This is a genomic window from Actinoplanes sp. NBRC 103695 (assembly GCF_030269485.1).
In the GTDB taxonomy this organism is placed as follows: domain Bacteria; phylum Actinomycetota; class Actinomycetes; order Mycobacteriales; family Micromonosporaceae; genus Actinoplanes.
Genome location: NZ_BSTL01000010.1, coordinates 209,442 through 264,883, shown reverse-complemented (window position 1 = coordinate 264,883; position 55,442 = coordinate 209,442). Strand labels below are relative to the sequence as shown.

Here is a 55,442-nt window from a genome sequence, read left to right as displayed (position 1 = left end):
GCCGCCGGCTACACCCTCAAGTTCGGCTGAGCGAAGTTCGGCCGGCGACCAGGCAGGACATCCGGCTTCCCCCGAAAGCCGGATGTCCTGCCCGCCGTGCGGGGTCAGACGCTGGCCAGGGCCTCCGTCGGGGCGAGCCGGGACGCGCGGACCGCCGGGTAGAGGCCCGCGAGCGCCCCGATCAGCACGGTCGCGGCCACCCCTCCGGCAAGGACCCAGGCGGGTACGACCGCCGGCCAGCCCTGCAGCGTCGCGTACCCGCCGGTCACCACCGAGCCGAGCAGCGCGCCCCCGGCCCCGCCGAGCAGTGACAGCATCAGCGACTCCGCGACGAACTGGGTGCGGATCTGGCCGCGGGTCGCGCCCAGGGCACGTCGCAGCCCGATCTCCGGCCGCCGTTCCAGCACCGAGATCACCATCGTGTTGGCGACCCCGATCCCGCCGACCAGCAGCGCGACCGCACCCAGCCCAAGGAGCAGCGCGGTGAACGTCTGGTCGGTGGCCTCCCGGGCGGCGAGCGCGTCGGACGGCCGGGACACCTCCACCTCGTTCGGCGACCCCGGGTTCGCGGTTGCCGCCAGCACCGCCTGGACGGCCTTGACCTGGGCGTCGTCGGCTCGCGTGTAGACGGTCGTCGGATGCCCGTCGAAGCTCAGGTAGTCGAGGGCGGCCTGCCAGCCGATCAGCGCCGCGGTGTCGAGTTCCGGCGCCAGCGGCACCGCCCGCAGCACCCCGACCACGGTGAACCATCGGCCGCCGAGCAGCACGTTCACCCCGATCCGCCCGATGCCGAGGCGGGCCGCGGCCTCGGCGCCGAGCACCGCCGCGGGGTACCTGGCCGTCGACGCGTTCAGCCAGACGCCGGAGCGCAGCGTGGCGCCGACCGTCGCCGGCAGGTCGAGGCCGGCCGCTCGTACGGTCAGGCCTCCGGTCTCGGCCGCGGGGATCCGGTCGTTGCGGAACGCCTTGGCGCCCGCAACCGTCCCGGTCGCCGCGACCTGCTGGACCGGCCCGATCCGGCCGATCATGCCGACCGACTCGTCGGGCAGGTAGGCGTCGTCGCCGAACATCGTCTTGCCCGGGCCCACGGTCAGCAGGTTGGTGCCGAGCGCGGCCAGCCGCTGGTCCAGCTCGGCGGCGCTGGACGCGGAGATGCCGACCACCGAGACCATGGCCGCGATGCCGATCGCGATGCCCAGCGCGGACAGGAAGGCCCGCATCGGCCGGGCCCGCAGCCCGGTACCGCCGACGCGCACCACGTCCCGCGGACGCATCAGGGAGGGCGACAGCACTAGACCACCCTCCCGTCCCGCATCGGCACCTGCCGGGGCAGCGACGCCGCGATCGACAGGTCGTGCGTGATCAGCAGGACCGTGGTCCCGGCCGCGTGCAGCTCGCTGAGCAGCTCGATCACCGCGGTCCCGGAGGCGGTGTCCAGGTTGCCGGTGGGTTCGTCGGCGAGCAGCAGCGTCGGCTCGCCGACCACCGCCCGGGCCACCGCGACGCGTTGCCGTTCGCCGCCGGAGAGCTCGTGCGGCCGGTGGGTGAGGCGGTCGCCGAGGCCGACCCGGATCAGGGCGGCCTCGGCGGCCCGCTTGCGCTCCTTGTCGGGTACGCCCGCATAGAGCAGACCGTCGGCCACGTTGGACACGACGTCCCGCCCGGCCGCCAGGTGGAAGTGCTGGAAGACGAAACCGATCCGCTGGGCGCGCAGAGCCGACAGCTGGCGGTCGGACAGCACGCTCACGTCGTACCCATCGATGTGGATCTTGCCGGTTGAAGGCCTGTCCAACGTGCCGATCAGGTGCAGCATGGTCGACTTGCCGGAGCCGGACGGGCCGACGATGGCGACGAACTCACCGTGCTCGACCCGCAGGCTGACGTCGTCGAGCGCGGTGACGCCGCCCGGGTAGGACTTGCTGACCCGCTCCAGGTCGATCACGCCGCTCACGACGGCACCCCCACGACCGTGCCCTCGGCGACGCCGCCCCCCTGGAGCTCGACCTTGCCGTCGGCGAACATGCCGGTCTCGACGGCGACGATCCGGCTCGTCGAGCCCTCCACGACCTCGACGCCGTAGCCGCCCTCGGCGAGCGCCAGCAACGCGCCCACCGGCACGGTCAGCACGTCCTTGGCCTGCGCGGCGGTGAACGCCACCGTGACCGACGCCGCGCCCAGGCTCTTCGGCGCCTTGCCCTTGTCGAAGGCGACGGTCACGTCGAGGGCGGTGCTGTCCGGCTCCTGGCCCTCGCCCGGAACCACCACGCTCTCGCTGGACGCGATCCGGCCGCCGACCTCGCTGCCGTCCGGCAGGGTGATCCGCACCGGCGCGCCGACCTTGACCAGCCGCTGGTCGTCGACCTCCAACCGGACCGCGGCCACGCGCGTCGTGCCGGTCACGTTCAGCACGGCGGCGCCCGGTTGCACCACGTCGCCCTTGGCCGCGGCGAGGCTGTCCACGCGTACCGGGCCGGGGGCGATCACCAGCTGGGCCGGGTCGACCCGGCCGGTCTCGGTGAGGCCCAGGTCGTCCTGCCACTCCTCGACGGCTTCCGCGGTGGACGACGTGTACTCCTTGTCCACGGTGAAGCCGCGGTAGCCGAGCGCCCACAGGTTCTGTTCCAGCTGTTTGACGTCGGCGCCCTCCAGGCCGGAGCGGAGTTCCCGGTACGCGGGCAGCGACCCGTAGAGCAGCACGACCGGCTTGTTGTCCAGGCGGTAGAGGGCCTTGCCCCGGGTCAGGGTGGCGCCGGCGCCGGGCAGCCTGGTCAGCGTCCCGTTCGACCGGGCGGAGATCGCCGTCGTGTCCCCGTACCCCAGGTCTCCGCTCTTGTCCTCGCTGTCGATCAGCGTGCCGCGCGCAACGGTGGCCGTGGCCGGCGGGGTCGCGCCGGGGTCGGTGCTGCCGCCCTCCGCCTCCGGCAGCCCGGCCACGAGGACCGCCGCGGTGGCCGCACCGGCCGTGACGACGGCGGCCACCACCACTCCCGCCCGTTTCACTCGCCGTCCGAACTGTTCGACTTGCCCTCGCCGCCGCTGCCCGGCGGCGGTGACGGCTTGAACTGCTTGCATGTCTCCTCGGCCTTCTTGAACTCGGCGCTGTCCGGGTCGATGCCCGTGCCGCCCTTGTTCTCGATCTGGATGCCGCCGTCCTCGCCGGGATCCGGGAAGTCCGGGAAACCGTTCTCCCGCATGCACTGGGAGAGCTTGCGCAGCTGCGCGGTGATCGCCGGGTCGGCCTTGCGCCGCTCACCACCGTTCGGCGTGAACGCCTTGCAGGCCGCCATCGCCTTGTCCACGGTGGCCTTCGACGAGCCCTCCGGGATCATGATCGAGAAGCGGTGCGGGTCGGTGGTGTCCGGGTCGGGGAAGTCCGGGAGACCGTTCTCCCGCATGCACTTGGCGAACTTGACCTGGTCGCCGTCGCCGCCGTCGCCACCGGCCGCCGCACTCGACGAAGCGGTCGGGGTGGCGCCGCCGGCCGTGGCCACGTTGGGCGTCTGTGGATCGCCGGCGCATCCGGCCAGCAGGAACAGTGGGATGAGAAGCAGTGTTCTTCGCATGCCGCCCAGTGAAGGACGTGTCGTATTTCCCGGGCGTCAGCGAAAACGATGACGCCCAGATGACATCACCGTGGGTCACCATGGGGGGATGCGGATCCTGGTGGTCGAGGACGAGCAGCTCCTGGCTGACGCGGTCGCCACCGGGCTGCGACAGCAGGCGCACGCCGTCGACGTGGTGTACGACGGCGGCGCCGCCCTGGAACGCACCGGCGTGCACGACTACGACGTGGTGGTCCTCGACCGCGACCTGCCGGTGGTGCACGGCGACGAGGTGTGCCGCCGGATCGCCGACGCGGGCGCCCCGATGAAGGTGATCATGCTGACCGCGGCGAGCAGCGTCGACGAACGGATCGACGGCCTGGAGCTCGGCGCCGACGACTACCTGCCCAAGCCGTTCGAGCTGCGCGAACTCATCGCCCGGGTGGCCGCGCTCGGCCGGCGGTCCCGGTCCGCCGCCCCGCCGGTGCTGCGCCGCGCCGGCATCAGCCTCGACCCGCACCGGCGCGAGGTGTTCCGCGACGGCCGCTACGTGCCGCTGTCCCGCAAGGAGTTCGCGGTGCTCGCCGAGCTGCTGCGCGCCGACGGGACCTCGGTCTCGGCCGAGCTGCTGCTGGAGAAGGCGTGGGACGAGAACGCCGACCCCTTCACCCACGCCGTACGCATGACGATCCTCAAACTGCGACGCAAACTCGGCGACCCGCCGGTGCTGCTGACCGACCCGGGAGTGGGGTACCGCATCCGATGAGACTCCGGCTGACCCTCGTCTACGGAGGCCTGTTCCTGCTCGCCGGCCTGCTGCTGCTCGCCGTCACCTCCCTCCTGGTGTCCAAACAGCTACCCACCAAGATCGCTCTCCGGGTGGAGAACGTCCGGCCGCCGCAGCCCGGCGTCGGCGGCGACACCACCTTCGTCCAGCGGTTCGCCGAGGACGCCCGGGACGACGCGTTGTCCACGATCCTCACCCAGGGTGGGATCGCGCTGATCGTGGTCGCCTCGGTGGCGATCGCGCTGGGCTGGCTGATCGCCGGCCTGCTGCTGCAACCGCTCAACCGGATCACCGCCGCGGCCCGCCGGATCGCCGACGCGCCCGCCGCCGACGGCCGCCTCCGCGAGCGGATCGCGCTGGACGGCCCCGACGACGAGATCAAACGCCTCGCGGACACGTTCGACCTGATGCTGACCCGCCTGGACCACGCCTTCGACGGACAGCGGCGGTTCATCGCGAACGCGTCGCACGAGCTGCGTACGCCCCTGACCCTGAACCGCACCCTGCTCGAGGTCGCGCTGACCCCGCCGCAGGTGGCGCCCGAGATGCGCCAGCTCGGCGACACCCTGCTCGCGATCAACGACCGGCACGGCCGGCTGATCGACGGCCTGCTCATGCTGGGCAGGTCGGAACGCGAGCCCGCCAGGATGTCCTACGTGGACCTGGCCGACGTCGCCGACCACGTGGCCGAGACCGCGGACACCAAGCTGGCCGAGGCGCCCGTGCTGGGTGACCCCATCCTGCTGGAACGCATGGTCCAGAACCTCGTCGAGAACGGCCTCCGGCACAACGTGCCCGGTGGCTGGGTGTGCGTGGTCACCGGCACGTACGGCCCGCACGCGTTCATCGAGGTCGGCAACACCGGCCCGGTCGTGCCGCCGTACGAGGTCGAGGGCCTGTTCGAGCCGTTCCGCCGGCTGGGCACGGAACGCCTGGCCTCCCCCGGCGCCGGCCTCGGCCTGTCCATCGTCCGCGCCGTCGCCCGGGCCCACGGCGGCGACGCCCGAGCGGTCGCCCGCCCCGACGGCGGCCTCGTCGTCACGGTGACCCTTCCGCGGGTGGCGGACCCTATGTAGGGTGCGTACATGCCCCGGATGACGGCGTCGGTGCTGAAAGTGGTGGCCGCCCTGCTGGCCGCGGGCGGCGACGAACGCTATGGCCTCCAGCTCATGCAGGCGACCGGCCTGCCCAGCGGCACGCTCTATCCCATCCTGGTCCGCCTGCAACAAGCCGGCTGGGTCGAGTCACGCTGGGAGCAGACCGATCCCGCCGCCGAGGGCCGCCCCGCCCGGCGCTACTACCTGCTCACCGCCGACGGCACGGCCGAGGCGCGGCGCGAGGTCGCCCTGATGCGGCAGCAGATGTCGCCGTTCCTGGGCGAGGCGCCGGCATGACCTTGACGCTGCGCCTGGCCCACCTGCTGCTCAGGGCCGCCGCCCGCCGCTGGCCGCCCGACATCTCCGCGGACCTGCTGCGTGAGTGGCAGGCTGAGTTGTCCGCCGCCGGCTCATCACGCTTCCAAATCCTCGGGTACGCGGGGAGCCTCGCCGTCGCACCGACAGCGGACGGCCCGTCCTGGGCGACGAGGTTCGCGACTGTGGCAACGGCGGCCGGCGCGACCCTCCTGGCGGGCGCCCTGAGCAACGCCGTCCACGCCACCACCGCGATCCTTCTCCTCCCCGCGGCCCTTCTCATGGCCCTGGCCGCCTGGCGCGCCCGGATGTCCCCGGCCGCGGCCGTCCTGCTGCTGACCCCGCCCCTGTTCGTCTTCCTCTTCATCGGCAACGCGGTGTCGGTCATGCCTTTCATGGGCTTCCAAGACGTGGCCCCCGCGGTCGCCACCTGGGCCGTGGCCATGCTCGCCACCATCCGCCTCCTCCGAAGAGTCCCCGCGCTCCTCCTCGGCAGCACGATCTCGTTGATCGCCGCCACAGCCGCCGGTTCCCTGCACGCCGCCCATTCCCTGGGCGTCAGCCTCTGGTCCGCTCCGATGTGGTTCCCGCTGTCCCTGCTGCCGCCAGAAACCGGCCACGCCTCGGCACTCCTTCTCGCCAACGCCGCGGTCATGACCACCCCACTTCTCCTCTGCACCGTCTTCGTCCTTGCCCTGGCCCTCCCCCGCCGCACTCCCACCACCACGCGTACCCCTGGCCGCGCCGTCGTCGTCCCGACCCTCCCCCGCCGCGCTCTCACCACCGCGCGTGCCACTGGCCGCGCCGTCGTCGTCCTGATCTTGGGGGAACCGGGATCCCCGCGCCGCCAGGCAACCCTCGGCGCGGCCACCGCCCTGGCCGCCGTGGCAGTCTGCGAAGCCACCCTCCTGGCCACCGCCGACCCCACGGCCCTTGCCGGCCGCGTCCTCGACCATTCCGCCGTCTTCGGTTTCGGCTTCGCCGCCCATCCCACGGGCCAAGCCGTGACGGCCCTCCTCGCCGCGGCCCTCACCCTCCGCCTGACCGAGCCCGCCACACCTCGATAACAGTCCCGCCACGAGCCTTCCACCACAGTCCAACCCCTATGTAGAGTTCCTACCATGGGATTCAATCGGTGGGCGTGGGCAGGCGCGACGGCGGCCGGCGGCGTGACCGGCTGGGCGATGCTGTCCCGCCCCGTCGAGGCCCGCCTGTCCGACCTGCACGTCTACCTGGGCGCGGCCGCGGCCCCCAGCCTCTACGACTTCATCCGAGGCGACGCGCCCTTCACCTATCCCCCGTTCGCGGCCCTGCTGTTCCGCCCGTTGACGGCCCTGCCGCTGCCCGCGGTCCAGATCCTCTGGACCCTGGCGACGATCGCGACCGTCGCCGCCGTCGCGATCCTCACCACCAGGCAGTCCCACCGGCTCACCGACGTGAGCGGCTGGCTCGCGCTGGCGCTGATGCTCTCCGCCCCGTTCGCGTCCAACCTGCGCTTCGGCCAGGTCAGCATCTTCCTGGCGGCGTTGGCGCTGACCGATCTGCTGATCCTGCGCAACACACGCTATTGCGGAGTCCTCATCGGACTGACAGCGGCCGTCAAGCTGACACCGCTCATCTTCATCCCGCTGCTGTTCCTGGCCGCCCGCCGCCGCGCATCGCTGGTCGCGGCCGGCACCTTCGCCGCCTGCACCGTCGTGGCCGCGGCAGCCCTGCCCAGCGACAGCCTGCGCTACTGGACCACGGAGGTCTTCCAGGTCAGCCGCCTGGGCCACATCACCTCGGCCGGCAACCAGTCCCTGAACGGCATGCTCCTGCGCCTGTCCGTCCCCGAGACACCGCGCACCCTCCTGACCTTGACAATCGGAGGCGCCGTGGCCGCCCTGGCCCTGTGGCGAGCCACGCGCGCGGCCCGCTCCGGCGACTGGCTGACCGCAACCGTGACAACCGGCGCCGCGGCCGTGGTCCTGTCCCCCGTGTCCTGGACCCACCACCAGATCTGGCTGGTCCTGGCCGTGCTCCTCCCCCTGCCGACCCGCCGAGCCCAAGCCGCCTGGACGACCGTGGTCCTGACAGCCATGCTCCTGCCGATCACTGCCGTGGACCATCCGCTGTGGACGAACTCCCGCCTCTTCCTGGCCGTGGCGATCGCCGCCGTGATCCCCTTCCGCACAGCTCTCACCGGCCAGCGCATCCCCCAAGCCCGCAGCCCCCTCAACCCGACGCCCCCGCTCGCGCCCGACCCGAGAACTCACACGCACACGTGACTCACCGGCTCGAAGCGCCCGCGTTGCCGAGGAGGGACGCCGGCGCTGTAAGACACCGGCGCGGAAGGCGTTGTCGCGGAAAGACACCGAGCAGAGGCGCCTGATTTGACACGGGGGCGACGGGAGTCGGCGCGGAGGCACCTGCGTTGGCGCCGAGGGGCCGTCGGGGTCGCCCCACAGTGTCAGGGGACAAGCACTAACTTCCCGGTGACCAGGCGATTTTCGAGCCGCCGATGCGCTTCAGCCGCTTCAGCGAGCGGCAACACGGTCACCTCGGGCGCGATCTCCCCACGGGCAAGCATCCCGACCAGGCCGGCGACATCCGCGCGAAACCCCGCCGGATCTTTCTCGACCGCACTCTCCACGGCATGAAGCACAAGCCGCGCCCCCGGCGTGAGCTTGGCCCGTGCAATGGCGGCAACGGTGCGACCAAGCGCACCCATTTTCGAATGCCCCGCACCGGCCGCAAAGCTGAACCCGTAGGCGACCACCACACCATCGCGCGCGGCCGCCCGCCGCGACACCGCCAACGACGGCCCACCCACAGGATCAAAGACCGCCGCAACCGGTACGGGCACCGCGGCAGCACCCGGAACCCAGGTAGCGCCAAGTCCTTCCACGCGTCCCCGGCGTGCCACCCCGGACGTGCCGAAGACCGCAACCCCCGCCGACCGCGCAATCTGCGTCAACGCCGACCCCACACCCCCGGCCGCCCCCAGCACCAGCACCGACTGCCCCGCCCGAACTCGGGCAACCCGATGAAACATCTGCCAGGCAGTGAGATAGTTCAACATCAACGCGTCAAGCACCGCGGCATCCGGCCCTTCAGGCAGAGCCACGACATGGGTAGCCGACGCAACCACATGGGTCGCATAACCACCCGTGCCGACAAGGGCGCCAACCCGCTCCCCCACACCAAGCTCGGCAACACCGGCCCCCACCGCCAGAACATGCCCGACAACGTCAAACCCCAGCACGTCAGGCAACCGCCCCGGGTTGAGCCCTTGCCGGGTAGTGACGTCATTGAAGGCAACACCCACAGCCTCAGCCAGAATCAGAACCTGCCCCGATCCAACCTCCGGCACATCCCCCGTCTCAACAGCAAGCACCTCAGGCCCACCCGCCGCGGTCAGCCGCACCCTAGTCATCCTCATGACCCCATCGTCGAGCCAATACTTGATAAACTCAATGATTAACCCGAGTGATCACCGTTACGCACCAACGCACACCCCACTCGCCGGCCACGAGCTCCGGCCCACCAAATCCGCGCGTCTATGAGCTGGTCCTGCCGATTACCTCAGACGTCGAGGCAACCGCGAGAGACGCAACCGCGAGAGACGCTGACTTGATGGCTCCCCAAAAGCGAGGGGCCGACAGATCCCCGGAGCGAGAGCGGCCCCGGTCAAGCAAGTCCGCCGCCGCGAGCACATCCCTCAGCGCACAAGCTCCAGCGCGAGCGGATCTCTCACCACGAACCAGTCCGCCACCGCAAGCGGATCCCGAGCGCGGCAAGGCCCAGGCGCGCAAGACCCTGACGCGCAAGACCCTGACGCGCAAGACCCAGGCGCGCAGGACCTTGGCGCGCAAGACCTTGGCGCGCAAGACCTTGGCGCGCAAGACCTTGGCGCGCAAGACCTTGGCGCGCAAGACCTTGGCGCGCAAGACCTTGGCGCGCAAGACCTTGGCGCGCAAGACCCAAGCGCGCAAGGCCCCGGCGCGATTCCGCTAACCCGGCGGAAGGAGTCGATCAGCGGCAGCGGCTGCCAACTCGGTGGAAGGAGGCGATCAGCGGCTGCCAACTCGGCGGACGAGGGCGATCAGGGGCTGCTAACTCGGCGGACGAGGGCGATCAGCGTCGGCGGCGCGAGCGTCGAGGCGGGCTTGTCGCCAGGCGTGGCGGGCCACCATGCCCGCCTTGCGGCGAGCAGCTCTGTCACGTCGCTCGGCGGCAAGCTCTGCCCGCTGCCGTGCGGCTTCCGCAGCAGAAGCGACCAGCCGCGCGTGCCACTCCTCAGCGTCGCTCGAGAACCGCCCCGACGAAATGCCTCCCGGCTCGGTTCCGTCAGTCAAAGTGCGGAGCCCATGCGACTCATCCTCGGCATCGAGACGACCGGAGGATGAGCGACGTCCCGCGGCCGCCGCGGAAACGTCGGTAGCTGCGCGGCACTCGGACGCGGACGCGCAGTCGGAGCCGGAAGCCCAGGCGGAGGCAGACGCGGAAGCACAGGCGGAGGCGGAGGCGCACTCGGAGGCGGAAGTGCGGTCGGTGGTCATCTGCGGTTGTAGAGACGCATGGTCAGGGTGCCGAAGATGGCGGCCAAGGCGGCGCTCGCTATGAGGGTCCAGGTGATCTCGGCCGGGTTCCAGGTGCCGTCCATGGTGGAGCGGACCGCGGCGACCAAGTGGCTGATCGGGTTGATGTTGACGAAGGCCTGCAGCCAGCCGGGCATGGTGCGTGGCTCGACGAAGACGTTGCTGAGGAAGGTCAAGGGGAACAGGACCATCATGCTGACGCCCATGACCGATTTCTCCGAGCGGAGGATGAGGCCGAACATGGTCCACACCCAGGAGAAGGCGAACGAGAAGACGACCAGCAGCGCCATGCCGGCCAGGACGCCGGGGGCGCCGCCGGCGGGGCGGAAGCCGAGGATCAGGCCGACGGCCAGGATGACCGTGGCGGCGAGGATGTAGCGGAGGACGTCGCCGAAGATCATGCCGATCAGGGCGGACGGGCGCCACACGGGCAGCGTCCGGAAGCGGTCGAAGACGCCTTTCTCGATGTCGGTGTTGAGGCCGACGCCGGTGTACATGGTGATCATGACGACGCTGGTGACCATCACGCCGGGGAGGAAGAACTGCAGGTAGTCGCCCGTCGACCCGGCCAGTGCGCCGCCGAAGAGGTAGGTGAACATCAGCGTCATGATGATCGGGAAGGCCGTGACGTCGAAGAGCTGCTCGGGGACGTGCTTGATCTTCAGCATCGCCCGCCAGCCGAAGGTCACGGACGCCGACCAGGCGCTGGGGCGGCGCGGGCGGTCGCCGCGGACGAGCACGGCCGCCAGGGTGTCCGCCGACGGCTGGTAGGCGGTGGTCTCGGTGGCTGTGGTGGTCATGCTGATCTCACCTCGGTCAGAGCCAGGAAGACCTCGTCCAGACTGGGCTGGCCGAGGGAGAAGTCGTCGACGACGATCCCGGCCCCGGCCAGCGCGGCCAGGGCCCGGGAGGCGAGCTCGGCGGCGCCCTGCTCGGAGCCGCCGGCGTCCACCCGGGCGCTGAGCGCGACCGGGTCGGCCTCGAGGGTCACCGCGGCCGCCAGCGATGTCGCGAGAAGTCGCTCGGCGGCCGATCGCTGGGCGGCGTCGCGGAGGCGCACGTGGACGGTGCCGGCCCCGATCGAGGACTTGAGCTGGCCGGGTGTGCCCTCGGCGATCACCTTGCCGTGGTCGATCACCGCGATGCGCCCGGCCAGCTGGTCGGCCTCGTCGAGGTATTGCGTGGTGAGCAGCACGGTGGTGCCGTTGGCGACCACCACCCGGATGATGTCCCACACCTGGTTGCGGCTGCGCGGGTCGAGCCCGGTCGTCGGCTCGTCGAGGAAGAGCAGGTCGGGCGTGTTGAGGATGCTGGCGCCGATGTCGAGGCGCCGGCGCATGCCGCCGCTGTACTTTTTCACCTGCCGGTCGGCGGCGTCGGTCAGGCCGAACGCCTCGAGCATCTGGCCGGCTCGGGCGCGCGCCTCGGGCTTGCGGTAGCCGAGCAGCCGGGCCAGCAGCACGAGGTTTTCGTGACCGGTCAGGTCCTCGTCGACGGACGCGTACTGCCCGGTCAGGCTGACTCGCCCGCGCACCGCGTCGGCGTCGCGGACGACGTCGTTGCCGAAGACGGTCGCCGTGCCGCCGTCGGGCCGCAGCAGCGTGGCCAGGATGCGGACCACGGTCGTCTTGCCGGCGCCGTTGGGGCCGAGCAGGCCGTAGACGGTGCCGGCGGGCACGCTGAGATCGACCCCGTCGACCGCGCGGTTGTCGCCGAAGATCTTGACCAGGCCGCTGGTCTCGATGGCCGGTGCGCTCATGGCAGACACTTTGCCATCGGGTTGTGACAGTTTTCGGGGCAAGCGGTTGACCTGGGAAATCCCGTTTCGTAATCGAGACGGGACTGCCAGGGTTCTCCCATGCGGGGACGGGACACCGGAAGGCGGGGGCACGGATGATTCCGGCGGTGGGAGTGCGGATCGGCTGGCGCGACCTTCCCGCGCACGTCCATGACGCGGTGGCGGAGATCCTCGGGTCGGCCGTGGCGGAGGCGGTGTCCCAGTCGGGGGGATTTTCCCCGGGTACGGCCGACCGGGTGATCACCACGACCGGACGACGCGCCTTCGTGAAGGCGGTCAGCCCCGATCAGAACCCGAAGTCGGCCGAGATGGCGCGGCGGGAGGCCGAGATCAACACCGCCCTGCCCCGGAGCACCCCGGCGCCCCGCCTGCTCGGGACCTTCGACGACGGCCACTGGATCGTGCTGGTCCTCGAGGACGTCGACGGCCGGCACCCCCGTACGCCATGGGAGAAGAGCGAGCTCGACGCGGCCGTGCGTGCGGTCCGCGACCTCAGCCTCTCCCTCACGCCGTCGCCCCTGCCGCACAGCCAGACCGCCGCGGAGACCCTGGCCACCGACTTCGGCGGGTGGAGCCGCATCGCGGCGAACCCGCCGGCCGACCTCGAGCGCTGGCTGCTCCCCCGGCTGGACGAGCTGGCCGGCATCGCCGCCCGCGGGCTGGCGTCGCTGACCGGCGACACCCTGGTGCACCTCGACGTACGCCCGGACAACATGCTGATCACCCCGGCCGGTGACGTCCTCTTCGTCGACTGGCCGCACGGCTGCAACGGCCCGGACTGGCTCGATCTCACCCTGCTCGCGCTCAACGTCGAGGTGCACGGCGGCGACGGCGACGCGCTGCTGCCCGCGGCGGGCGTGGACGCGGTGATCGGCATCGTCGGCTACTTCCTCGATCAGGCCCGCCGGCCGCCGCCCCCGGGGCTGCCGACCGTCCGCGCGTTCCAGCGCGCCCAGGGTGACGCACTCCTCCCCTGGATGCGGCGGCGTCTCACGGGTTGAGCCGACTACCCTGGAATTTCCCCAGATCTAGATCGGAGCCAAGGTGCGAGTCCTCCTGCTCGAGAACATCCACGCCGACGCGGTCGCGCGGCTCGAGGCGGACGGTTACGAGGTCGAGTCCGTGAGCTCGGCCCTCGACGAGGCCGAGCTGATCGAGCGCATCCCGGGCGTGGGCCTGCTCGGCATCCGCTCCAAGACCAAGGTCACCGCGGCGGTGCTGGAAGCGGCCGACAGCCTGGTGGCGATCGGCGCGTTCTGCATCGGCACCGATCAGATCGACCTGGTCGCGGCCGCCTCGCGTGGTGTGGCGGTGTTCAATGCGCCGTTCTCCAACACCCGTTCGGTGGTGGAGCTGGCCGTCTCCGAGATCATCGCGCTGACCCGCCGGCTGACCGAGAAGAACACGGGCATGCACGCCGGCATCTGGGACAAGTCGGCCGACGGCAGCCATGAGATCCGCGGCCGCCGGCTCGGCATCGTCGGTTACGGCAACATCGGTACGCAGTTGAGCGTGCTCGCCGAGAACCTGGGCATGCACGTTTCCTTCTACGACACGGCGGACAAGCTCGCGCTGAGCAACGCGCACCGCTGCGCCAGCATGGAGGAGCTGCTGGAAACGTCCGACGTGGTGACCCTGCACGTGGACGGCCGCCCGGGCAACCTCGGTTTCTTCGGCGCCGATCAGTTCCGCCGGATGCGCAAGGGCACGATCTTCCTCAACCTGTCCCGCGGCATCGTGGTCGACCACCTGGCTCTGCGTGACGCGCTGGTCAGCGGTCACCTGGCGGGCGCGGCGGTGGATGTCTTCCCGTCCGAGCCCAAGGGCCGCGGCGACGAGTTCGTCTCCGAGCTGCGTGGCCTGCCCAACGTCATCCTCACGCCGCACATCGGCGGGTCCACCGAGGAGGCGCAGTCCGACATCGGCGATTTCGTGGCCAACAAACTCGCCCATTTCGTACGCGAGGGAAACACCACGCTGAGCGTCAACCTGCCCGGCGTCGCGCTGCCTCAGCAGGACGGCATGAGCCGCATCGTCCACGTGCACATCAACACGCCGGGTGTGCTGGCCCAGGTGAACAGCATCCTCGCCGAGCACAAGGTGAACGTCGAGGGTCAGCTGCTCAGCACCCGCGGCGAGTACGGCTATCTGATCACCGACATCAGCGGTGGTTACCCCGACGAGGTTCTCGACAGGTTGAGGGCCATGGACCAGACGGTACGGCTGCGGGTCCTCAGCTGAGGGTCTTGACCGTCAGCAGGGTGAGCCGGGACTCCGCCGCGACGTCGTAACGATTGGCTGTCTTCCAGTCCTTCGGCGTCAGGGTGGAGCCCGGCTCGAGGTCGCGCAGCGTACGCGTGCCGGCGGCAACGGTCTTGACCCCGCCGTCCACCCGGACCCGCACGGGGCTGCCGGACGGTGACGAGAGCGACAGGTCCTCGATCGCGCCGGCGATCCGCACCTGCACGGTGCCGGTCGGCCGGGGCAGCGTCATGCTGACCCGCCGGCTGGAGCCGGTCAGGTCGACCTGGCTGAGCTTGCCGCCGGTCAGGTCGACCAGCTGCTCGTCGGCGCCGCCGGTGAACCGCAGCGCCCAGGTCACCTTGCTCGACAGCAGGATTTCGACGTTGCCGCGGGCGCCCTCGCCCTTGGCCTCCAGGAGCAGTCGCACCTTTTCGGCGTCGACGGTGGGCCGGGGCGCGGTGCCGGAGTCGTCGGCCGAGGAGATCCGGTAGAGCTCGTTGCCCAGGTCCTGGGTCTTCACGGTGGCCCGCTGGGTCCCCGCGACCAGTTCGAAGGCGGCGCTGGTCCGGTTGCCGAGCGGCGCCGTGGCGACCGAGTCGTCGGGTGCTTCGGCCTTGTCGCTGGTGTCGTTGCCGAGCTGGAGGACCGAGCCGAGGCTCTTGTCGTCGCCGGAGAAGTAGGCGACACCGGCGCCGACGCCGCCGAGCAGCACCAGCGCGGTCAGGGTGACGGTGGCGGCGGTCAGTGCCTTCGACCGGCGCGGCGCGGTCTGGTGGTGGTGCGCGGCCGCGGCGTCCGCCCGGTGCGCGCGGATCTCGTGGTGCTGCTGCTCGTCGAAGAACCCGGCGCCGGCTTCTTGCGCGGGCTGCTCACCGCGGCCCATCGGCATCTGCGTCTGCCAGTGGTGGGTGCCGGTGTGCGACTCGGCCGTCCGGACCGGCAGCTCGACCGCGATCGGCTCGGGCTGGGCCGGGGTCTGATACCGGTCCGGCGCCTGATGCTGGGACGACGCCGGGTAACCGTGCGACGGCGCGGCGACCGGACCGGCCGGCGAGACCGGCGACGGGTCGTGGCCGAACCAGTTCCCGCTGATCGGCTCGTCGGTCATTCCGAAGGAGGCTCGGCTGCGCGAGCCGGTGTCGGACGGCGCGGGCTCCTCGGCGGCGGCGTGCTGCGGCGTCTGCGGCGTGGACCCGAACGCGTCCCACGGCTGTTGCCGCTCCTCCTCGGTGAAGGAGTTGCTGGCCGGTGGGCGGCGGAACATCGGTTGCTCCCCGGTGCTGCGAAGACGGTCGCGGTTGGCCCAGTGGGCGCCCGAGCTGGTCGGTAGATCGGCCACGACCACATCGGACGCCGTGGCCTCATCGGCTGGTGAACGTTCCACGCGATGTCCTCCCGATCGCGTCGGCGCCGACGATCGTTCGCCGCTGCGCTTCCGGGGAGTGGTACGGATGACGGCGCGCTGCGGATGAGTCACGGAGTGAATTACTCTCCGTCACCAGTCCCAGGTCAAGCGCCACCCAATGGTGCACTCTGCGCGCAAAAAGCTACTGAATGATGCCCCGCTGGCGGGCGAGTGCGACCGCCTCCAGCTGGCTGTGCGCGCCGAGTTTGCCGAGCAACGCCTTCACGTGGCCGCGGCAGGTGTGCACGCTGATCCCGAGTCGCCGGGCGATCGCGCGGGGATCGAGACCGGCCGCCATCAGCTCGAGCACCTCGTGCTCCCGGGCGGTCAGGCCACCGGGCCGCGGGCCCGCCACCGGCGCGGTGCTGCGCAGCAACCGGGCCAGGATGTCGGTGGAGACGGTCATGCCGCCGCCGTGGGCGGTGTGCACCGCGTTGAGCACGTCACCGAGCGGCCCGTTCTTGGTGAGGAACCCGGCCGCGCCCGCGGCGGTCGCCCGGCCGACCAGAGCCTGCTCATTGCTCGCTGTGAGGATCACCACTCTGGTGTCCGGAAAGCGGTGCCGCATCAGCTCGGCGATCGCGATCCCGTCTGAATCGGACAGTTCCGGGTCGAGCAGTACGACATCCGGACGCAACTCGCCAACCAGACTCAGCGCTTCCTGCCCGGTCCGCGCGTGGCCCACCCAGCGCAGGTCAGGCTGGCCGTTGAGGGCCACGCCAAGCAGGTCGGCGAAAGTCTGGTGGCCGTCGACAACGAGCACCGTGATCGAACTGTCACTCATCCGCCACCTCCTTCGAACACATCCCCCGCGCACTACACAGTCGCCGCAGTCTATGTTCACGCATCAAGATTGCTGGCCGTATGAACAGCCCGATCCGATCCACGCACCGGGATCGAACTGGATGCCCGCCCGCCGAACGGATGAGGCCGACCGGTCGCTATAACAGATCTTTCGGTCGAGGGAACCCCCTCACGTCACAGGAGAATCAGCAGTGTGCTGACACCCGTACCCCTGACTCCGGAGATCTCCCTCCACCTGGCCGAGCCGAACCGCGGGTTGTTCGACGGCGCCTTCCACAGCGACCGGCCGCCGCCGTTCTGGGAGTTCGCGTGGGCCGGCGGCCAGGCGCTCGCCCGGTACGTCCTGGATCATCCCGAGGTGGTCCGCGGCCTGCGGGTGCTCGACCTCGCGACCGGGTCCGGCCTGGTCGGGATCGCCGCGGCCAAGGCGGGTGCGGCGCTGGTCACCGTCGCCGATTCGGACCCTCGCGCGGTCGAGGCGGCCCGGCGCAACGCCGCCGCCAACGACGTTTCGTTCGGCGACCCGGTGGAACAACCTCCGCAGGTGCTGCTCGCCGGTGACGTCTTCTACACCGTCCGGGTGGCCGAGCAGATGACGGCGGCGCTGCTGGACGCTCGCCGGTCGGGTGCCCGGGTGGTGGTCGGCGACGCTGATCGCGGCTTCTTCCCGCGGCGGCTCTTCGACCGGCTCGCCGAATATTCGGTTCCGGTCCCGCGCGCGCTGGAGGAGGCTGAGTCGCTGATTGCGGCGGTGTGGGAGATGCGAAACACAATGCTTTCACCAACCAACAACTTGTAGGCTGCACGCAAATGGAACAGGAACAGAGCGCGACCGGCCGCCTCGCCGGAGAACTTGTGCGATTCGCACGACTGGGTGTCCGCGCCAAGGGCATGCTCAGTTTCGGTGACCTCGGGGCGGACTTCTCCGCGCTGATGCTGTTGTTCCCGCTGCGTCACCTGGGACCGATGCGGGTCACCGACCTGGCCGAGGTCAAACGGGCCGACCCGTCGACGGTCAGCCGGCAGGCGGCTCAGCTGGTCAAGGCCGGACTCGTCACACGCGAGGCCGACCCGGCGGACGGCCGGGTGTCCCGGCTGGCGGTGACCGAGACCGGGCTGGCCGCGGTCGCCGAGCTGGCCGAGGCGCGCAACGCGCTGATCGGACGGGTCATGCGGGACTGGCCGGCGGAACGCGTCGACCTGTTCGCCGGCCTGTTCGTCGAATTCAACAACTCAGTCGAGGCGCTGCTGCGTAGTGACTCGGCCGTGACACCACGGGAGATCGCGTGAGTAACACCAGCACAGCGCCGGCGGGCGGACCCGCCGCCCGGTCAGCCGACTTCACCCATCGCCAGATCCTCACGGTTCTGGTCGGGCTGATGATGGGCATGTTCCTGGCCGCGCTCGACCAGACGATCATGGCCACCGCGACCCGGACCATCGCCGACGACCTCAACGGCTTCGACCTGCAGGCCTGGGCCACGACCGCGTTCCTGATCACATCCACGATCTCGACGCCGCTGTACGGCAAGCTGTCCGACATCTACGGGCGGCGGCCGTTCTTCCTCTTCGCCATCGGCATCTTCATCGTCGGCTCGATGCTCTGCGGCCTGTCCGAGAACATGTACCAGCTGGCGGCGTTCCGAGCGATCCAGGGCATCGGCGCCGGTGGCCTGATGTCGCTGGCCCTGGCCATCATCGGCGACATCGTGCCGCCCCGCGAGCGGGCCAAGTACCAGGGCTTCTTCCTGGCCGTCTTCGGCACCGCCAGCGTCATCGGCCCGATCCTCGGCGGCTTCTTCGCCGGCGCCGACAAGATCCTCTGGATCGACGGCTGGCGCTGGGTCTTCTACCTGAACGTGCCGATCGGCGTCGCCGCGATGATCGTGGTGGCCAAGGTGCTGCATCTGCCGCACACCCGGGTCAGCCACCGGATCGACTGGCCCGGTGCGCTCGCCCTGATCACCGGTCTGGTGCCGCTGCTCATCGTCGCCGAGCAGGGCCGCACCTGGGGCTGGGACTCCGGCCGGGCGATCCTCTGCTATGCGATCGGGGTCATCGGCCTGGTCGCCTTCATCTTCGCCGAACGGGCGTACAAGGAGGAGGCGCTGCTGCCGCTGCGGTTGTTCGGCAACCGTACGGTCGCGGTGTCCTCGATCTCCAGCACCATCCTGGGCATGGCGATGTTCGGCGGCCTGATGACCGTCCCGCTGTACCTGCAGATCGTGAAGGGCTCCTCGGCCACCGCGGCCGGCCTGCAGATGATCCCGTTCGTCTTCGGCATCATGTCCGGCTCGATCCTGGCCGGTCAGCTCATCTCCCGGACCGGGCGGTACCGGATCTTCCCGATCATCGGCAGCATGCTGATGGTCGTCGCGCTGGGCCTGTTCGCCACCATCGACGCCGACACCCCGCTCTGGCGGACCATGCTGATCATGGTGGTGATGGGCCTCGGCCTGGGCGGCAACATGCAGCCGATGATCACCGCGGTACAGAACGCGGTGAGCCCGCGCGAGATCGGCGTGGCCACCAGCTCGGTGGCGTTCTTCCGCTCGATGGGCGGCACCCTGGGTACGGCGGTCTTCCTGTCGGTGCTGTTCAACGTGCTGCCCGGCAAGATCGGCACGTCGTTCCAGTCGGCGCAGGCCACACCGGAGTTCCAGCGGGCCCTGGCCGAGAATCCCAGCGCGGCGCAGACCCTTCAGCAGGCCACGAGCGGCGGCGGTGACCTCGGCGACACGTCGTTCCTGAGCCGGCTGCCGGAGGTGCTGGCCCACCCGTTCAAGGTCGGCTTCGCGGACGGCATCCAGGTGGTCTTCCTGATGGCCCTGGCCGTCATGATCATCGGGCTGGTCGTGGTGTTCTTCCTGCCAGAGATCCCGCTCGCCCAGCGCTCGGCACAGCAGCAGCGCGCCGACGCCGACGAGGCCGAGGCGGCCGCGGCGGCGACGGAGACCCCGGCGTCCAGCGGTGGCGCCCACGAGGACGGGCAGCAGGCGCCGGACACCCATCACGAACCGGAACACGCCAAATAGAGCTGAAACAGGGCCGCGGAAACGCGGCCCTGTTTCAACGGGTGTCTCGGGTCCGCGCGGCCGCGGCGATCAGGCGCTCGGCGACCGACTGGCGGTCCATGCCCAGGCGCTGAGCGGTCTCCTGGAGGACGTCGTACGCCTCGCGGACCCCGCACCCACGCTGGGCGATGATCACCCCGATGGCGCGGTCGACCGTGGCGCCCTGGACCAGGGCCGCTCGCCGGGACAGTTCGCTCAGCAGGATCTCGGCCTGATTGACGACGGCCATCGCGGTCAGCAGCAGATCGGGCCCGATGCCCTGCGGCGCCCGGACGTAGATGCTGAGGGCGCCCACCGCCGATCGCTGCACGTCCAGCGGGATGGCCGCCACGGCGTGCACGTTCTCCTGGCGGGCGCAGTCGGCCAGGTCCGGCCAGCGCGGGTCGCTCAGCAGGTTCTGGGTGATGACCATGGTCCGGGTGCGCGCCGCCTCCAGGCCCGGCCCCTCCCCCGTCTCCAGCTGGCACTCGTCCACCGCACGACCGTCGCTGCCGGAGGCGGTCAGGGTGGGGCCGACGCCCTCGGTGATGAGCACCACCGAGCAGCGCACCGCCCCGGGCACCGCGGCCACCGTGAAGATGGCCAGGCGCTCCAGGGCCTGATTGACGTCGTCCGCGGACAGCAGCCGCTCGGACAACTCGTGAATCAGGCCGGCGAGCTCCACGGCCGTGGTGTCCGGCAGGGCGATCTCACGTGACGAGCCGGGCCGGACGACCTCATCGGGGAGGACGACCTCGACGGGCGGGTCGGCCCCGTCCCGGGGCGCGGGAAGGCCGGGCCCGACGGCAGGGGCGTCGTGGTGGGCTGGGATGACGGCATCCGTCTCGGTGAGGTGGACCGGTCCCGAGTTCGGGGCACCGGCGCCCTGTCCCGGGTGGAGGGGACGGGCGGTGCGGCGTGTCTGGTTCGGGGCCGAGGCGATGGCCGCCGGCGGCGTGGACCGCTGACCGGCGCGCTCGGCGCTCCGTCGGGGTGCGGGCACGCGTGGGATCCTCCCACGTATCGAGGTGGACACGAAAGTTTTGTGCCTCTACCGGGTGCCTTCGGCCCTTTCGGTGGGTGCGACTGTCTCCTGAGATGTGCGGTTTTCCCGCGAATAGTCTGGATTGTCCTCGCGGGCGTCCGAATCGGCGAGGATGGCCTCGGCCTGAGCCTTCGGGTCCGCGCTGCCCGCGGCACGCTCCTCGGGAAGCAGGTCGGCGGCGCGCTGGAGGTTACGAGGGTCGGTCATGAAGATCGAGTACCCCCCGGAGCGCAACGTAATGCGCCGCCCCCGGGAACCCCAGGGGCGGCGCATAGGCGTCGGTGTGCATGTCGCCTCGCGGCGAGTGGCTCATCACGGCTCCAGCCGAACGGTATTCCGTGAAGGCAATGGGTGAGGCCCGGGGACACTGGACACACCGACATCTGTTCACAACCGTCGGCCGCGCCACCTGATTCCAGCAGCTGTTGTGACCCAGGCCACACGCTAGAAGTCCTGGGTGAGACGGTGCCGGTCCACCTCGCGGCCCGGATTACGGGCCATGTACTCGGTCTCCAGTTCCGCCGTGCGCCGCAGATGGTTGTCCAGGGCGGCGTCCGGCCCGTAGCGCAAGGTGTCCAGCCGCGTCCGATGCAGGCTGGCCAGTTCGCGGAACAGGTCGTCGTCACCCAGACCGGCCGGATCGATGCCGGTCTCCGAGATCGTCAGTCGTTCGTCGCTCATGGCTTACCTCCACCCGACAGGTAACCGTGAGCGCCGCCCCGAAACCCGCGCGACTACCCTTCATGGCATGAAAGGGCTGCTGACCCCGGCGTGGATCCTTCGCCACGTGGTCGCGCTCGTTCTCGTGCTGGCGTTCCTCGCGCTGGGCTGGTGGCAGTACACGCGCGCCACCGGCGGCAACGCACTGAGCTGGGGGTACGCCTTCCAGTGGCCGGTCTTCGCCGGTTTCGTGGTGTTCATCTGGTGGCGCGAGGTGCGCCTGGTGACGAAGCCGGCCGAGACCACGGAGCCGGAGAAACTCCCAGATACGCCTGTTACGGTCGGCCGCCCGATCCGCGTCCCGTCCCGCCCGGCCCCCGAGCCCGGTGCCGACGAGCCGGAACTGGCGGCGTACAACGACTATCTGGCCTGGCTGAACGCCCACCCCGGCGCCCGCCCGGCCGACTACCCCGGTCCGCGGAAGTAAGGAAAGCACCGTGCAGGGAGCCCTCACCCGTTATCGGATCATCGCCTGGATCGTCGGTGTGGTCCTGATCGCCCTGGTCCTGGTGGGCATGCCGCTGAAGTACCTCGGCGACAACGATGCCGTGGTCGCGGGCATCGGCCCGGCGCACGGCTTCCTCTTCATCGTGTACGTGCTGGCCACCTTCGACCTGGGCCGCCGCGTGCACTGGCCGCTGAGCCGGATGCTGCTGGTGATGCTCGCCGGCACCATCCCGTTCCTGTCGTTCTGGGCGGAGCGGAAAGTGACCCGCAATTGGATCGGCACCAATTCCGAAAAGTCCGATTCAGCCGTTGAGGTCACGCGCTGAATTCGAATAAATACGCGGCGCGATCGATGGCTTAAATAACTCTTTGAAAACTTGCTTTTCGGAGATCCATCGATAAGTTAATGCGGTTGGTCCGGTCCGCAGCCACAACCCTCCGGTGGCGCCGAACCAGCGCCGCCGAGTCTGATCGGCGGGCGTGCCGCGGTCACCCCCCAGCCGACCGCGTCATGACCGTCGCGACGAATCGGGGAACCGAGCACCCGGGGTGAATCCGCGAAGCGGTAGGGCCTTCTTCCAGCCCGCTGAGCATCTGAGATTCGGCAGCCAGCTAACCCGGTAGGCGGCCACGCGGAAGAAAGGCCTCTCAGCGTTGTCTCACGCCCGTACGAGGTTCCGGGCAGTCGCCGTCGCCGTCATGGCGCTGGCGCTCACCGGAACGGCCGCGACGGCCGCTCATGCGGAACCGTCCAAGACCGAGATCAACAAGAAGATCCAGAAGGCGTCGGACGATCTCGAGGACGTTGTCGAGTCCTTCAACGGCATGAAGATCGATCTGAACAAGACCAAGGCCGACCAGGTCGCGCTGACCAAATCGCTCGGCCCGGCCAAGGAGCAGCTCAAGGTCGCCACGGCGCAGATGGGCGACCTCGCCGCGACCGCGTACAAGCAGGGCGACGTCGGCACCATGAACGTGGTGCTCGAGGGCCCGAGCAACCTGCTCGACCGGATGACCGTCCTCGAGCAGATGACGCGCGACCGGCAGCGCAAGATCAACAACTACGTCTCGACCACGCAGAACTACGACGAGCGTCAAGCCGCGCTGAAAACCGTTCAGGCGAAGCAGACGGCACAGCTCAACGAGTTGGCGAAGCGTAAGAAGAAGATCGAGAACGACCTCAAGAAGCTGTACGACATGCGGAGCGCCGCCTTCGGCAGTCCCACGTCGTCCGGCAGCAAGTACAGCGGTCCGATCCCGAAGATCGCCGGCTCTGCGGGCAAGGCGGTCACCTTCGCCTACAACGCCATCGGCGTGATGTACAAGTTCGGCGCCGACGGCCCGGACGGCTACGACTGCTCCGGCCTGACCTCGGCGGCCTGGCGCGCGGCGGGCAAGTCCCTGCCCCACAAGGCCTCCGCGCAGATCGGCGCGACCACACCGATCAGCAAGGGCGACTTGCAAGCAGGTGACCTGGTCTTCTTCCGCAACGGCGGACACGTCGGGCTCTACGTCGGCGGAGGCATGATGATCGACGCCTCGCGCGCCGGCGAACCGGTGAAGAAGCGCTCGCTGAACGTGATGTCCCCGACCGGGTACGGCCGGGTCAAGTAAGACCCACCAGCACAGCGAACAGCCCGGCTCCCCTTCGGGGGAGCCGGGCTGTTTCGTCGTAACAGGTCAGGCGGCCTGCAGGCCCTCGGCCCGGGCCAGCTCACGCAGCCGGCCGAGCGCCTGGATCTCCAGCTGACGGATCCGCTCGCGGGAGAGCGAGAACCGGGAGGCGACCTCGGTGAGCGAGTGCTCGCGGCCGTCCTCCAAGCCGTACCGGGCACGCATGATGCCGGCCGACCGGTCGTCGAGGTGGTTGAGCAGACCCTCGATGCGCGACCGCTCCAGGGCGGTCAGCACGATCTCCTCGGGCGAGGGGGCGTCGCTGTCGGCCACCAGGTCACCGAGATTGGTGTCGCCGTCGTCGCCGACCGGGGTGTCCAGCGACACCGTGTCCTGCGCCCAGCGGGTGAGCTCGCCGACCCGCTCGACGGTCACGCCGAGCGCCTTGGCGACCTGCTCGGGCTCGGGGTCGGCGCCGAGCTCGCGAACGAGCTGGCGGGTCACGTTGCGCATCCGGTTGACGTCCTCGACCAGGTGCACGGGCAGGCGCACGGTGCGCTCCTGCTGGGCGATGGCTCGGCTGATCGCCTGGCGGATCCACCACGTCGCGTACGTCGAGAACTTGTAGCCGCGCTCATAGTCGAACTTCTCGACCGCGCGGACCAGGCCGGTGTTGCCCTCCTGGATGAGGTCGAGCATCGGCATGCCCGAGCGCACGTACCGCCGGGCGATCGAGACCACCAATCGCAGGTTGGCCCGGATGAACAGATCCTTGGCGCGCCGGCCGTCGGTGACGACCTGCTCCAGCTCCTCACGGCTCACGCCGCGACGAATCTTGTCCTCCTCGAGCAGGTGCTCGGCGTACAGGCCGGCCTCGATGCTCTTGGAGAGCTCGACCTCCCGGGCGGCGTCGAGCAGCGGCGTCCTGGAGATCTCGTGCAGGTAGACTCCGACGAGGTCGCGCTCCTCGGCCACCTCATCGGTCCGCATGACGGTGTTCTTCTCCACGTTGCCCACGGTCCCCTCGTTGCCTTCGCTAACCCTGTTACGGGCGTTACCTGCGTCCATCGGTCCCTCCCCGTAACGGCTGCAGTTCCGCGATGCCGAACTGCCACTTACACAACAGATGGCGTGTCGCGGTGATTCCTGGCTGGTGAGTCGAAAGTGTCATGAGTGTCTGAGCGCTGGCTGAGAGCCCGATGCATAGTTACTGAACGACGCCATCGACAAGGCATTCGGAGCCACACCCGGCGTTGGATGCGTCCACGAACGCATACCCTTCGCCCGCTTCATCACACCATCGGCCCCTCATCCGTCACAGCGACGGGCATCACGACCAGTGCTGCGATGCTCGTCACTACCCTGTACGGCTTGGCAGCCGGGAGGGTTCAGACGTCTGATCGGCCGCCTGTCGCACACCTTGACGCAAACGGGCGCCGGTAATGGCGTCTCGGAACGGGACCACCGTCACAATGCGCCACGCTGCGCCGCAGATCACTCGCCTGGAAGGGTGACTACCGGACGGGTGACCATCGTTTCTGTAAACGACTGCCCCGTCGAGCAAATTCGACAACCTGACGTGACGGAAAACACAGGAGAGCACACATGCGTACCGCGCTGATCACCGGTGGAACGGGCGGGCTGGGCACGGCTGTCGTCGCGACATTTCTGGAAGCGGGGTGGCGGGTCGTGGCACCCGTCCGGGCCGGCTCGGCCGACCGGCTGCCCGCCGGGGCCGAGAGCGTCGTGGCCGATCTCACGTCGCGGGCGGAAGTCGAGAACGCGATCGGCGTCGCCTCCGGGCCCGGTGCGGCGGCGCCACTGTCCGCGGTGGTCAATCTGGTCGGCGGGTACGCGGGGAGTGGACGCGTGCACGAGACGCCGGTCGAGGACTTCGAGGCGATGCTCACGGTGAACCTGCGCCCGACGTACCTGGTCACCCAGGCCGCGCTCCCGGTGCTCGTGGCCAACGGCGGCGGCTCGGTGGTCTGCGTGTCGTCCCGGGCCGCGGTGGCGCCGTTCCCGGGCGCGGCAGGCTACGTGACCGCCAAGGCGGCGGTGCTGGCCTTCGCCAACGCGGTGGCGGTCGAGTACAAGGGCCAGGGCGTGCGGTGCAACACCGTGCTGCCGAGCGTGATCGACACGCCGACGAACCGCGACGGCATGCCCGGCGACCAGAGCAGGTGGGTCGACCCGGCGGACATCGCCAAGGTCATCCTCTTCCTGGCCGGCGACGACTCCAAGCCGACCAGCGGCGCCACCGTCCCGGTCTACGGCCAGGCCTGATCATTCAGTGGTAGCGCCGAGCGGTACGTGCGGCCCGCACCCTCCCTGTCAGAAGCTCTCCAGCAGCTGGTAGCCCAGGACGGCCACCCCGGCGAGCAGGGAGCCGAAAGCCAGCACGGTGCTCCGCGAGCCGGCGAGCAGGGCCGACGCTCGCGGGTGCGGGATGAGGGACGGTTCCCATGCCGGGAGGGCCGCGCGGAGGGCGGCGGCCACCTCGTCCGGGGTGCCGTTGGCGTCGATCACCACGAAGGAACCGAACTCCGGCAGCGACCGGTACGCCGCGTCCGCCCGCTCCAGGTAGTCGAGCTCCTCGTGGTCGTACCCACGGGCGTCGATCCGGGCCTGGGCCACCACCGGACTGACGGCCAGCAGGAGCGTGACGTCGGGCGCCGGGAACAGGCGGTAGGCCAGCCGGGCACGGCGCTCGGCGACCGGCTTGGCCCGGTGCGAGCGCATGCTGGCGTACTGGCAGTAGGCGTACCGGTCCATCACCGCCGTCTCGCCGGTGACCGCGCGGCGCAACAGCGTCCGGACCAGCGCTCCCCAGCGCAGCACCGACTCGATCACCAGCATCGCGCGGCGTCCGACCAGGGCCTCGGCGTCCGGCCGCCCGAACCAGGCGGCGATCCGGCCGACGAAGTGCCGGCCACCGGCGTTACGCCGGTAGACCGCGCGCACGCCCTCGGCGGCCAGGGTCTCGGCCAGCCGGTGGGCCTGCGTGGTCTTTCCGGACCCGTCGATCCCGATGAGCGCCACGGAGCGCGGGAACGGTGAGTTCAAGGGCACCCCACCGACGGTACTCAGGGGTGTCACGCGTTCCGTTCCTCCGGGCCCCGCTCTGGGTACGAGAATGCGACGAAGAGTACGAGTTCGCAGCAACGACAGGAGACGCCATGCCGCACCGGGTCGACGAGGGACTCGCCACCACGCTCAAACGGGTCGCCTCCGTGCTCAAGCAGGCGGAAATCCCGTTCGCGCTGGGCGGGAGCTTCGCCGTGTACGCCCACGGCGGCCACTCCAGCGACCACGACGTCGACTTCCTCATCCGTGAGCAGGACAAGGAACGCGCGCTCGAGGAACTGGCGTCGGTCGGCTTCGAGACCGAGCAGCCACCCGAGGACTGGCTGGTCAAGGTGTTCGACGAAGGCCGGATGGTGGACCTGATCTACCGCCCGGTCGAGCTGCCCGTGACCGACGCCACGCTGACCGACACCGTCATGCGCCCGGTCGAGGCGATCGCGATGCCGGTGCTGTCCGCCACCCAGCTGATGGTGCACAAGCTGCTCAGCTACACCCAGCACTACTGCGACTTCGCGACCGGGCTGCCGGTGGCGCGCTCACTGCGCGAACAGATCGACTGGGAGCGGGTCCGCAAGGAGACCGCGCAGTCGCCGTACGCGGAGGCGTTCCTGGTGCTGCTGGAGAGGCTGGAGGTGGTACCGGCATGACGCGTCAGGTCGACGATTACCTGGAGGCGGAGATCCAGCGGCTGCTCACCGAGGACGACCGGGTCGCCGAGCAGGGCATCACCGTGCAGCGCCGCGAGCAGTCGGTGGTGCTCGGCGGCGAGGTGGAGAGCCCCGAGCGGCGCGCCGAGATCTGCCGCCGGATCACCGAGCGCTTCCCCGACGTGGAGATCACCTGCGACATCGGGATCACCCGCACGTCCGTGCCGGTCGACGCCGAGGAGATCTCATGATCCGGGTTGCCGCGGTCGGCGACGTGCACGTGGACCACGACGTCGTCGGCCGCTACCGGCCGGCCCTCGAGCAGCTGCCCGAGGTGGCCGACGCGCTGCTCATCGCCGGCGACCTGACCCGGCACGGGACGGTCGAGGAGGCTCGCAGCTTCGTCACCGAGTTCGGCGGGCTGGCCGTCCCGGTGGTCACCGTGCTCGGCAACCACGATCACCAGAGCGACCAGCAGGACGCGGTGTCCACCGTGCTCACCGACGCCGGGATCACCGTGCTCGAAGGCACGTCCGCGGTGCTGGAGCTGGGCGGGCGGCGGCTCGGGGTCGCCGGCGTCAAGGGCTTCGGCGGCGGCTTCGGCGGGACCTGTGCGAGCAACTTCGGCGAGCGGGAGATGAAGGACTTCGTACGCGTCGGCGAGGACGCCGCGAACCGGCTGGAGGCGGCCCTGACCGGGGTGGAGTGCGACGCCCTGGTGGCGCTCACCCACTACGCCCCGGTGCCGGAGACGCTGGCCGGTGAGCCGCCGGAGATCCACGCGTTCCTGGGGTCGTACCAGCTGGGCCGGGCGATCGACGCGGCCGGCGCCACGCTGGCCCTGCACGGGCACGCTCACCACGGCACCGAGCGCGGGCGTACGCCGGGCGGCGTGCCGGTCCGCAACGTGGCGCACCCGGTCATCAAGCAGGCCTACAACGTCTACCAGCTGCTGTCCGATGAGGCGGAGGTAACACTTGTGCACGCATGAGGTTTCCGGATTTCCGGGGTCGGGTATCCGCTGAGCATGGACCTGTTGCTCTGGATTCTCGCAGTCATTCTCGTGGTCGCCGGCATCCTCGCGTTGTTCCGGCGGCAGATCCTCTGGGGTGTCATTCTGATCATCGTCGGCCTCCTCGTGGGCCCCGGTGGCGTCAGCATCTTCACCTGATCCACCCACTCCCCTGTCCCTTCCCATCCCCCGTTGGACGGCTGACCCCGAACCGGGACCGCCGTATGGTCATCTCCTCTCCCCCGAGGTGGCCATACGGTGGCCCCGGTTCCTGCATGTACGGCGTCACCCGGACACGATGTGCGTTGACCGTGTACCGGTCAGTGACTGAATACCCCGCGAACGTTCCCGTCCGAACTCTTCGCGAGGTGCTATCGTGGCCGAGGTCCATCACTTCACGTACGGAGTCTTCAATCCGATCGCCGCCTTCCTGCTGGCGTTCCTCGGCTCCTTCCTCGGCCTGGTGTGCACCGGGCGTGCCCGCTCCGCCCGCACCCGTAGCCGTCGCAACCGCTGGCTGATGATCGCCGCGTTCTCGATCGGCGGCGCCGCCATCTGGCTGATGCACTTCACCGCGATGCTCGGCTTCGACGTGCCGGCCAGCCCGGTGCGTTTCGACGTCGCACTGACCATGGTCAGCCTCGGTCTGTGCGTCCTCACCGTCGGCGTCGGCCTGATGGTTGTCGGGCACGGCCGGCGCAGCTTCGGCAAGACCGCGGTGGCCGGCGTGCTCACCGGCGCCGGGATCGTCGCCATGCACTACACCGGGATGGCCGGGCTGCACGTCTCCGGCGACCTGTCGTTCCGGATGCCGCTCGTGGTGGCGTCCGCGATCATCGCCGTCGTCGCGGCGACCGCGGCGCTCTGGTTCACCCAGTTGGTCAAGGGCTGGGTGCCGATCACCGGCGCCGCCGTGGTCATGGCGATCGCGGTGTGCGGCATGCACTACACCGCGATGGCGGCGACGACCGTGAAGCTGACGCCGGTCCCGCCCGAAGGGATCAGCGGGATCCGGCCGCTGCTGATGATCGTCCCGATCACCGTGGTCACCGCGGCGACCATCCTGGCGATGGCCCTGAGCGCGCTGCAGGCGATGACCGAGGAGGTCTTCACCGACGGCGCCGGGACGCCGAAGCGGGGCGTGCACGCCGAGAACCCGTGGTCGCTCAAGCAGGCCTCGGCCCTCGCGATGCGCCGCTCCCGCCCCAGCCCGTCCCCGCGCCCGATCCCCACCCGCCCCGCGCCCACCTCGAAGCCTCCCGTCGAGGCAGCGACCACGGCCACTTCCTGACTGAGCAGGACGGCTCCGCTTCGCTCCGCAGGCAATCGGCGCGACGGAGTCCCGTGGCCGCTCCAGTTCCTGTATATGTGATCGGCATGGCGCCACGGATGTTGATGTCTATGCCGTTGCATGCGATCACCGAGGTGTACGGCGAGGCGGGGCTCCGCGATCGCTTCGGGCTGGAAGTCGACAGCTTCCCCGAGGGCGAGCGGGAAACGCTGGTCCGGGCGCTGGACCTGGCCGCCGAGCTGCACGCCGAGGACCGGCGGGTGCGCGAGCCCTACCTGAACCATCTGCTGCGGGTGGCGATCCGGATCATCCGGTACTACGGGATCCGGGACGTGGACGTGATCACCGCGGCGCTGCTGCACGACGCGGTCGAGGACCATCCGGCCGAGCTCTCCGGGCAGCCCGCCGACCTCGGCCACGCGGCACTCACCGACGCCGCGGTGGCCGAGCTGGCGCGGCGCTTCAACCCCCGCGTCTCCGAGCTGGTCCGGTCGGTGACCAACCCGGAGTACGACCCGGCACGCGACCGGGACGAGCAGTACCGGATGCACGTGACGGACAGCCTGGACCGCGACCCGTGGGCGCGGGTGATCAAGGTGTCCGACTTCACCGACAACGGCGTCGGCGTGGTGCACACCACGCCGGCCAAGGCCGAACGGTCGGCGCGCAAGTACCGTCCGCTCGTACCCAAGCTGAGAGAGCTCGTAGGACGGCCCGACACCCCTCTCTCCATGGCCGCGCGAGACCACATCCTGGATCAATTGGACCTCGCCGAGGAACGCTTCGCCGCGATTCTGGATGACTAGCCGGATAGCGTGGGTCCATGCCTGACACCACGCGCCTCTGGTGGCACGACGCCGTCATCTACCAGGTCTATCCACGGTCGTTCGCCGACTCCGACGGGGACGGCATGGGCGACCTGCCCGGCATCACCGCACACCTCGCCGACCTCCGTGACCTCGGCGTCGACGCGGTCTGGCTGTCGCCGTTCTACCCGAGCCCGCAGCACGACGCCGGCTACGACGTGGCCGACTACCGCGACGTCGACCCGCTCTTCGGCACGCTCGGCGACGCGGACAAGATGATCGCCGAGGCGCACGCGCTGAGCCTGCGGGTGATCGTCGACCTGGTGCCCAACCACACCTCCAGCGAGCACGTCTGGTTCCGGGCGGCGCTGGCCGCGGCGCCGGGCAGCCCGGAGCGGCAGCGGTACATCTTCCGCGACGGCCGCGGACCCGGCGGTGACGAGCCGCCGAACGGCTGGCGCAGCACCTTCGGCGGGCCGGCCTGGACCCGGGTCAGCGAGCCGGACGGCACCCCCGGCCAGTGGTACCTGCACCTGTTCGACGTCACCCAGCCCGACCTCGACTGGGACAACCCCGAGGTGCGCGCCGAGTTCCTCGACGTCCTGCGGTTCTGGCTGGACCGCGGCGTCGACGGCTTCCGGGTGGACGTGGCGCACGGGCTGGTCAAGGACCGCGACCTGGCCGACTGGGACTACCCGGACGCCGGGCCGTGGTCGGTGCCGCCGGAGGACAACCGGCCGCCGATGTGGGACCAGGAGGGCGTCCACGACATCTACCGGCAGTGGCGGACGGTGCTGGATTCGTACGGCCCGGACCGGATCCTGGTCGCCGAGGCCTGGGTGCAGCCGATCTCCCGGCTCACCCGGTACGTCCGGCCGGACGAGATGCACCAGGCCTTCAACTTCCCGTACCTGTTCGCCGGGTGGACGGCCGCCGACCAGCGCAAGGTGATCACCCAGTCGCTGGCCGACAACGCCACCGTCGGCGCGATCACCACCTGGGTGCTGTCCAACCACGACGTGCTGCGGCACAGCACCCGGCTGGGCTACCGGGAACGGCTGCGCAAACTGAGCGGCATCGGCGTCGGCGACCCGCAGCCGGACGTCGCGCTCGGTCTGCGCCGGGCCCGCGCGGCCACCCTGCAGATGCTGGCGCTGCCCGGGTCGGCGTACCTCTACCAGGGCGAGGAGCTGGGGCTGCCGGAGCACACCGAGATGCCGGACGAGGCGCGGCAGGACCCGACGTGGTTCCGGTCCGAGGGCGTCGAGCGGGGCCGGGACGGCTGCCGGGTGCCGATCCCGTGGGAGGCCGACGCGCCGTCGTACGGGTTCGGGCCGTCCGACAACAGCTGGCTGCCGCAGCCGGCGGTGTGGGCGGAGTACGCCCGCGACCGGCAGAACGGCGTGCCCGGGTCGACGCTGGAGCTCTACCGTTCGGCGCTGCGTCTGCGCCGGTCGCATTCCCTCGGCACCGGCACGCTGACCTGGGAAGATGCCGCGCTTTCCTTCCGGAACGGCGACGTGCGGGTGCTGACCAACTTCGACGAGAGCCCGGTCGCGCTACCGGTCGGGGCGAGTGTCCTGGTGAGCAGCGAGCCCCTGGACGCCGACGGCCGGGTTCCCACCGACGTCACCGTCTGGTTCACCACCTGACGCCTCTGGCGCTGAACGGTCTGACGAGAGGGCGGACGCGCGCGCGGCCAGCAACGCCTCGTGCGTGTCCGCCATGTCCTTGGCGACGGTGCGGCTGGCCATCCAGTACATGATGCCGGTCGGCACGAAGAAGAACTGGAACGCGGCCAGCCCGACGGCGTAGTTCAGTGGTGGCGGGAACGCGCCGGCCAGGCCGCGGAAGGCGACACCGACCAGGGCGTTCCCGCCGGCCCGGCCGAATCCGTTGACCAGGTTGCCGAGGCTGTAGACGGTGCCACGGTGCTCGGGCGGGTTCACGTCGCCGATCATCGCGAACCAGTTCGGCGAGTTGGCCGAGGTCAGGGCCAGGGCGAAGATCGCGGTGGCGAGACAGGCGGCCACCGTGGGCTCGGTGAAGACGTTCTTCAGCACCGCCGGGATGATCTCCCCGGAACCGGCGCCGTCCGGCACGTTGATCTTCATGGGTACGAAGAACAGCACCACATAGAACGGCACGGCGGCGAGGATGCCCACGGCCGACACCAGCGCCCGCCCGCGCGGGGTGCGCCGCTGCAGCCGGTCGCCGGCCAGGCCGCCCAGGATGGACAGCGCCCCGCCGGCCTGGAAGATCGTCGCGAAGATGCTGCCCACCAGCACGGCCGTACTCGCGGTGTAGCCCTGGTCCTCGGCCCGGGCCCGGAACAGCACCGGCAGCCACACCAGCGACCCGAACGCCACCTGCGCGGAGAAACCCTGCAGGATCAACCACACATTGGTACGCCGGCGCAGGATCACCGGCAGGTGGTCGTGGTGGATCCGCTCGTCGTAGTCGATGCCGGCCAGTTCCGGCTGGCTCTCCCCCCGCGGCACGTTGTAGGTGAACAGGTACGCCACACCGGCGACCACCCCGGCCGCCGCGGTGGCGAAGAACGGTTTGCGCCAGTCGTCGTGGCCGAGCAGCCCGCCCACCATCGTCCCGGCGATCGTGCCGACACCCTGCGACAGCCCCCAGAAGCTCATCACCAGGCCGCGACGCTTCGGCGAGATCAGGTCGCTGACCACGGCGAAGCTCACCGAGGCCACCGCGCCCAGCCCGAACGCGGCCAGCACCTGCGAACCGAGGAACGACGGGTAGCTGCCGGACAGCCCGGACCAGACGGTGCCGGCCACCCAGACGACGGTGCCGATGAGCAGCACCGGCTTGCGGTCGGTGCGGTCCCCGACGTACGCGAAGCCGATCGCCGCCACCGCACTGACCAGGAACATCACCGTGGTGGCCAGCGCGATGCGGCCCTCGCCGACGCCGAAATCCTGGCCGATGAAGCCGTAGAGCGGCGGCACCAGCCCGATGGCCACGTTGTCCAGCGACGCGAGGATCACAAACACGATCACGCTGTACGCGCGATGCGTCGTCCCACCTCGCAAGGTCACGGGAAGAGGTTAGCTGTCTCTCCGGTCGATCACCGCGTCGCGTGCGGCCGCATACTGCTCGCGGATCAGCGGGACGCTTGTGTCCTCGTACACCTCGGGGGTCTCCGCGGACCACGAAGGAGGCGTCGCCCCACCGGCGACGACCCACGCGGCCTGGCGTGCCGCGCCGTCCGCGACGTATTCGCCGGGCGGCGGCACCAGGACCGGCAGGCCGAACAGGGCGGGGGCGATCCGGCGTACCGCGGCACTGCGCGCACCACCGCCGACCAACACGATCCGGTTGGCCGTCGAGCCGTTGGCCTCCAGCGCGTTCAGTCCGTCGGCGAGCGCGCAGAGCATGCCCTCGACGGCGGCCCGGGCCAGGTGCGCCGGGTCGGAGGTACGCAGCGTGAGGCCGTGGATCGCGCCGGTGGCCAGCGGCCGGTTCGGCGTGCGCTCGCCCTCCAGGTAAGGGATCAGCACCAGCCCGTCGGCGCCGGCCGGGGCGGAGAGCGCGAGGCGGGACAGCTCGTCGTGGTCGACGCCGAGCAGCTTGGCCGCCGCGTCCAGCACGCGGGCGGCGTTCAGCGTGACCACGATCGGCAGGAAGCGGCCGGTGCAGTCGGCGAACCCGGCCACCGTGCCGCTCGGGTCGTTCGGCGCGACGTCGCTGGAGACGAAGACCGTGCCGGACGTGCCGATCGAGATCACCACGTCGCCCGGCTGGGCGCCGGCGCCGAGGCCGGCCGCCGCGTTGTCCCCGGCGCCCGGGCCGAGCGGCGCACCGTTGGGCAGATGCCCGGCGATGCCCGTCGGGCCGAGCACCTCGGGCGTCTTGATCTGCCGGCCGAAACCCAGTTCGAGCAGGTCAGGGCGATAGGCGTTGTGTACGGCAGACCAGTAGAGCGTGCCGCTGGCGTCGCTGCGGTCGGTGCGCAGGGTGTCCAGGCCGGTCGCCCCGCTCAGCTTCCAGGTGAGCCAGTCGTGCGGCAGGCACACGGCCGCGACCTTCTTGGCATTCTCCGGCTCGTTGCGGGCCAGCCAGCGCAGCTTGGTGAGCGTGAAGCTGGCGACCGGGACGATGCCGACGGCGTCGACCCACTCCTGGGGGCCGCCCAGTTCCTTGATCAGGTCGGACGCCGCCCCGGCGCTGCGGGTGTCGTTCCACAGCAGCGCCGGGCGGACCACCTCGCCGTTCTCGTCGAGCACCACCATGCCGTGCTGCTGGCCGGCGACCGAGGCGGCGGCGACATCGTCGAGCCCGCCGGCCTCCTCGATGGCCTGTTGCAGCGCGGTCCACCAGGCCTCCGGATGCACCTCGGTGCCGTCCGGATGATTCGCGCGCCCTTGCCGGACCAGTTTCCCGGTCTCGGCATCGCGGATCACGACCTTGCAGGATTGGGTGGAGGAATCGATCCCGGCGACAAGGCTCATGACTTCATCTTTCCAGGTGGGATGCGCCCGCGCTGCGGCCGTCGATGTTGGGGGTGCCGGTTTTTGGGCGGGCGCTCTTCCCCGTCCGAAAAGCGGTGCCCCTGACATCGGCATCAAGGGCCGCAGCGCCCGCCGAGCGGAGCGAGGCCATCCAGCTCAGCTTGCCCTGACGACGTGGTCGATCGCCAGCTGATGCAACTTCACGAATCCGTATCCCTGGGCTCCGGCGGCGTCCGCGTCGAAGTCCTCCCACGCGCTGCGGTCGTTCAGCAGGTCGGCGTACGTCTCGCCCGGGTTGAGGGTCGGGGTGGAGAGATCCTTGACCTTGCTGTACGCCAAGGCCTCCTGCACCGCCGGGTCCGCCCGGAACTCGGCCGCCCGCTCCTTGAGCAGCAGGTACATCCGCATGTTGGCGGCCGCCGAGTCCCACACGCCCTCGAAGTCCTCGGTACGGGACGGCTTGTAGTCGAAGTGGCGCGGGCCGTCGTAGCCCCGGCCGCCGCCCCAGCTGCCGTTCTCCAGCAGGTCGACCAGCGAGAACGCGTTGAGCAGGTCGCCGTGGCCGAACACCAGGTCCTGGTCGAACTTGGGGCCGTGCTGGCCATTGAGGTCGATGTGGAACAGCTTGTCGTGCCACAGCGCCTGGGCGATGGCGTGCGTGTAGTTGAGGTTGGACATCTGCTCGTGCCCGACCTCGGGGTTGATGCCGAACAGCTCGGGCCGCTCCAGCTCCTGGGTGAAGGCGATGGCGTGGCCGGCGGTGGGCAGCAGGATGTCGCCGCGGGGCTCGTTCGGCTTGGGCTCGATGGCGAACCGGAGGCCGTAGTTCTTGTCCTCGGAGTACTGCGCGAGCAGGTTCAGGCCCTCGCGGTAGCGGTCCAGGGCGGCGTAGATGTCCTTGGCCACGTCGTACTCGGAGCCCTCACGGCCGCCCCACAGCACGAAGGTCTTGGCGCCCAGCTCGGCGGCGAGGTCGACCTGGCGGAGGATCTTGCGCAGCGCGTACCGCCGGACCGAGCGGTCGTTGCTGGTGAACGCGCCGTCCTTGAACAGCGGGTGGGTGAAGGTGTTGGTGGTCACCATCGGGACGATGATGCCGGTCTCCTCCAGGGCCTTCTTGAAGCCGGCGATGATGCCGTCCCGGGTGGCGGCGTCCGAGCCGAACGGGACCAGGTCGTCGTCGTGGAACGTGATGCCGTACGCGCCGAGCTCGGCGAGCTTGTGCACCGCCTCGATCGGGTCGAGCTCGGGACGGGACGCGTCACCGAAGGCGTCGCGGGCCTGCCATCCGATCGTCCACAGGCCGAATGAGAACTTGTCCTCGCGGGTGGGCTGGAGCGACACGGTGTTACCTCCACGCAACAGGGATGATTTGTTCAATGGTTGAATTATTTGAGCGGGGTGTGGCAATGTCAAGGGGTGACCGCACGCATCCAGGCCTCCTCATCGGTCCCCGTGCGACAGTCGAGCGTCCGCGCCCATAATCTCGCGCTCGTCCTGCAAACGGTCGCGACCAGCGAAAATCCGATCTCCCGGGCCTTCACCGCAGCGGCGACCGGGCTCACCCGGGCCACCGTCTCCGCGCTCGTCGACGACCTCATCGCCGGTGGGCTGCTCGTCGAACGCGACCCGGCGCCCCGCTCCGGCGCGGGGCGGCCCGCGGCGGGTCTCGCGCTCGCCCCCGACGGCGCCTACGGGCTCGGTCTGGAGATCAACGTCGACTACCTGGCCGCCTGCGTGGTCGACCTGAGCGGGCAGGTCCGGCACCGGGTCGTCACGTACGCCGACCAGCGGCTCGGCTCCTGGGAGACGGCGCTGACCCGGCTCGCCGAGCTCGCCGCCTTCCCCGGCGCCTCCGGAGCCGCCCTGGCCGTGCCGGGACTGGTCTCGGCCGACGGGATCGTCCGGGTCGCACCCAACCTGGGCTGGCAGAACATCGACGCCGCGACCGTGCTGAGCGAGGCCCTCGGGATGCCGGTCGCGGTGGACAACGAGGCCAACCTGGCCGCGCTCAGCGAGCTTCGCGCGGCCGGTGGCCGGCCGACCTTCGGCTACGTCTCCGGCGAGATCGGCATCGGCGCCGGCCTGGTGCTGGACGGCGCGCTCTATCGAGGGGTACGCGGGTGGAGCGGTGAAATCGGCCACCTGCCGGTGCATCCGGACGGGCGGGCCTGCCGGTGCGGGGCACGGGGCTGCCTGGAGCAGTACGCCGGCCAGGAGGCGCTCCTCCGCGCGGCCGGCGTCGCGGCCCTGGCCGACCTGCCGGACGACGCCGACCTGGGCGAGGCGGGCGCCGCCCTGGGCATCGCGCTCGCCGGAGTGGTGAACCTGCTCGACCTGGACACCATCGTGCTCGGCGGGATCTACGGGCCGCTACTCCCCCGGCTCCTGCCCGGGATCGAGCGGGAGCTGCGGCAGCGGGTGCTGACCTTCGACCTGGCGCCGATCACGCTGCGGGCGGCGGCCCTGGGCGCGGACGCGGCGATGCGCGGCGCTGCGGAGTCGGTGATCCGCTCGGTCCTCGACGACCCGGCGGCATTCCTCGGCCGAGCCTGAGCTCTCTTCCAGGCTCCGTCGTTTCAGGCCGCGCTGTTTCAGGCCGCGTTGTTCAGCCCGCGTTGTTCAGCCCGCGTTGTCTCAGGCTGTGCTGTTCCGGCCGCGCCGTCTCAGGCTGTGCGGACGGCCGCGTCGGCCGGCTGACCGGTCGCCGCGTGGGCGAACTCGGTGAGGCCCCGGACCAGCGCCGCCCGGCCCGCCGGCGACATCCGGTCGAGCACCGCGCCCAGCATCGCCAGCCGGGACGCCCGCAACTCCTCGAGCAACTGCCGGGAGTAGGGCGTCAGGAACAGCGCGATCTCCCGCCGGTCGACCCGGCCGGGCACCCGCTCGACCAGCCCGGCCGCCACCAGCCGGTCGCACAGCCGGCTCGCCGAGGACAGGATCATGCGCAGCCGGCCGGCCAGCGTACGCAAATTGATGCCCTCGTCCTTCCCCACGACGATCAGGGCACTGAGCTGAGCGGCGGACAACCGCGGGGTGCTCCCCTCGCGGGCGGACTCCCACGTGGCCAGCAACGCTTGCGCGGCGTCGTCAAGGGCCGCGGCGCGCATCGGGTCCGGTCCGACCGGCCCATGGTGTTCGCCCATCGTCCCGCTGACACTACCCGTACGCTGCTCCCAGCCGAAGGGGGAGAACCGGTGTCCACGAGAAGTGTGTCCGTCCGGCGCGCTCTGACCGATGCCCCGGCCGACCGCGTCGTCGAGGCGATGCGGGACGCGATGCGGGCGGCGTACGCGATCGAGGACACCGACCTGCTGCTCGTCGACTACCGCCTCGCCGCGCTGCTGCCCCTGTCCGAGGGCGCCGCGGTGACCCGGCCCGGCGATCCGGCCTGGCGCTGCTTCGACCACCAGAGCGGCGTGCTCGCCGACACCGTCCTCTATCTACCCGTCACGGTGCGCGGCGAACGGATCGGCGTGTTGCGCTGCCGTCCCGCCCCGGCGTCCGAGGAGGACCAGGCCGAGCTCACCGAGCTGGCCACGGTGCTGGGCCACGAGCTGCAGTCCGCGACCGTCGGCACTGACCGCTACACGATGGCGGCACGGACCCAGCGGCTGACGCTGGCCGCCGAGATGCAGTGGGAGCTGCTGCCCGGGCGCTGCCGGGACGAGCCGTCGTTCCGCCTGGCCGGGCAGCTCGAGCCGTCGTACGAGGTGCACGGCGACAGCTTCGACTGGGCCGAGCGCGACGGCCGGCTGTCGCTGGCGGTGCTGAACGGCATGGGCGCGGGCATGACCGCGACGCTGCTCACATCGCTGGCGACGTACGCCCTGCGCAACGCCCGCCGGGCCGGCCTGTCGCTGGCCGACCAGGCCGCCCTCGCCGACCAGGCGGTCTTCGCCCAGCACACGGGCGACCGGCACGTCGAGGCCCTGCTGCTCGAGCTGGACCTGGCCGAGGGCCTGCTGACGGTGGTGGACGCCGGCTCGCCGCGCCTGATGCTGCTGCGCGACGGCGAGGCACAAACCCACCAGCTCGAGGCGCAGTTCCCGCTCGGCATGTTCGAGTCCAGCGAGTACCACGCCGAGAAGCTCCAGCTCCGGCGTGGCGACCGCCTGCTCGTCCTCAGCGACGGGGTGACCGGCGCGGCCTCCTACGGCGAGGTGCCGCTGAGCCGATTCCTGCGCCGGGTGGGCCCGATGGCGCCGCTCGAGGCGGTGCGGTCGCTGATCGGCGACCTGCGCACCCACCTCGGCGACGCCGACCTGGACGACGACGCCGTGGCCGTCGTCCTCGACTGGACTGGTTGAGGGGTTCCGAGGCAAGCACCGCCACGGGACTGCGTCCCGAGGTCGGCCCGTCGTTGAGATGGCCCGCGGTCTTCTGACGCCCGTCGCTCTTTGCGGGCGTCAGAAGACCGCGGGTCATCTCAACTGCATCAGGGGGCCGACCGCCCCGCGAAGCGAAGCGGAGCCATTTAACCGTTGGCGCCGTTACGGCTGGAGATGGCCTCCAGGAAGATGTCGCTGATCTTCGCCGGGTCGGGGGCGATGAAGACACCGCCGGCGCTGGTCGCGCTGGTGATCGTCTCCAGCTCCTTGCGGTCGACGCCCGGACCGATGCCGATGATCACCATGCGGACCGGACGCTTCGGGTCGTTGGCCCTCTTGAGCTCGGCGACCAGCCGGTCCTTGCCGATCGAGTTCGGGTTGTCGTCCTTGCCGTCGGTGAACAGCAGTACCGAGTTGATCCGGCCGTCCACCCAGTCGTTCTGGACTTCCTTGTACGCCGCCAGGGCGGTGTCGTAGAGGCCGGTGTCGCCGCCGTCCTTCGGGACGATCTGCGCCGTCGCCGCGTTCAACTCGTTACGGGACGAGGTGAGCGGGCTGATCGGCACGACCTCCCGCCACGGGCGTTTCCCGACGAGTTCGGTGGAGAACACCCACACGCCGACCGACCAGTTGTCGTCGAACAGCGCCAGGCCACCCTGCGCGGCCCGCTGCGTCACCTGTGCCCGGGTCAGGTTGCCGGCGGTCGGCACCTTTTCCTTCATCGAGCCGGAGATGTCGAAGACGGCCAGGGCCCGGCCCGGCAGCGTGATCGCGGACCAGCTGCCCAGCGCCTGGCTGATCGCGCCGGCGTCGACGCCACCCGCGGCGGCGGCCCCGCCCTTGTTCGGGTCGGCCGGCGGCGCCGAGGCGGCCTTGGTGGCGGCGGGCGCGCCCACCGGGGCGCTGAAGCCGTCGCCGACCGTGCCGTCGGGGCCACGCAGGCCGGCCTTGGCGAGCAGGTTCTTGAAGTTGGCGGAGTTCAGCGCCTGGCGCAGCCCGGTGGCCGCGGCCTGCCGCTGCAGGTCGACCTCCGGCATGATCGCGTACGGGTAGTCCAGGCCGGGCGGTGCCGGGTCCAGGTAGAGCGCGGCCAGTTGGACGGCCGGCTGCTCCGCGTTGAACGCGATCACGTCCTCCTCGGACAGCGGCGCGGCGCTCAGCGAACCGGCGAGGTCCGCGGGGCCAGCCGAGCGCGGGAAGTTCTGCAGCAGGTCGTCACGCAGCGCGGAGCTGCCCAGTGCCAGCGCGCGGAGCGCACCCACCTTGGCCTGCTGCGACTTGGCGCCCGTGCCGGCCGAGGCGCCCAGCGCCAGCAGCCCGGTGAGGCCGGCCGCGTCCCGGTTCGGGTCGACGGTGCCGACCTTGATGTTGTTGTCCTTCAACACCTTGTCGAGCAGGTCTTTCCAGCCCAGCTTCTTGTTCGGCCAGCCGAAGGTCTCCGCGATCGGGGTGGGCATGGCCACCACGACGGGACTCTGGGCGACAGGTGTGCCGTCGGCCGGCGCGAAGCCGGACGCCTCCTTCTTGAGGCGCAGCAGCCAGGTCCGCGAGTCGGAGACCCAGACGTCCGGAACGGTGACCGACTGCGGGGCGTTGCCCAGCCCGTTGATCTGGACGCCGTGCTCGCGGGCGATCGCGGCGGCCATCGTCGCCGGGTTGACCCCGGAGACATTGACGGCGACGCAAGTCCCGTTGACGTTCGCGCCGTCGGTCACCCACTGCTGGGCAGCCGACTCGATCGCACCGGCGATCTCCGGTGCGGCGGCGACATTGAGAGGGACCTGACCAGTACAGCCCTTATCGGTGAGCTGCTGGTAACCGAGGTACGAACCCGTGAGGACGACGATGATCGCCATCGCGGCTCCGATGACGCCGGCACCCCTGAGATTGAAATTTCGACGATGGCGGCCTGACACGGGCTCCATACTGCGCATAGGAGAGACCGAATGCCATACACGTTCGGACGAAAGTTACTCACATCGAAAATTAGCGTCACGTTTTCGACGCACCGTGAGATGACAGTGGCATTCCGTTAGTGAGTTTGCCGATTGGGAAAGATTAGGCCGGAAGCCAGCGGAGCAAACACGTCGGGCTCGATTCGGCCACCGGAGCGCCCTGTGGGTGCGGTAGTCCACTTTGCGGGTCGATGCGAAAGATCGTAACGGCATGTGACCGTTCGTTGGCTACGTAGAGATGGTCGCCGGCCACCGTCAGGTGCCTCGGCCACACCCCGCCGGTCGGCACCTCGCCCACCCGGGTCGCCCGTTCGCCGTCCCAGGCGAAGATCGCGACCGTGTCCGGGCCGCGGTTGGCGAGGTAGACGAACCGGCCGTCCGGGCCACCGGTGACCTCCGACGGGAACGCCTCACCCGGGATGGTGGTCGCGGGGGTGGCGCCGGCCCGTTCCAGGCCGCCCGCGCCCGGCCGGTGCCAGCTCAGCTCCGCGGACAGCTCACCGGCGACCAGGACGGCGCCGTCAGGCGTACGCAGAAGGTGCCGGGGCCCGAAGCCGGGCCGGGTGACGATCGCCGGCGCAAGATCGAGCAGGCGGCCGCTCAGGGGGTCCAGGCGAGCCCGCCAGACCCGGTCCGAGCCCAGATCGGCGATCAGTACGTGCCCGGTGTCGTCCGGGGCGACCATGTGCGCGTGCGGGCCCTTCTGCCGGTCCGGGTCCGGGCCCTCGCCGAACAGATCGAGCAGATCCGTACGCTCCCCCGGCCGGCCCTCGGCGTCGACGGGATGCACCGACACGCTGCCGCTGGAGTAGTTGGCGGCCAGCAGGTGCCGTCCGTCCGGCGTGACCGCCACATGGCACGGGTGCACGCCGCCGGTACGCACCACCGCGTCCAGCTTCAGCGACCCGTCCGGGCCGACGCGGAACGCCGAGACCGTGCCGACGTCCAGCTCGTTAGCGGCGTACAGCATCGGCACCACCGGGTGCCGGGCCAGGAAGGACGGCGACGGCGTGCGCGCGGCCAGGCCCAGCCGGGACAGGTCCCCGGTGGCCGGGTCGCGGCTCAGCAGCGCGATGCCCTCGCCCTCGCCGCCGCTCTCACCGGTGTAACTGCCGACGTACACGAACTCCCGGGATGCGGTCACGGCAGTGACCCTAGCGTCGGCCGGCCCCGGCGAGCTGACGACGGGCGACGTACTCGACGAGCTCGATCAGGACATTGCGGGCGGACGTGGCATCCCGGGCGTCGCACAGCACCACCGGCACGCCCGGGTCCAGGTCGAGCGCGTTCGACACCGCCTCCGGCGTGAACCGGGGATCCCTCTCGAAGCAGTTCACCGCCACCACGAACGGAGTGCCGCGCTGCTCGAAGTAGTCGATCGACGGGAAGCACTCGGCCAGCCGCCGGGTGTCGGCCAGCACCACCGCGCCCAGCGCGCCCTGCGACAGCTCGTCCCAGAGGAACCAGAACCTGTCCTGTCCCGGCGTGCCGAAGAGGTAGAGCAGCAGGCCCTCGGTGATCGTGATGCGACCGAAGTCCATCGTCACCGTCGTGGTGGTCTTGCCCTCCACCAGCGCGGTGTCGTCGGGGTGGTCGCCGCCGGAGAGAACCTCCTCGGTCTGCAACGGCCGGATCTCGCTCACCGACGACACCATCGTCGTCTTACCCGCGCCGAACCCCCCGGCGATCAGGATCTTGAGCGCGACCGGAACGCGCGAGCCGTCAGAGCGCTCGGAGACCATGGACAACCGCCTTGAGGACGTCGACGTCTGGCGGCTGCTCGGCCGCCGGAGGCTCGGACATGGAGATCAGACCCGCCGAGCGTAGATCACCCAGCAGGACTCGTACGACACCGATCGACAGGTCGAGCCGGGATGCCAGCTCAACGACCGTGATCGATTCCCAGCACGCCGTGATGATGGCGTGGTGCTCGGGCTGGAGGTGCACGCCGGGCGCGACCTCGGTGGCACCGGTCGCGGCGACGAACGCGACCAGGTCGAACTCCGTCGCGGACGGCGCCACCCGGCCCTGAGTGACCGCGTACGGGCGCACCACCGGACCGGCGTCCTGATCGAGCCAGTCGTGTGGGGCGCGCAACGGGTCAGCCGGCATCGTGGCCCGTCAGCGGCGACCGCTGGGGCGCCTGCATGAACTCACCGACCCGGGTGACCAGCATCGCCATCTCGTACGCCAGCACGCCCAGGTCGGTCTCGCTGCCGGCCAGCACGGCCAGGCACGCGCCCTGCCCGGCGGCGGTGACGACGAGGAAGGCGCTGTCCATCTCGACGACCGTCTGGCGCACCGGCCCGGCCCGGAAGTGCCGGCTGGCACCCTTGGCGAGGCTCTGGAACCCGGCCGCCATCGCGGACAGGTGCTCGGCCGCGTCCCGGGGCATGCCTGTCGACGAGCCCATCATCAGGCCGTCCGCGGACAGGACGACGGCCTGCATCGCCGGCGGCACGCGCTCCAGGAGCTCATCGAGGAGCCAGGTGAGGTTCGCGGTCTGTTTCGCTTGTGCCACTAGGTGTCCTTCTCGTCGCGTACCACCGGGAGATTGACGGTAGCCGCTTCATCCAAAGCGTTGTCGAGGGCGGGTGGGCGGGGTTCCGGGTCGATGCCGGAGGCGGCCTGGCGGCCACGTGTGCTCCCGCGCTGAAGGGCGGACATCATGCTGCGGACCTGCTCCGGCGACCGGGTCGGGACGGTGTCGGCCTCGTCCTCCGGTGCGGCCTCGCGCAGCTGCGGCGCGAGGCTGGCCTGGCGGACCCGCTTGGGCAACCCCTCCTTCGTGGTGTCCGCGGCCGGTTCCGCGGCGGCCTGGCGCGGCTTGCGACGGCGCTTCACGAGTCCTTCCGGCGAGAGCCCGTCGGGTGTCGAACTGGTGAAGGCCGGTCCGGGCGACGAGACGGGCGCGGAGGCGCTGCGCTGCCGCGGCACCACCGGCGGCGGAGTCTGCAGGGGCACCACCGGCGGCGGAGATTGCAGGGGCACCGGCTGGGTGGCGTCGGCGTCCTGCCATTGCAGGGAGGCGGCCGGGTGCTCCCACGCCGCGTCGCCCGCGGCCGGCACCGGCGGGAGAATCGAGCCGGGATGGGCGGGCTCGACCGTGATCAGCTCGGCCGGGATGAGGACCACGGCGGTGATGCCCGAGTACGCGGACGGCCGCAGGGACACCTTCACGCCGTGCCGGTGGGCGAGCCGAGCCACCACGAACAGGCCCAGCCGGGCGCTGTCCGAGGGGTCGAAGTCCGGCGGCTCGATCATCTTGCGGTTGGCGTCGTCCAGCGACTCCTGCGACATGCCCAGGCCGCGGTCCTCGATCTCCAGGGCGTACCCGTTGGGGAGCAGGTTGCCGGTGACCTGGACCCGGGTCTGCGGCGGCGAGAACGACGCGGCGTTCTCCAGCAGCTCGGCCAGCAGGTGGATGACGTCGCCGACGGCCCGGCCGACCACCGCGGACCCGGCGACCGTGGTGATGTCGACCCGCTTGTAGTCCTCGACCTCGCTGATCGCGCCGCGGATCACGTCGATCACCGGCACCGGCTGACGCCAGCCCCGGCCGGGCACCGCGCCGGTCAGGATGACCAGGTCCTCGGCGTGCCGGCGCATCCGGGTGGCCAGGTGGTCGACGCGGTAGAGGTCCTCGAGCTCGTCCGGCTCGGTCTCCCGCCGCTCCATCCGGTCGAGCAGCGCGAGCTGGCGGTGCAGCAGCGTCTGGCTGCGTCGCGCGATGTTCAGGAAGACTTCATTCAGACCCTTGCGTACGGCGGCCTCGTCGACCGCCGACTGCACGGCCGTAGTCTGCACCTCGTTGAACGCCCGGCCGAGCTGGCCGATCTCGTCTCGCCCGTACTGCAGCGGCGGGGTCTCGATGCCGACGTCCACCGGCTCGCCGCGCTGCAACCGGCGCACCACCGAGGGCAGCCGCTCGCCGGCCAGCTCCAGCGCTTCCTTGCGCAGCCCTCCGAGGCGGCCGACGATCGACCGGCCGACCCGCACCGACACGATGAGCGAGATGATCAGCGCGCCCAGGCCGAGCAGGCCGGCCACACCCAGCCGGATCAGCACCTTGACGGCCACCGGGGTGGAGCGTTCGGCCAGCGCCTGGGTGGCGTTGATCTCGAAGGCCCGCAGCTGCTGCGCGCCGGAGTCGTAGGCCGGTTTCCAGGTCGCCTCGCCGACCGGCGGCTTCGCGTCCGGGCGGGCCTGGCCGAGCAGCGTGGCCTGCATCTGTTCCAGCGCTGCCCAGGACGGCGAGTTGCTCAGCTGCTGGTAGGTGGTGCGGTCGGTGGACGGCAGGTCGGCGATGCCCTCGGCGAGCAGGAAACGCGACGTGACGATGGCCTGGACCAGGTCGTCGCGGACCGCGGCCTGGAAGGTGCCCGCGGTGTTGCCGGCGGCGAGCAGGGCGTCGGCCCGGCTCAGATGCTCCTGACCGCGGCCGATCGTGGTGAGCGCCCGGATCTGCCGGTCGACCACCTCGTCGCCGAACGCCGCGAGCGCCGAGAACATCTGGAAGCCGCTGTCGACCATCTCGTTGAAGAGGCCCTGGGCGCCGACGACGTCGACCTCGCGGCGGTCGATGTGGGCACGGTTGGCGCGCAGACCGTCCAGGTCGGTGAAAACCTGGGCGATTCGCGTACGCAGGGTGTCGCTCGCCGCGCCCTCGGCGTCCTCGCTGCTCGCCGAGCGCCGGAAGTCGGCCGCCGCCCGGTCGGTGGCCGACCGTTGCGCGGCCAGCCCAGCCGGGACCTGGGTGTCCTTGCCGGCCAGATGGACCACCGAGAGCCGGCGTTCCCGCTGCAGCTCACCGACGAGCACCTCGCCGGGGCGGCCCACCGTGTCCAGCAGCGTCTGCGCGGACAGCAGGTTGAAGGCCGGCCCCACGGTGAGCACCGTCGCGAAGACCCACAGCGCCAGCAGCGCCGTGAGCGGCACCGCCACCAGGGCGATGATCTTCGAACGGATCGACCAGTACCGGGATTTCATCTAGCTCCGCCCGACGGGTACGGCTGTGCACCTTCGGCAGAGAATACGAAATCGACGAAGGTCGAGGAACCCGTCGCCTGCCCGGTTCTTACGGTTTGTCCTGACGCACGGCGTGATCTGTCCGGATGCACCGCGCTATTGGCATGAACCCGACAGTAGTCCGTCACCCGTCCGAAGTGGCTGGTCAACGGTCTGTGACCGAAATCGGTCCGAGGGATCGGCGGGTAGGCGGGCACCGGACCATCCGAACACTCCCTTCTGGAACCAGTCAAGACAAGCCGGTCGGGCGAGGGGGATTGACGACCACCGCTCAGTGGGAATAGCTACCGGCGAAGAAGGAGGAGCCCATGTCCGGTGGACAAGTCATCGTCCTCGTCATCGTCCTGCTCGTGCTGGCCGTGGTCGCGGTCCTGGCGGTACGCGCGACACGACGCCGCAAGCTGCAGAGCACCTTCGGCCCCGAGTACGACCGCGTCGTCGCCGACACGGGCAACCGTGCCGACGCCGAGAAGGAACTGCAGGAGCGCCAGAAGCGCCACGCCGAGCTGGAGCTCAAGGAGCTGAGCCCGGAGGCGTCGGCCCGCTACCGCTCGTCCTGGGAAGAGGTCCAGATCCAGTTCGTGGACAGCCCCGGCGAGGCCGTGTCCACCGCCGACGAGCTGGTCACCCGCCTGGTCGCCGACCGCGGCTACCCGACCGCCGACTACGACGACCAGCTCGCGAACCTCTCCGTCGAGCACGCGCGCACGCTGAGCCACTACCGCGACGCCCACGAGATCAGCACTCGCAGCCGCAACGGCGAGGCGAGCACCGAGGACCTGCGCCAGGCGCTGGTGCACTACCGGGCGCTGTTCGCCGACCTGCTGGGCGAGGAGCCGGTGCAGCCGGCCGCCACCAAGACCGTCAACAACAGCGACGTCACGGGCCCGCGCCCGGACGCCACCAGCCGCTGAGGAGCACGGAGATGCGTTTCTTCACGAACGAGAACAAGGACGAGGACGTCAAGGACCGGGACGGCGACGCCACCGACTCGTCGGACACGGTCGCCCTGCCGCATCAGCGTGGCAACTCGCCGTGGTCATCCACGCCGGACACGGACGCCTCCGGCATCCACCGCCGCGACGACGACCCGCCGATCGAGGACCCGACGCCCCCGGACCACGCGGTCGCCGACACCTCCCCTGACGCCGTGCCCTCCGACACCACCCACGCCGACACCACCCGTTTCGACGCCACCGACTCCGACACGACCCACGCCGACCCGACCGGCTCCGACCCGACCGGCTCGGACACGACCCACGCCGACGCCGACCGCTCCGAGGCGACCGGGACCGCCGCGGTGCCGGACGTACCGGCCGCCCGGGCCCTCGACGACGACACGGTGACCACCGACGGCAAGGACGCGACGCTGCGGGACGACGGCGGCTTCGATGACCCCGAGGTGGGCGATGACCCCAAGGTGGCCGACGAGCCGGACAAGACGGATGGCACGGCTCTCAAGGACGACGGCGGCTTCGACGACCCCAAGGCCGTCGACCCGGTCACCGACGCGCCCCTGAAGGACCACGACGACACCAGGGACCACGACACGACGGACGACACCCCGGTCGTCGCCGCGCCGGCCATCGACGCCCAGACCGTCGACGAGGCCGAGGCGGTCAACGACACCAAGCCCGGCGAGATCGACTCCCCCGAGGTCACGACGATCTTCAACGGCGACGACGCCAAGGCGTTCCAGGACCGCTGGCGGGACGTGCAGCTGCGTTTCGTGGACAGCCCCAAGGAGGCCACCGCCGAGGCGGCGGCACTGGTCGACGACGCGGTCGAGAAGCTGACCGCCAGCCTGCGCAGCCAGAAGGAGGGCTTCGGCGGCGAGAGCACCGAGGACACCGAGAAACTGCGGGTCGAGCTCCGCGGCTACCGCGACCTCTTCAACCGGATCATCGGCCTCTGAGCCGGAACACCCGCGCCGATGGCTGACAGGAACTGTCAGTCATCGGCGTTATCGTCGGGCCATGCGCGCCGGCCGCCTGCTCTCCCTCCTGCTGCTCCTGCAGACCAGGGGACGGATGACCGCGCAGGCGCTGGCCGAGGAGCTCGAGGTGTCGGTGCGGACCGTCTACCGCGACGTCGACTCGCTGAGCGCGTCCGGGGTGCCGGTCTACGCCGACCGCGGTCCCGCCGGTGGCTACCAGCTGCTCGACGGCTACCGGACCCGGCTCACCGGGATGACCGGCGAGGAGGCGGCCACGCTGGTGCTGGCCGGGATGCCCGGCACGGCGGCCGAGCTCGGGCTCGGGTCGGTGCTGGCCGCGGCGGAGCTCAAGCTGCGTGCGGCCCTGCCGGGTGGGCTGGCGGGGCGTGCTGACGGCGTACGCGAAAGGTTTCATCTCGACGCGCCCGGCTGGTTCCGGGCCGACGAGCCGGTGCCCCACCTGGCCGTACTGGCCGGGGCGGTCTGGGACGCGCGGATGGTGGCCGTGCGTTACCGCCGGTGGCGAGCGCCGCGCGAGGTGAGCCGGACGCTGTCGCCGCTGGGCGTGGTGCTCAAGGCCGGCCGGTGGTACCTGGTGGCGGCCCGCGCGGACAGCGACGTGGCGGCCCGCCCGGACGGCGACGTGACGGCCCGCGCGGACGGCGACCGGATCACCGCCTACCGGGTGGCGAGCGTGCTCGACGCAGAGGTGCTGGACGCTCCCGCCTTCCGGCCGGAGGGCTTCGACCTGGCCGCGTTCTGGCACGACTGGACCGAGCGCTACGAGCGCAGCGTCTACACCGATACGGCCACTGTGCGGATGACCACCGAGGCCCTGCGCATGATGGCGTTCGTCTTCCCGCCCGAGATGTCCCGGGTGGCCCGCGACCGGGCCGGCGAGCCGGACGACTCGGGCCGCGTGATCACCGAGGTGCCCATCGAGTCGATCAGACACGGGCACATCGAGCTGCTGAAACTGGGTGCGGACGCCGAGGTGCTGGCGCCGCCCGAGCTCCGCGACCGGTTCGCCGGAACCGCCCGCGGGCTGGCCGAGCACTACCTGGCCTCGCCCGACCCGCCCGAGCACAATTCGTGAAGGAGATTCGTCGTGACCATGCCCGAAGACATGCTGGCGCACAACGCGAAGCTGATCGAGGAGTTCCGGGCCGACGGCGGCCGCTCGATGGGCGACCGTCCGCTGCTCCTGCTGACCACGGTCGGCCGGCGCACCGGCGAGCGCCGGACCAGCCCGATGATGTACGTCGCCGAGCCCGGCCGCTACCTGGTCATCGCCTCGAACGCGGGCGCGCGGACCGACCCGCTGTGGTACCGCAACCTGCTGGCCGATCCGCATGTCACCGTCGAGATCCCCGAACAGGAATTCCGCGCGCGGGCGACACCGCTGGAGGGCGACGACTACGACCGGACGTGGGCCGGGATCAAGGCCGAGTTCCCGTTCTTCGCCGAGCACCAGGAGAAGGCCGGCGACCGGCACATCCCGGTGGTCGCGCTGACCAAGGCCGACTAGCCCTCGGTGGGGCCGGCGGCCGGTTCCGTGGTGTCCTCGGCGGGCGCGGTCGTGTCCTCTTCCTCGGGCGGCGCGGTGGTCTCGTCGTCCTCGGTCGGCGTCGGAGCCGGCGTCGGGTCGGTGGTCTCCTCCGGCTGCTCGACCGGCTCGGCCGGCTTCTCGGCCTTCGGGTTCCGCTTGGGCTCGGGCTCGGAGGTCATCGGCAGGTACTCGGCCTTGGGCTTCCGCTCCGGCGCCTGCTCGGGCTCCGGGTCCTCGGCCGCCGCGCCGGCGCCGCCGTGCGTGTCACCGGCGCCCGGCTTCTGCTCGCTCTGCACGACCGGCGCCTTGGGCGGCGTCACCGGCACGTCACCGATCTGCACGCCCAGCCACAGCGCGGGCCCCAGCCCGACCGCGACGAGTGCGCCGAAGAGCGCCATCGGTCCCCGTTCCATCGGCGTCCCTCCCGTTGATCGTGTCCGGTGATGTACCCAAGTTTCCGTAGCTGAAGCGCGTTGCCATTGTGACTCGAAGTGACGTTCCGGTTACGCGTTCGTCGGAAGTGTGACCGTCTCTCCATCCATCAACACGGAAGGGACGGCACGAACAGTTCAGCCCGACCCGGGAAATCCCGGATCGGGCTATTGATCAAGCTGATTACCTGGTGCTGGCCAGGTAGGCGACGGCGTTGTCCAGCGCCGCCCAGCCGCCGGGGAGCTCGTCGGAGTCCAGTGCGGCCCGCACGGTCAGCGTGTTCCCGTCACGCAGGCGCAGATCCCACGCCTTCGGGGTGCGGCGGGTCTGGGTCGCGCCGCTGACTTCCGCGTACGGGACGAAGCGCGCTCCCGGTGTCGCGTCGGCGGTGGTCGCCACCTGGGCCAGCCGGCGCTTGGCCGAGCCGTTCTGCGAGCGAGGCAGACCCGGCACCAGCAGCAGGCCGGTGTCGACGATCAGCAGGTCGGTCCGCGATCCGTCGACCACCATGTTGACCAGCCCGCCGACCACCTCGGCGCCGGACCGGCGGTCCCGCTCGGCGCCGGCCGCGGCGGCCGGGTCGATCCGCAGGGCGATCAGCCGGTCCCGGGCGGCGCTCACGGTCGCCTGGTCGGCGGCCAGGGTGGCCACCGCGCCGAGGTCGAGGTGGCCGCCGTCGTCGGCGACCAGTTCGGCCGTGCCCGTCCAGCTGTGCCGCCAGCGCGCCGCCCCGCTGCGCAACGCGGCCAGGGCCAGCAGCAGGGTGATCAGCTCGTTGACGCGGCTCTCGGTCTCGTCCGGCGGCATGTCCGGGAAGACCGTCTCGGCGACCTTGCGCAGCCGGCCGTCGGCGGCCAGGTCCAGCACGTCGGCGGCGGAGGCCACCGGGCTGCCGGCGGCCCGGGTCAGGGTGCCCAGCGCGGCGTCCGCCTCACGTTCCATCTCGGCCGCGCGGGCCGCGCCGAAGAACTCGTCCCAGCCCACGATGGTCCGGCCGCGTGGCGGGAAGGCGACGGCCTGCAGTGCCCGGCCCAGCCCCGGCAGGTCGGGCACCAGCTCGACCTCGGCGGCGATCAGCGCGGCGCCGGTCGGCTCCACGTCGACCAGCGAGCCCGCGCCGGGCGGCAGAGCGGGTCCGGGCAGTGGCGTCCACCCGGGCAGCGACGAAACCGGCACTTCACCGCCGGCTGGAACCGACCCCGCGCCGCCCGCTCCGGCACCGCCCGTTCCCGCGCCGCCCGTTCCCGCGCCGCCCAGGGCCGTCCCCACGCCGCCTGCGAACGCGTCGGCGTCGTTCTGGCTTGCCGTCGCGGCGCCCGCGAACGTCTCCGCCCCGCCGGCATCGCCCACGACCGGTGAGACCGGAACCTCGGCGCCCGGCGCCGCCGCCTGCCGCGGGATCGGGGTGGCCAGTGCGGTCACCGCGAACAGCCGCTCGGTGCGCGGCGGGTGGGTGTCCCACTCGTCCGCCGCGTGCGGGTCCTGGCGGCGCAGCACGGTCAGCTCGTCGGCCCGGGCGGCCAGCATCCGCAGGAACCCGCCGAACACGTCGTCCGGCGCGTGCCCGGTGCGCCAGCCCGGCGCCACGTACTCGGTGTAGAAGACCCGCTGCAGCGTCTCCATCGCCGGCGCGTCGCGCAGCATCGCCACCGTCGCCGCGGCCCCCGCGAACTCGGCCGCGACCCGGTCCGCCGACAGCTCCTGCGCCTGGCTGACCGGCTGGTCCCGCTGCCGGTAGACCTTCGCGTACGCCCGCAGCACCGGCCCCGCCGCGTTGCGCCGGGAGATCCGCGGGATGATCCGCGCGACCGCCCGCCGCCCCCGATAGGCGAGCGGCGACCACCGGCTCAGCCGCGGCGAGCCGTGCGCCAGCTCGTGCGCGACCGCCGCGCCCAGCACCGCGTTGTCCCAGGCCTGCAGCAGCGGCAGCCCGACGAAGAGGTCACGGGGCCCGCCGACAAGACCAAGCAGATGGGTACGTTCGCTGAACGCGACCGTGGCCTCGGCGACCACGATCACTCGATCCGGGGTCCGGACCTGACCCGCCTGGGCGGCCGCGTCGATCATCGCCCACAGCGGGGGCGCGTCGGCGCGGGTCACCGGCACCCCGGCCGGCTCCACGCGCCGGGTGCGCAGGGCACGCCACGTCGCGTACGCCATGACACCGACCGTGGCGATGCACACCGGAACCCCGAGCCGCAGCACCACTCCCGACGGGAGCAGCGACAGAACCAGCAGCACCGGCACCACGACCAGCAGCAGCTGCGCCGCGGCGACCGCGAGGAACCCGGCCAGCATGGTGGCCGACAGCCACGCCCTGGCGCCGCCCAACGTTCGCTCCCTCCGGTCGGCCCCCATCCCAGCGGAGGCGCGCCCCAGACTAGGCCGCCTTCCCTCCGCCCGGACCGGCCGCATCTCGGTCGCCGGCCTCCGTCCACTCACACGACGTGCGCAAACGAGACGCCGGGCCATCCCGGGAAATTTAAGGAAGATTTCGACCACCTCCCCGTCCGGGTGACCCGATCGTCACCTTCTCCTCAGTCGAGGCCCAGACCGCGGCGCCCGATGTCGGTCAGGTCCTCGGGGCGGAACCGGTCGAGCCAGGTGCGCTCGTAGTGCTCGGCCGGGAAGTCGCTCGGGCTGGATCCGGTCAGGAACGCCTCGCGGACGGAGGCCGAATACTGCTCGTTGCGGGGGCACCACGGCGCCGCCGGGATGTACATGACGTTGCCCCAGCCTTTCTGGCTCTCCACCGGCGCCACGCTGTGGATCATGTCGCAATGCCACCAGACGGAGTCGCCGGCCCGGACGTCCGGGATGCCGGTCAGGGCCGGGAGCAGCGGCGCGTGGTACTTGTCGCCCGCCGGGAACACCTGGTTGACGGTGACGCCGCACATCTCGTCGTCGGCCACGTCGTCGAGCAGTGGGCGCAGCATCAGGTAGGCCATCGCCTCGGGGATCGGCACGGTGTGCAGCACGCCCTGGTCGTGGTCCATGTCGGAGAGGGCCGTCCAGCCCTGGAAGGTGCGGAAGGCGGAACACATGGTGGAGCCCGGGTACTGCGGGCCGGCCGTGCGGTGGGCGGCGTCCCAGGGGTCGTACTGCTCGACGCTGCCGTCGAACAGATGCCGGAACGCCTGCTGGTAGGCCTGGGTCATCCACAGGTCGAGGGTGCCCGGGTCGAGGTGCGTGCCCAGGCCGGCCGAGTCGGCGCCCTCGGGCCGGCGACGGATCCGGTCCGGGTAGAGCGAGTCGCGCTCCGGGTCGAACCACCGCACGCCCTCGGACTCGTGTTTCCACTGGCTGTTGAGGAACGCCTGGACGGTAGCCATGCGCTCGCTCTGCCGGGCCTCCATCTGCGCGGCCGACCAGTAGATCGGGTAGATCTCGGGCTTGGAGCCGACGCTGCCGAAGAAGTCGTCGGCCGGCCCGCGGTAGTTCTCGAAGAAGTGGTTGCCCTCGACGTAGTCGACGATGCTCCGGTCCCAGCCGAGAGCCTGCTCGCGCTCGAAGTGGCCGCGCACGACCAGGCAGCCGCGGCGGCGCAGCAGCGCCACCTGCTCGGCGGAGACGGCGCCGGACGCGATGTCGGCGTACTCGATGACCGGCCACACCTGCTCGCCGCGCGCCCGGGTGGCGGTGATCTCGTCGACGGCGGCCTGGACGCGGCGCTCGACGACGGCGAAGACCTCGTCGACCGAGCGGCCGGACGCGGCGATGCGGGCGCGCAGGGCGGCCTTGACCTCGCGAATCGCGGCGGGCAGGTCAGCCGGCTGCTCCTCCCAGTGCGGGAGGCGGGGAAGCGTGGCGGGGGCGGTCACAGTGGCTCCTCCTTCTAGGAAGTGTTCCTTACTTGGTTCGACGATAGGGTGCCGGGCACCTTCTAGGCAAGGCTCCTGCCTAGAATGGCGGCCATGAACTCCCCGCTGGAGATCGTCCGGGCGCTGACCGACGAGCACGTGCTACGCGCGCTGATGCGCCACCCGCGCCTGACCCGCGCGGAACTCGCCACGGTCGCCAACATCTCCAAGCCGACCGCGGGCGAGAGCGTGCGCCGCCTCGCCGAGGCCGGGCTGGTCGTGGACACCGGCGAGCGCACCCCCGGCGGCCGGGGGCGTGGCCGGGTCGGCTCCTACTACGCCCTCGCCCCCGCGGTGGGCACGGCGCTGGTCGTCGACATCGCCCCCGAAGGCGTCGTGGCCGAGCGCGTCGACGTCTACGGCGAGACAGTCGCCCGCGCGACCGAGCCGGTGAGCAGACCCGCCGAGCCGGCCCAGGTCACCCGAGCCCTGCAGGCAGCCGTGTCGGCCCTGACCGACCGCCCCACGCCGGGCCGCCACGGCACGGCCAGCGGCCACGGCACGGCCAGCGGCCACGGCACGGCGGGCGACCACGATGCGGTCGGCGAGGCGGGCGGGCGCGGCGGGCAGGCGCCACGCCTGGCGGTGGTCAGCGCCGCCGACCCGGTCGACCGGGCCAGCGGGCGGCTCGTGCAGTTGCCCGACTCGCCGTTCCTGGTCGGCGACCTGGACCCGGTCGAGGTTGTCGGCTCCTACGTCACCGGGCCGGTCACCGTCGACAACGACGTCAACTGGGCGGCCCGCGCCGAACGCGACGGCGACCCGGGCCTGCGCGACTTCGCCTACCTCTATCTGGGCGAGGGCCTCGGATGCGCGGTCGTCAGCGACGGCGAGATCCGGCGCGGCCACTCCGGCCTGGCCGGCGAGATCGCCCACCTCGTCACCACCGGCCCCGACGGTTCGGCGACCCACCTCATCGAGGTCTTCCACCGGCTCGGCCTGCGCCGCCCCAACTCCACAGCCATCGACGCGGAGCGCCTGCTCGACACGCTCACCGCTGGCACCGCTGGCACCGCTGGCACCGCTGACACCGCTGGCACCGCGGTCGAGCGCGGAGGCGCCGCGATGGACGACAGTCACGCCATGCGCATCCGGGACGCCGTCGCGACGGCCGTCAGCGGAGTCCTCGCCGCGATCCTGGCCCTCGCCGACCCCTCCGTAATCGTCCTAGGCGGCTCGTGGGGCAGCCACCCCACCATGGCCGAGGCGATCGGCCGAGCCTTCGCGCAGTCGCCGCGTCATGCACCCGTCCGCGCCGCCGCCATCACCGACCGCCCGGCGTTGGCCGGAGCCCGCCAGGCCGCCATCACCGACCTCCGGGCGTCGATCATCGCCGCCGGAGGACCCGATGGGGTGGGGCGCGGAGCGCCCGGAGGGGTGGGGCGCGGAGCGCCCGGAGGGGTGGGGCGCGGAGCGCCCGGAGGGGTGGGGCGCGGAGCGCCCGGAGGGGTGGAGCGCGGAGCGCCCGGAGGGGTGGAGCGCGGAGCGCCCGGAGGGGTGGAGCGCGGAGCGCCCGGAGGGGTGGAGCGCGGAGCGCCCGGAGGGGTGGAGCGCGGAGCGCCCGGAGGGGTGGAGCGCGGAG

At 71.0% G+C, this 55,442-nt stretch carries 57 protein-coding genes (1 of these 57 only partly in view); 30 read left to right on the top strand and 27 right to left on the bottom strand.

Annotated elements, in window-relative coordinates:
• A protein-coding gene (locus QSK31_RS19965; protein ID WP_285685710.1) for a hypothetical protein crosses the window boundary here: on the top strand, positions 1-30 show its final stretch. Its footprint begins 468 nt before the window's first position; 30 of the gene's 498 nt are visible here — the last part of the coding sequence; its start codon lies beyond the left edge, outside the window; it ends in the stop codon at positions 28-30.
• A 74-nt stretch (positions 31-104) separates the two neighbouring features.
• Here the strand turns inward: QSK31_RS19965 and QSK31_RS19960 are convergent, their stop codons facing one another.
• From QSK31_RS19960 to QSK31_RS19945, 4 genes are read right to left on the bottom strand one after another with little or no spacing between them, the layout of a single operon-like run.
• Complete coding sequence (locus QSK31_RS19960) at positions 105-1,274, bottom strand: ABC transporter permease (RefSeq protein WP_285685824.1); 1,170 nt, start codon at positions 1,272-1,274, stop codon at positions 105-107.
• A 17-nt stretch (positions 1,275-1,291) separates the two neighbouring features.
• Positions 1,292-1,942, bottom strand: coding sequence for an ABC transporter ATP-binding protein (locus QSK31_RS19955; RefSeq protein WP_285685823.1), 651 nt, complete (start codon positions 1,940-1,942; stop codon positions 1,292-1,294).
• Between the two features lie 5 nt (positions 1,943-1,947).
• Positions 1,948-3,000, bottom strand: coding sequence for a peptidoglycan-binding protein (locus QSK31_RS19950; protein WP_285685709.1), 1,053 nt, complete (start codon positions 2,998-3,000; stop codon positions 1,948-1,950).
• On the bottom strand, positions 2,997-3,563 hold the full coding sequence (locus tag QSK31_RS19945; RefSeq protein WP_285685708.1) for a hypothetical protein: 567 nt from the start codon (positions 3,561-3,563) through the stop codon (positions 2,997-2,999). The genes QSK31_RS19950 and QSK31_RS19945 overlap by 4 nt, the downstream gene beginning before the upstream one ends.
• A gap of 88 nt (positions 3,564-3,651) precedes the next feature.
• Between QSK31_RS19945 and QSK31_RS19940 the strand changes: the two genes are divergently transcribed.
• The 5 genes from QSK31_RS19940 to QSK31_RS19920 are packed head-to-tail and all read left to right on the top strand — an operon-like array spanning position 3,652 to position 8,008.
• Positions 3,652-4,308, top strand: coding sequence for a response regulator transcription factor (locus QSK31_RS19940; protein WP_285685706.1), 657 nt, complete (start codon positions 3,652-3,654; stop codon positions 4,306-4,308).
• Positions 4,305-5,405 carry a sensor histidine kinase gene (locus QSK31_RS19935; RefSeq protein ID WP_285685705.1) on the top strand — a complete coding sequence of 367 codons (1,101 nt, stop codon included), beginning with the start codon at positions 4,305-4,307 and terminating at the stop codon, positions 5,403-5,405. The genes QSK31_RS19940 and QSK31_RS19935 overlap by 4 nt, the downstream gene beginning before the upstream one ends.
• A 9-nt stretch (positions 5,406-5,414) precedes the next feature.
• The gene (locus QSK31_RS19930) at positions 5,415-5,723 is read left to right on the top strand and encodes a PadR family transcriptional regulator (protein WP_285685703.1); all 309 of its coding nucleotides are present in this window, start codon (positions 5,415-5,417) and stop codon (positions 5,721-5,723) included.
• A complete protein-coding gene (locus QSK31_RS19925) occupies positions 5,720-6,808 on the top strand; it encodes a hypothetical protein (RefSeq protein ID WP_285685701.1) in 1,089 nt (362 codons plus the stop codon). Before QSK31_RS19930 ends, QSK31_RS19925 begins: the two co-directional genes overlap by 4 nt.
• Before the next feature lie 54 nt (positions 6,809-6,862).
• Complete coding sequence (locus QSK31_RS19920) at positions 6,863-8,008, top strand: glycosyltransferase 87 family protein (protein ID WP_285685699.1); 1,146 nt, start codon at positions 6,863-6,865, stop codon at positions 8,006-8,008.
• Between the two features lie 182 nt (positions 8,009-8,190).
• Here QSK31_RS19920 and QSK31_RS19915 read toward each other — a convergent pair whose 3' ends face one another.
• Complete coding sequence (locus QSK31_RS19915) at positions 8,191-9,147, bottom strand: zinc-binding dehydrogenase (RefSeq protein ID WP_285685698.1); 957 nt, start codon at positions 9,145-9,147, stop codon at positions 8,191-8,193.
• A gap of 209 nt (positions 9,148-9,356) precedes the next feature.
• Here QSK31_RS19915 and QSK31_RS19910 point away from each other — a divergent pair, with 209 nt between their 5' ends.
• Positions 9,357-9,737 carry a histone H1-like repetitive region-containing protein gene (locus tag QSK31_RS19910; RefSeq protein ID WP_285685697.1) on the top strand — a complete coding sequence of 127 codons (381 nt, stop codon included), beginning with the start codon at positions 9,357-9,359 and terminating at the stop codon, positions 9,735-9,737.
• Between the two features lie 541 nt (positions 9,738-10,278).
• Here QSK31_RS19910 and QSK31_RS19905 read toward each other — a convergent pair.
• Both QSK31_RS19905 and QSK31_RS19900 read right to left on the bottom strand, forming a co-directional pair.
• Entirely contained in the window at positions 10,279-11,121 is an 843-nt protein-coding gene (locus QSK31_RS19905) for an ABC transporter permease (protein ID WP_285685696.1), read from the bottom strand.
• Positions 11,118-12,080, bottom strand: a complete 963-nt coding sequence (locus QSK31_RS19900) for an ATP-binding cassette domain-containing protein (protein ID WP_285685695.1) — start codon at positions 12,078-12,080, stop codon at positions 11,118-11,120. The genes QSK31_RS19905 and QSK31_RS19900 overlap by 4 nt, the downstream gene beginning before the upstream one ends.
• Positions 12,081-12,214: 134 nt before the next feature.
• Here QSK31_RS19900 and QSK31_RS19895 point away from each other — a divergent pair, with 134 nt between their 5' ends.
• Together QSK31_RS19895 and serA are read left to right on the top strand one after the other, a co-directional pair.
• Positions 12,215-13,120 (top strand): aminoglycoside phosphotransferase family protein, encoded by a 906-nt coding sequence (locus tag QSK31_RS19895; protein WP_285685693.1) that lies wholly within the window; start codon positions 12,215-12,217, stop codon positions 13,118-13,120.
• A 43-nt stretch (positions 13,121-13,163) separates the two neighbouring features.
• On the top strand, positions 13,164-14,360 hold the full coding sequence (serA, locus tag QSK31_RS19890; RefSeq protein ID WP_285685691.1) for a phosphoglycerate dehydrogenase: 1,197 nt from the start codon (positions 13,164-13,166) through the stop codon (positions 14,358-14,360).
• On the opposite strand, the gene QSK31_RS19885 is transcribed toward serA, so the two are convergent.
• Positions 14,353-15,747: a hypothetical protein gene (locus QSK31_RS19885; protein ID WP_285685689.1), complete on the bottom strand. Its 1,395-nt coding sequence runs from the start codon at positions 15,745-15,747 to the stop codon at positions 14,353-14,355. The two genes, serA and QSK31_RS19885, sit on opposite strands and share 8 nt — an antisense overlap.
• Before the next feature lie 163 nt (positions 15,748-15,910).
• Complete coding sequence (locus QSK31_RS19880; RefSeq protein ID WP_285685688.1) at positions 15,911-16,552, bottom strand: response regulator; 642 nt, start codon at positions 16,550-16,552, stop codon at positions 15,911-15,913.
• Between the two features lie 204 nt (positions 16,553-16,756).
• Here QSK31_RS19880 and QSK31_RS19875 point away from each other — a divergent pair, with 204 nt between their 5' ends.
• Genes QSK31_RS19875 through QSK31_RS19865 form a run of 3 tightly spaced genes read left to right on the top strand, consistent with a single transcriptional unit; the run spans position 16,757 to position 19,607 of the window.
• Positions 16,757-17,371: a class I SAM-dependent methyltransferase gene (locus QSK31_RS19875; RefSeq protein WP_285685822.1), complete on the top strand. Its 615-nt coding sequence runs from the start codon at positions 16,757-16,759 to the stop codon at positions 17,369-17,371.
• A gap of 11 nt (positions 17,372-17,382) precedes the next feature.
• Complete coding sequence (locus QSK31_RS19870) at positions 17,383-17,862, top strand: MarR family winged helix-turn-helix transcriptional regulator (RefSeq protein ID WP_285685687.1); 480 nt, start codon at positions 17,383-17,385, stop codon at positions 17,860-17,862.
• Entirely contained in the window at positions 17,859-19,607 is a 1,749-nt protein-coding gene (locus tag QSK31_RS19865) for an MDR family MFS transporter (RefSeq protein WP_285685686.1), read from the top strand. The genes QSK31_RS19870 and QSK31_RS19865 overlap by 4 nt, the downstream gene beginning before the upstream one ends.
• A 34-nt stretch (positions 19,608-19,641) precedes the next feature.
• Here the strand turns inward: QSK31_RS19865 and QSK31_RS19860 are convergent, their stop codons facing one another.
• The 3 genes from QSK31_RS19860 to QSK31_RS19850 all read right to left on the bottom strand — a co-directional run bounded on the left by QSK31_RS19860 (position 19,642) and on the right by QSK31_RS19850 (position 21,351).
• Positions 19,642-20,628: an ANTAR domain-containing protein gene (locus tag QSK31_RS19860; protein WP_285685685.1), complete on the bottom strand. Its 987-nt coding sequence runs from the start codon at positions 20,626-20,628 to the stop codon at positions 19,642-19,644.
• A gap of 48 nt (positions 20,629-20,676) precedes the next feature.
• Positions 20,677-20,877, bottom strand: coding sequence for a hypothetical protein (locus QSK31_RS19855; protein ID WP_285685684.1), 201 nt, complete (start codon positions 20,875-20,877; stop codon positions 20,677-20,679).
• A 237-nt stretch (positions 20,878-21,114) separates the two neighbouring features.
• Complete coding sequence (locus tag QSK31_RS19850) at positions 21,115-21,351, bottom strand: DUF6158 family protein (RefSeq protein WP_285685683.1); 237 nt, start codon at positions 21,349-21,351, stop codon at positions 21,115-21,117.
• 67 nt (positions 21,352-21,418) lie between these two features.
• On the opposite strand from QSK31_RS19850, the gene QSK31_RS19845 reads away from it, so the two are divergent.
• The 3 genes from QSK31_RS19845 (at position 21,419) to QSK31_RS19835 (ending at position 23,451) form a co-directional block, all read left to right on the top strand.
• Complete coding sequence (locus tag QSK31_RS19845; protein ID WP_285685682.1) at positions 21,419-21,817, top strand: hypothetical protein; 399 nt, start codon at positions 21,419-21,421, stop codon at positions 21,815-21,817.
• 10 nt (positions 21,818-21,827) lie between these two features.
• Positions 21,828-22,163, top strand: coding sequence for a DUF3817 domain-containing protein (locus QSK31_RS19840; protein WP_285685681.1), 336 nt, complete (start codon positions 21,828-21,830; stop codon positions 22,161-22,163).
• A gap of 373 nt (positions 22,164-22,536) precedes the next feature.
• Positions 22,537-23,451 carry a C40 family peptidase gene (locus QSK31_RS19835; protein ID WP_285685680.1) on the top strand — a complete coding sequence of 305 codons (915 nt, stop codon included), beginning with the start codon at positions 22,537-22,539 and terminating at the stop codon, positions 23,449-23,451.
• Between the two features lie 66 nt (positions 23,452-23,517).
• Here QSK31_RS19835 and QSK31_RS19830 read toward each other — a convergent pair whose 3' ends face one another.
• Positions 23,518-24,519, bottom strand: coding sequence for a sigma-70 family RNA polymerase sigma factor (locus QSK31_RS19830; protein WP_285685679.1), 1,002 nt, complete (start codon positions 24,517-24,519; stop codon positions 23,518-23,520).
• Positions 24,520-25,056: 537 nt separating this feature from the next.
• On the opposite strand from QSK31_RS19830, the gene QSK31_RS19825 reads away from it, so the two are divergent.
• Positions 25,057-25,737 (top strand): SDR family NAD(P)-dependent oxidoreductase, encoded by a 681-nt coding sequence (locus QSK31_RS19825; RefSeq protein WP_285685678.1) that lies wholly within the window; start codon positions 25,057-25,059, stop codon positions 25,735-25,737.
• Positions 25,738-25,785: 48 nt separating this feature from the next.
• Here QSK31_RS19825 and QSK31_RS19820 read toward each other — a convergent pair whose 3' ends face one another.
• Entirely contained in the window at positions 25,786-26,523 is a 738-nt protein-coding gene (locus QSK31_RS19820) for a dTMP kinase (RefSeq protein WP_285685676.1), read from the bottom strand.
• Between the two features lie 107 nt (positions 26,524-26,630).
• Here QSK31_RS19820 and QSK31_RS19815 point away from each other — a divergent pair, with 107 nt between their 5' ends.
• The 7 genes from QSK31_RS19815 (at position 26,631) to QSK31_RS19785 (ending at position 31,946) form a co-directional block, all read left to right on the top strand.
• Positions 26,631-27,185 (top strand): nucleotidyltransferase, encoded by a 555-nt coding sequence (locus QSK31_RS19815; RefSeq protein ID WP_285685674.1) that lies wholly within the window; start codon positions 26,631-26,633, stop codon positions 27,183-27,185.
• Positions 27,182-27,436: a hypothetical protein gene (locus QSK31_RS19810; protein WP_285685673.1), complete on the top strand. Its 255-nt coding sequence runs from the start codon at positions 27,182-27,184 to the stop codon at positions 27,434-27,436. Before QSK31_RS19815 ends, QSK31_RS19810 begins: the two co-directional genes overlap by 4 nt.
• Positions 27,433-28,176 carry a metallophosphoesterase family protein gene (locus QSK31_RS19805; protein ID WP_285685672.1) on the top strand — a complete coding sequence of 248 codons (744 nt, stop codon included), beginning with the start codon at positions 27,433-27,435 and terminating at the stop codon, positions 28,174-28,176. The genes QSK31_RS19810 and QSK31_RS19805 overlap by 4 nt, the downstream gene beginning before the upstream one ends.
• Positions 28,177-28,212: 36 nt before the next feature.
• Positions 28,213-28,356, top strand: a complete 144-nt coding sequence (locus QSK31_RS19800; RefSeq protein WP_285685671.1) for a GPGG-motif small membrane protein — start codon at positions 28,213-28,215, stop codon at positions 28,354-28,356.
• Positions 28,357-28,573: 217 nt separating this feature from the next.
• Positions 28,574-29,488: an MHYT domain-containing protein gene (locus tag QSK31_RS19795; protein WP_285685670.1), complete on the top strand. Its 915-nt coding sequence runs from the start codon at positions 28,574-28,576 to the stop codon at positions 29,486-29,488.
• A 110-nt stretch (positions 29,489-29,598) separates the two neighbouring features.
• Positions 29,599-30,294, top strand: a complete 696-nt coding sequence (locus QSK31_RS19790) for an HD domain-containing protein (RefSeq protein WP_285685668.1) — start codon at positions 29,599-29,601, stop codon at positions 30,292-30,294.
• Positions 30,295-30,311: 17 nt separating this feature from the next.
• Positions 30,312-31,946 (top strand): glycoside hydrolase family 13 protein, encoded by a 1,635-nt coding sequence (locus QSK31_RS19785; RefSeq protein ID WP_285685666.1) that lies wholly within the window; start codon positions 30,312-30,314, stop codon positions 31,944-31,946.
• Here QSK31_RS19785 and QSK31_RS19780 read toward each other — a convergent pair.
• The 3 genes from QSK31_RS19780 to xylA all read right to left on the bottom strand — a co-directional run bounded on the left by QSK31_RS19780 (position 31,854) and on the right by xylA (position 36,113).
• Positions 31,854-33,356, bottom strand: a complete 1,503-nt coding sequence (locus QSK31_RS19780; RefSeq protein ID WP_285685664.1) for an MFS transporter — start codon at positions 33,354-33,356, stop codon at positions 31,854-31,856. The genes QSK31_RS19785 and QSK31_RS19780 overlap by 93 nt on opposite strands.
• A gap of 9 nt (positions 33,357-33,365) precedes the next feature.
• Positions 33,366-34,769, bottom strand: coding sequence for a xylulokinase (xylB, locus tag QSK31_RS19775; RefSeq protein WP_285685663.1), 1,404 nt, complete (start codon positions 34,767-34,769; stop codon positions 33,366-33,368).
• Positions 34,770-34,925: 156 nt separating this feature from the next.
• On the bottom strand, positions 34,926-36,113 hold the full coding sequence (gene xylA, locus QSK31_RS19770) for a xylose isomerase (RefSeq protein WP_285685662.1): 1,188 nt from the start codon (positions 36,111-36,113) through the stop codon (positions 34,926-34,928).
• Positions 36,114-36,188: 75 nt separating this feature from the next.
• Here xylA and QSK31_RS19765 point away from each other — a divergent pair, with 75 nt between their 5' ends.
• Positions 36,189-37,325 carry an ROK family protein gene (locus QSK31_RS19765; protein WP_285685661.1) on the top strand — a complete coding sequence of 379 codons (1,137 nt, stop codon included), beginning with the start codon at positions 36,189-36,191 and terminating at the stop codon, positions 37,323-37,325.
• Between the two features lie 110 nt (positions 37,326-37,435).
• Here QSK31_RS19765 and QSK31_RS19760 read toward each other — a convergent pair whose 3' ends face one another.
• Complete coding sequence (locus QSK31_RS19760) at positions 37,436-37,915, bottom strand: MarR family winged helix-turn-helix transcriptional regulator (protein ID WP_285685659.1); 480 nt, start codon at positions 37,913-37,915, stop codon at positions 37,436-37,438.
• Between the two features lie 51 nt (positions 37,916-37,966).
• On the opposite strand from QSK31_RS19760, the gene QSK31_RS19755 reads away from it, so the two are divergent.
• Positions 37,967-39,079 carry a PP2C family protein-serine/threonine phosphatase gene (locus QSK31_RS19755; protein WP_285685658.1) on the top strand — a complete coding sequence of 371 codons (1,113 nt, stop codon included), beginning with the start codon at positions 37,967-37,969 and terminating at the stop codon, positions 39,077-39,079.
• Positions 39,080-39,246: 167 nt separating this feature from the next.
• Here the strand turns inward: QSK31_RS19755 and QSK31_RS19750 are convergent, their stop codons facing one another.
• The 6 genes from QSK31_RS19750 to QSK31_RS19725 form a co-directional block, all read right to left on the bottom strand.
• Complete coding sequence (locus QSK31_RS19750) at positions 39,247-40,956, bottom strand: VWA domain-containing protein (protein ID WP_285685656.1); 1,710 nt, start codon at positions 40,954-40,956, stop codon at positions 39,247-39,249.
• 202 nt (positions 40,957-41,158) lie between these two features.
• Positions 41,159-42,199, bottom strand: a complete 1,041-nt coding sequence (locus QSK31_RS19745; protein WP_285685654.1) for a lactonase family protein — start codon at positions 42,197-42,199, stop codon at positions 41,159-41,161.
• A gap of 10 nt (positions 42,200-42,209) precedes the next feature.
• The gene (locus QSK31_RS19740; protein ID WP_285685652.1) at positions 42,210-42,797 is read right to left on the bottom strand and encodes a GTP-binding protein; all 588 of its coding nucleotides are present in this window, start codon (positions 42,795-42,797) and stop codon (positions 42,210-42,212) included.
• Positions 42,778-43,167 carry a DUF742 domain-containing protein gene (locus tag QSK31_RS19735; protein WP_285685651.1) on the bottom strand — a complete coding sequence of 130 codons (390 nt, stop codon included), beginning with the start codon at positions 43,165-43,167 and terminating at the stop codon, positions 42,778-42,780. Before QSK31_RS19735 ends, QSK31_RS19740 begins: the two co-directional genes overlap by 20 nt.
• Complete coding sequence (locus tag QSK31_RS19730) at positions 43,157-43,576, bottom strand: roadblock/LC7 domain-containing protein (RefSeq protein WP_285685649.1); 420 nt, start codon at positions 43,574-43,576, stop codon at positions 43,157-43,159. The genes QSK31_RS19735 and QSK31_RS19730 overlap by 11 nt, the downstream gene beginning before the upstream one ends.
• Entirely contained in the window at positions 43,576-46,044 is a 2,469-nt protein-coding gene (locus QSK31_RS19725) for a sensor histidine kinase (RefSeq protein ID WP_285685647.1), read from the bottom strand. The genes QSK31_RS19730 and QSK31_RS19725 overlap by 1 nt, the downstream gene beginning before the upstream one ends.
• Before the next feature lie 347 nt (positions 46,045-46,391).
• Here QSK31_RS19725 and QSK31_RS19720 point away from each other — a divergent pair, with 347 nt between their 5' ends.
• The 4 genes from QSK31_RS19720 (at position 46,392) to QSK31_RS19705 (ending at position 49,547) form a co-directional block, all read left to right on the top strand.
• The gene (locus QSK31_RS19720) at positions 46,392-46,997 is read left to right on the top strand and encodes a hypothetical protein (protein ID WP_285685645.1); all 606 of its coding nucleotides are present in this window, start codon (positions 46,392-46,394) and stop codon (positions 46,995-46,997) included.
• An 11-nt stretch (positions 46,998-47,008) separates the two neighbouring features.
• Positions 47,009-47,998, top strand: a complete 990-nt coding sequence (locus tag QSK31_RS19715; RefSeq protein WP_285685643.1) for a hypothetical protein — start codon at positions 47,009-47,011, stop codon at positions 47,996-47,998.
• Between the two features lie 61 nt (positions 47,999-48,059).
• Positions 48,060-49,115 carry a helix-turn-helix transcriptional regulator gene (locus tag QSK31_RS19710; RefSeq protein WP_285685641.1) on the top strand — a complete coding sequence of 352 codons (1,056 nt, stop codon included), beginning with the start codon at positions 48,060-48,062 and terminating at the stop codon, positions 49,113-49,115.
• Between the two features lie 18 nt (positions 49,116-49,133).
• A complete protein-coding gene (locus QSK31_RS19705; RefSeq protein ID WP_285685821.1) occupies positions 49,134-49,547 on the top strand; it encodes a nitroreductase/quinone reductase family protein in 414 nt (137 codons plus the stop codon).
• On the opposite strand, the gene QSK31_RS19700 is transcribed toward QSK31_RS19705, so the two are convergent.
• From QSK31_RS19700 to QSK31_RS19690, 3 genes are all read right to left on the bottom strand, one after another.
• A complete protein-coding gene (locus QSK31_RS19700; RefSeq protein WP_285685639.1) occupies positions 49,544-49,981 on the bottom strand; it encodes a hypothetical protein in 438 nt (145 codons plus the stop codon). The two genes, QSK31_RS19705 and QSK31_RS19700, sit on opposite strands and share 4 nt — an antisense overlap.
• A gap of 202 nt (positions 49,982-50,183) precedes the next feature.
• The gene (locus QSK31_RS19695) at positions 50,184-52,331 is read right to left on the bottom strand and encodes a M48 family metallopeptidase (protein ID WP_285685637.1); all 2,148 of its coding nucleotides are present in this window, start codon (positions 52,329-52,331) and stop codon (positions 50,184-50,186) included.
• A gap of 206 nt (positions 52,332-52,537) precedes the next feature.
• Positions 52,538-53,821 (bottom strand): DUF1479 domain-containing protein, encoded by a 1,284-nt coding sequence (locus tag QSK31_RS19690; protein ID WP_285685635.1) that lies wholly within the window; start codon positions 53,819-53,821, stop codon positions 52,538-52,540.
• A 93-nt stretch (positions 53,822-53,914) separates the two neighbouring features.
• On the opposite strand from QSK31_RS19690, the gene QSK31_RS19685 reads away from it, so the two are divergent.
• Positions 53,915-55,442: ROK family transcriptional regulator (locus QSK31_RS19685; RefSeq protein ID WP_285685634.1), on the top strand; the 1,528-nt coding region annotated here is incomplete at its 3' end.

Coding starts and splice junctions, on each gene's coding strand:
- QSK31_RS19760 (WP_285685659.1), bottom strand. CDS start 37,915: ATGGGCGAACACCATGGGCCGGTCGGACCGGACCCGATGCGCGCCGCG.
- QSK31_RS19715 (WP_285685643.1), top strand. CDS start 47,009: ATGCGTTTCTTCACGAACGAGAACAAGGACGAGGACGTCAAGGACCGG.
- QSK31_RS19925 (WP_285685701.1), top strand. CDS start 5,720: ATGACCTTGACGCTGCGCCTGGCCCACCTGCTGCTCAGGGCCGCCGCC.
- QSK31_RS19735 (WP_285685651.1), bottom strand. CDS start 43,167: ATGCCGGCTGACCCGTTGCGCGCCCCACACGACTGGCTCGATCAGGAC.
- QSK31_RS19710 (WP_285685641.1), top strand. CDS start 48,060: ATGCGCGCCGGCCGCCTGCTCTCCCTCCTGCTGCTCCTGCAGACCAGG.
- QSK31_RS19850 (WP_285685683.1), bottom strand. CDS start 21,351: ATGAGCGACGAACGACTGACGATCTCGGAGACCGGCATCGATCCGGCC.
- QSK31_RS19740 (WP_285685652.1), bottom strand. CDS start 42,797: ATGGTCTCCGAGCGCTCTGACGGCTCGCGCGTTCCGGTCGCGCTCAAG.
- QSK31_RS19830 (WP_285685679.1), bottom strand. CDS start 24,519: ATGGACGCAGGTAACGCCCGTAACAGGGTTAGCGAAGGCAACGAGGGG.
- QSK31_RS19825 (WP_285685678.1), top strand. CDS start 25,057: ATGCGTACCGCGCTGATCACCGGTGGAACGGGCGGGCTGGGCACGGCT.
- QSK31_RS19910 (WP_285685697.1), top strand. CDS start 9,357: ATGGCTCCCCAAAAGCGAGGGGCCGACAGATCCCCGGAGCGAGAGCGG.
- QSK31_RS19880 (WP_285685688.1), bottom strand. CDS start 16,552: ATGAGTGACAGTTCGATCACGGTGCTCGTTGTCGACGGCCACCAGACT.
- QSK31_RS19845 (WP_285685682.1), top strand. CDS start 21,419: ATGAAAGGGCTGCTGACCCCGGCGTGGATCCTTCGCCACGTGGTCGCG.
- QSK31_RS19855 (WP_285685684.1), bottom strand. CDS start 20,877: ATGACCGACCCTCGTAACCTCCAGCGCGCCGCCGACCTGCTTCCCGAG.
- QSK31_RS19700 (WP_285685639.1), bottom strand. CDS start 49,981: ATGGAACGGGGACCGATGGCGCTCTTCGGCGCACTCGTCGCGGTCGGG.
- QSK31_RS19800 (WP_285685671.1), top strand. CDS start 28,213: ATGGACCTGTTGCTCTGGATTCTCGCAGTCATTCTCGTGGTCGCCGGC.
- QSK31_RS19935 (WP_285685705.1), top strand. CDS start 4,305: ATGAGACTCCGGCTGACCCTCGTCTACGGAGGCCTGTTCCTGCTCGCC.
- xylB (WP_285685663.1), bottom strand. CDS start 34,769: ATGAGCCTTGTCGCCGGGATCGATTCCTCCACCCAATCCTGCAAGGTC.
- QSK31_RS19905 (WP_285685696.1), bottom strand. CDS start 11,121: ATGACCACCACAGCCACCGAGACCACCGCCTACCAGCCGTCGGCGGAC.
- QSK31_RS19725 (WP_285685647.1), bottom strand. CDS start 46,044: ATGAAATCCCGGTACTGGTCGATCCGTTCGAAGATCATCGCCCTGGTG.
- QSK31_RS19920 (WP_285685699.1), top strand. CDS start 6,863: ATGGGATTCAATCGGTGGGCGTGGGCAGGCGCGACGGCGGCCGGCGGC.
- QSK31_RS19930 (WP_285685703.1), top strand. CDS start 5,415: ATGCCCCGGATGACGGCGTCGGTGCTGAAAGTGGTGGCCGCCCTGCTG.
- QSK31_RS19790 (WP_285685668.1), top strand. CDS start 29,599: ATGCCGTTGCATGCGATCACCGAGGTGTACGGCGAGGCGGGGCTCCGC.
- QSK31_RS19895 (WP_285685693.1), top strand. CDS start 12,215: ATGATTCCGGCGGTGGGAGTGCGGATCGGCTGGCGCGACCTTCCCGCG.
- QSK31_RS19960 (WP_285685824.1), bottom strand. CDS start 1,274: ATGCGTCCGCGGGACGTGGTGCGCGTCGGCGGTACCGGGCTGCGGGCC.
- QSK31_RS19940 (WP_285685706.1), top strand. CDS start 3,652: ATGCGGATCCTGGTGGTCGAGGACGAGCAGCTCCTGGCTGACGCGGTC.
- QSK31_RS19750 (WP_285685656.1), bottom strand. CDS start 40,956: ATGGCGATCATCGTCGTCCTCACGGGTTCGTACCTCGGTTACCAGCAG.
- QSK31_RS19785 (WP_285685666.1), top strand. CDS start 30,312: ATGCCTGACACCACGCGCCTCTGGTGGCACGACGCCGTCATCTACCAG.
- QSK31_RS19805 (WP_285685672.1), top strand. CDS start 27,433: ATGATCCGGGTTGCCGCGGTCGGCGACGTGCACGTGGACCACGACGTC.
- QSK31_RS19870 (WP_285685687.1), top strand. CDS start 17,383: ATGGAACAGGAACAGAGCGCGACCGGCCGCCTCGCCGGAGAACTTGTG.
- QSK31_RS19945 (WP_285685708.1), bottom strand. CDS start 3,563: ATGCGAAGAACACTGCTTCTCATCCCACTGTTCCTGCTGGCCGGATGC.
- QSK31_RS19720 (WP_285685645.1), top strand. CDS start 46,392: ATGTCCGGTGGACAAGTCATCGTCCTCGTCATCGTCCTGCTCGTGCTG.
- QSK31_RS19810 (WP_285685673.1), top strand. CDS start 27,182: ATGACGCGTCAGGTCGACGATTACCTGGAGGCGGAGATCCAGCGGCTG.
- QSK31_RS19705 (WP_285685821.1), top strand. CDS start 49,134: ATGCCCGAAGACATGCTGGCGCACAACGCGAAGCTGATCGAGGAGTTC.
- QSK31_RS19815 (WP_285685674.1), top strand. CDS start 26,631: ATGCCGCACCGGGTCGACGAGGGACTCGCCACCACGCTCAAACGGGTC.
- QSK31_RS19900 (WP_285685695.1), bottom strand. CDS start 12,080: ATGAGCGCACCGGCCATCGAGACCAGCGGCCTGGTCAAGATCTTCGGC.
- QSK31_RS19835 (WP_285685680.1), top strand. CDS start 22,537: ATGGCGCTGGCGCTCACCGGAACGGCCGCGACGGCCGCTCATGCGGAA.